We start from the raw sequence: 56,560 nt of genomic DNA, 5'->3' as shown, positions 1-56,560 counted from the left end.
GTGACCGTCCTGGTCGAGAACCTGCAGGCCCTCGGTTACGACATCGGTCCCCGGCCCCGGCAGGTCCCGGAGACTCCAGCGGGTGGCGGAACGGACAGCGGTATGGGCAGTGAGGCGAACAACGGAACAACAAGCGCTGGTGCGGGTGGCGTCGGCACCGAACTGACCACCGGAGTACTCGAAGCGCTCAAGCGCTGGCAGCACGACACCGGCCGGAAGACGACCGGAACGCTGGATCCGGACCGGACCGTGGTTCTGTCCGGGCCCTTGCGCGTCGACGCCGTCACGGCGCAGCTCGGTGACCCTGCCACCGAGGACGTCCTCACCCTCACCTCGCAGGAGAAGACGGTCACGGTGAAGGTCGACGCGAGCAGCGCCGACTCCATCCACAAGGGCGACAAGGTCACCATCACCCTCCCCGACACCAAGGACGTCCCCGGCAACGTCATGTCGGTCAGCACCACGGTGCAGGGCAGCAACGACAGCGACGCGGGCGACGGCGTCGACACGACCCCCACGCTCCAGGTGAAGGTGCGGCCGACGCACAGCGCCGACATCGCCAAGATCGACGCGGCGTCCGTACAGGTCGTCTTCACGGCCGCGACCAGGAAGGACGTGCTCGTGGTCCCGGTGGGCGCTCTCCTGGCGCTGAGCGAGGGCGGTTACGCGTTGCAGCGCCCCGGCGGGAAGCTGGTCGGGGTCGAGACGGGTCTGTTCGCCAAGGGGCTCGTGGAGGTCAGCGGTGCCGGCGTCGAGGAGGGCGACGTGGTGGTGACGGCGTCATGACGAGCCCGCGGCCCGGCCCAGCAAAACCACTGCCCAACCCACCGGGGACGCCGACCAGTCTGCGGGCACGGTGGGACACCCCGCCGAACCTGCCCGTCGACCCCGGCGCCCCCGTCCTCGCCGTCCAGAACGTCCGCAAGGTCTACCCAGGAGGCGTCACCGCCCTCGACAACGCTTCCCTGACCATCCGGGCGGGCGAGTTGCTGGCGATCGTCGGCCGCTCGGGCTCCGGCAAGTCCACCTTGCTGAACATCATGGGCACCCTCGACAGGCCGACCAGCGGCACCGTCCGGATCGGCGGCCGGGATGCCGCACGGCTGTCCGACCGGGAACTGTCCGCGCTGCGCGGACGCTGGCTGGGGTTCGTCTTCCAGCACTTCCACCTCACGGACGGCCTCACGGCCGAGGAGAACGTCGGCACGGGACTGCTCTACGCGGGCGTGCCGCGCCGCCGGCGCCGGCCGATGGCCGTGACCGCCCTCGACCGTGTCGGTCTTGCCCACCGCACCCGCCATCTGCCGCACCAGCTCTCGGGCGGCGAACGCCAGCGGGTGGCCATCGCCAGGGCCTTGGTCAACGAGCCCGCGCTGGTCCTCGCCGACGAGCCGACCGGTGCCCTCGACACCGCGAACGGACAGTCCGTGCTTCACCTCCTCACCCAGCTGAACAGCGAGGGCACCACCATCGCCGTCATCACGCACGATCGGGACATCGCGGCACGCCTGCCCCGCCGGATCGAGATGCGGGACGGGCACGTCGTCGCCGACGTGCACGACGAGGCGCGGGCCGCCGGGGGCGGCGCGTGACCCGCGGTACGACTTCTCCCGGAGGCGACCGCCCCGCGGACGCGGACGCCAGGCGCCATGACCAGCCCCGCCCCGCAGACGCGAGGCACCGACATCCGGCCCCGGCTCGCGCCACAGGCGCGGACGCCAGGCACCGCGACCCGACCCGCCCCGTGCGGCTGGCGCCGTCGGACGTGCTGCGGCTCGGACTGCTCGGCATCCGTATTCGCCGGATGAGGGCGGCTCTGTCCGCACTCGGCATTTCGATCGGCATCCTCACGCTCGTCCTGGTCACGGGAATTCCGGCGTCGAGCCGGGCTGCCCTCGACGAGCAACTGACGGCGCTGGGCACGAATCTGCTCAGAGCACAGCCGCAGCCCAACCAGAAACCCGCGGTGCTGCTGCCGCCGGAGGCTGCGGGAATGGCCGCCAGAATCGGCCCGGTGAGCCGCACGAGTGCCGTCGCCAACACGCACGCGATCGTCCGGCGCTCCGACCGGACCGACCCCAACGATGGGCTCGGGCTCACCGTCCTCGCCAGTCAGGACGACCTGCTGCCCACAGTGAACGGCGAAGTAGCCTCGGGCCGTTTCCTGACCCCCTCCACCGACCGGCTGCCCACCGTCGTACTCGGCTACCAGGCCGCCGCCCGGCTCGGCATTCCCCGCATCGTCCCGGGACAGCAGGCCCCGCAGGTCATCATCAATCAGACGTGGTTCACGGTCATCGGCGTCCTCGACCCGATGCCGCTCGCCGAGGACCTCGACCGCTCCGTCCTGGTGGGCTGGCAGGCGGCAGAACGGGAACTCGCCTTCGACGGACACCCCACGGTCGTCTACGTACGGGCCGACGAGGACGCCATGGAAGCCGTGGCCGACGTCCTGCCTGCCACCCTCAACCCGCAGCTGCCCGGACTGGTGCAGGTCAGCCGACCGTCCGACGCCCTGGCCGCAAAACGTGCGGCGAACAGCACGTTCTCGGCTCTCTTCCTGGGACTGGCGGGAGTGGCCCTGCTGGTCGGCGGCATCGGGGTCGCCAACACCATGTACATCTCCGTCCTGGAGCGGCGCAGCGAGATCGGTCTCCGGCGGGCGCTGGGAGCCAACCGCAGACAGATCAGGGGCCAGTTCATGACGGAGTCCGTGGTGCTCTCCCTGCTCGGCGGTGTGGCGGGAACGGCGATCGGCGCACTTGCCACGGTCGCCTACGTGACGTATCAGGGCTGGCCACCGGTGATCCCTTTGACCGCTCTGGCCGTGGGCACGGGCGGAGCGACGGCCATCGGCGTCCTGGCGGGCGTGTACCCATCCGTGCGTGCCGCCCGCCTGGCCCCGACGGAGGCCCTGAGCGCGGCGTGATCCGCGAGCTTCAGCCGACGCGGACGCCGAAGTCGGTATCGGCGATCACCCGAGCCGACCCTGCGCCCACAGCGCCGATCACGCTGCTCGCGGGCGCGTAACGCACAGGCGGACCGGACTTGGTGAGGATTGGAGGTGAAGCTCGGCCCTTGGCTCCGCGATGAGCGGGGACCTTACGACGGCACGCCGACCACGTCAGGCGACCTGGCCGGGTTCGACGTCGCGGTCATCGCGGTGCCAACCCCGCTGTGCGACGGCACGCACGGCGGTGACCAATACGCCGGCCTCCCGTAGCTTGTTGGCGTAGGCCTCGCCTTTGTCGCGCAGCACGTCGGCCTCGGCCGTGATCACCAAGGTTGGAGGCAGGCCGCGCAGCTGCTCGGTCGTGGCACGCATCGGGGACGCGGTGATCTGGGCGCGCTCGTTCTTGTCGGTCGTGTACTGGTCCCAGAACCACTGCATACCGTCCCGGCGCAGGAAGTAGCCGGTGGCGAACTGGTGGTAGGAGCCGGTGTCGAAGCTGGCGTCGGTGACCGGGTAGAACAGCACCTGCTGGAGCAGCGGGATGCCACCGCGTTGCTTGGCCATCAGGGTCAGGGCGGCTGTCATGTGGCCGCCGACGGAGTCCCCGGCCACGGCCAGCCGGGAGCCGTCGAGGCCTTTGGAGGCTCTCTGCTCCACGATTCACTTCGCGACGGCGAAGTTCTGCTCGACGGCGACCGGGTAGCGGGCCTCGGGTGACAGGTCGTACTCGGGGAACACGACGGCGGCGTTCGCGCCGATGGCGAGTTCACGCACCAGGCGGTCGTGAGTGTGGGCGTTGCCGAAGACCCAGCCCGCCCCGTGGATGTAGAGGATCACCGGGAGAGTGCCCGCCGCGCCAGCGGGCTTGACGATGCGCGCCCGGACGCTGCCCGTCGGACCGCCCGGGACAGTGATCCACTCCTCGTCGGCCTCCGGCTTCTCGACTACGGAGAACCAAGTGCGCTGTGAGGCACGTTGCAGTGCGCGGACAGGACACACAAGGGCATCCACCCTGACTAGTCTGACGACTCAGCGGCTGCGGTTCGCCCGTCAATCGACTGCGGGCCTCGCCGCTATCGTGATCGGCCCCGCCAGCGGGCTACTCACCCGCGTGGTGTTGCACCGTCGGCCCACCGCAGCGGAAAGGAAGCCGTATGCGCAGGCTGCTGACTGACGCGGTCCGCACGCTCGCACCGCCCTCGGGGGATCCTCACGGCCCGCTGCCTCCGCTGATGCTGACGCTGACCGTGGTCACCGGTCTGGTCGACGCGGTGAGCTATCTGGGGCTCGGACACGTCTTCGTCGCCAACATGACGGGCAACGTGGTGTTTCTGGGATTCGCGCTGGCAGGCGCCCCCAACCTCTCCGCACTCGCCTCCGTCGTCGCGATGACCGCGTTCCTCCTCGGTGCGCTCGCCGGCGGCAGGCTTGGAACCCGGTTTTCCACCCACCGCGGGCGCCTGTTGAAGACGGCCACCGCGGCACAGACGGTCCTGGTCGCCGTCACCGTCGCCGTCACCGCCGCCACCGACGGCCGGGTCACCACCGGTGTCCAGTACACGCTGATCGTGTTGCTCGGGCTGGGCATGGGTTTGCAGAACGCGGTCGCCCGGCGCCTCGGGGTTCCGGACCTCACCACGACCGTACTGACCCTGACCTTGACGGGACTGGCCGCCGACTCCACCCCGGCCGGCGGTGCGGCGCCGCGCCCCGGCCGCCGGATCCTGTCCGTGCTGGCCATGTTCCTCGGAGCCGTTATCGGAGCCGAGCTCCTTCTGCACGGGCACCTCGTGGCCACCCTGGGCCTGGCCCTGCTGCTCCTGGCGACCACCTCCGTGGCCACGCACCGCCTGTCCGCCACCCATGCCGCCTGGGCCCGCCTGCCGTCCTGATGCCCCCGGTGCCCGTCCACAGGCGCACCTGTCGCCTCGAGGCCCGAGGTCTCCCCCCGTCCCCAGGAGCTTCGGCGTATCCGGCTCAGCCCCGGATCGGCTGACAGCCATGGCCGACGGTTTCCCGCCATTCCTGCGGAGACATCCCGTAGGCGGCCCGGAAGACTCGGCTGAAGTGAGCGGCGCTCTGGAAGCCCCAGCGGTTGGCCACAGCCCCTATGGTCACGTTCTCCCAACGGCGGAACGTGAGGGCGCGTCGGCACCCCTCCAGCCGTCGGTGCTGGATCCACCGACCGACCGTTGTGCCTCCTTCCTTGAAGAGCCTGTGCAGGTATCGCACGGAGATGTGGTGGGCCCTGGCGATCGTCTTGGGAGACAGGTCCGCGTCGGTCAGATGCAGGTCGATGAAGTCCAGGATCACCGACACCAAGGGCGCTTGGGCGCCTGGCTCTCTTTGCCCTTGTTGCATCTGTTCGGCCAGGTGCTCTGTCGCCACTTGCGGCGACCGGGGGACAGGGCAGGGCCGTGGCCGACGCGCTGCTGGGTCGCCGGGCCCGGGTCCGCGGCGCTGGTGCGCGACCCGCGAGGAAAGTGGCTCGGGAACTGGCCGACCAGGGTGCCGAAGTGGTGGCGGGGTCATTGAGCGATCGTGGGTCGCTCGCCGCTGCGATGAGCGGGGTGGCGGGGGTCTTCGCGTTCACCACTCCCTTCGAGGCCGGTGTGGAGGCGGAAGTGGGCCAGGGACAGGCAATCCTGGCTGCCGCCGAAAAGATGGGCGTGCCGCATCTCGTGTTCAGCTCGGTCGCTGGAGCCGACCAGCAGAGCGGGGTACCGCATTTCGACAGCAAGGCATGCATCGAAGCCGAGCTGGCCGCTGGTGACGTACCCCATACGATTCTGGGGCCGACGTATTTCTTCGACAACGCTCTCGGCGGAGCAGAGCGCATCTTCAGCGGCATTCTCGACCTGCCGCTGCCGCCCGATCGGCCGTTGCAACAGCTTGCCCGCCCCGACCTTGGTGAGTTCGCGGCGGAAGTGCTGCTCAGCCCTGCACCCTACGTCGGGCTGCGTATCGAACTGGCCAGCGATGCGCCCACTCCCCGTCAGATGGCGGCCGCCCTCGGCGCGGTGCTGGGACGGGAAGTCCGCCATCAGCAAGTACCTCTGACCGCGGTCACCAACCCGGACATGCATGCGATGTGGACGTTTCTGAACGGGCCCGGCTACCGCGTCGACCTCCCCGCGCTGCACGCTGCTCACCCGGAGGTCCGGTGGAGCAGCTACGCCGACTGGGCGCACCACACGTTCCCGACAGCGGCCCGCTGAAACGTCAGCCGTCCAGCAGCCGGGCCACCGGGCCACCGGGCCTCCTGGGCCTCCTGAAAGAGCGCGGACTGCGGGGCGAACTCGTCGAACCCATGGAGCCCGCGCACCGATCAGACGCTCACGCTCGACGGCGGCCCGATGTCCGGTTGGCCCCTGTTCCCCGCCTCCTGAACCCGGCGGAGCCCGCGTTCGGCATGCCGCGCCAGCGGCCTCATGACTGGGGCGCACCTTGGCCAGGCCGGCAAAGAGCACCACGGACACCCCGGGGGTCGGCCGGTCGCGTAGAGCCCGCACCGTCTCGGCGTAGGCCACCAGCTTGATGGTCACGGTCCGCGCCGTCCGCGGTGTCGAAGTGATCGAGGATCACGAGCCGAAGAACTCGCCAAGGCCAGCTGACCGCCCGAAGCGCGGCTCGCCGACCCGCCTCAGGGCAGCCCCGGGAGGCGAACAGTCGACCAGGGCCGCCCTGGAACCGGTCACTTTCGCCAGAACAGGTGGTCGTCACGCCGCTCGGGCTGGGCACGACGTCGAGGTGGAATCGGTCGAGCAGCTCATCGGACTCCCAAAGTCGTAGTCCGGTCGCGAGCTTCACGGGAGAGACCGCCACATGCATGGTGTCGGAGGGCGGCTGCTGGAGACGGATTGCGGGCCGGAGGCGTGGCTTGGCCGTCGGGGTCTCGGCCCGCGGTCAGCGGCCGGTGGCCAGCTTGATGAGGTCGGCGACCGCGCCGGGCTGGGACACGTAGACGGAGTGGCTGCCGGGGGTCTCGACGGTCCGGGCTCCGGCCCGCTCGGCCATGGCGCGCTGGGCGGGCGGGGGGATCATGCGGTCGTCGGACGCCACCAGGTACCAGGCCGGCTTCACGCGCCACGCCGGCCTGGACACGGCCCCGTTGAGGGCGTCGACGCCCCAGGGGACCTGGGAGTCGGCCATGAACGCGGCCAGGTCGGCGGGGATGTCCGCGGCGAACGAGGCGGCGAACTTGTCGCGGTCCAGGAACAGGAAGCCGTCCCTGGGCGGCAGGATGGGCGGGACCGGCGCGCCCGGCGCGGGGTCGGCGATGAGGGTGCTCACGGACTCGCCCTTGTCGGGGGCGAACGCCGCGATGTAGACGAGGCCGGCCACTTTCTCGTGGTTGCCGGCCTCGCTGATCACAGCGCCGCCGTAGGAGTGGCCGACCAGGACGGCCGGGCCGTCCAGGGCGTCGAGGATCTGGTGGGTGGCGGCGACGTCGCCCTCCAGCGACAGGGTCGGGTTTTGAACGATGCTGACGCGGTACCCGTCCTTGCTCAGGCGGTCGTGTACCCCTTGCCAGCCGGAGCCGTCCACGAAGCCGCCGTGGACGAGGACGATGTTGCGGGGTTGCACGTTCTCGCTCATCACTTCTCCCGTTTCATCGGACGGACGAGGTCACGCGAAGAACGCTAGAAGCCAGGCAGACGTCGTCGATTCCGTCATGTGACGTAGTTCGGTGACAGGGGTCGGCCGAGGTGGCAGTGAGCCGCCGCTCGCGGATTTCCTCAAGGCCTCGTCAGAGAAATCGCGCTGCCTGCACAAACCTGGTCGACCAGGGCTAGCATCTGGGACATCTCGCGCTACATCGACCGTGTGTCCCGTGGGAGCTGCTGCCCGCTCAGGGCGCGGTAAGGGGGCGATCATGATCGACCGATCCAGCGACGACGGGGACGGCTCCCTGGTCGGCCGGGAAGCAGACATAAAGCGGCTGGGCGTCTTCCTGGCCGGCATCCCGCGTCATGGCGGATCTCTGGCGCTGGTGGGAGAGCCGGGAGTCGGAAAGACGGCGCTGCTTGCCGCTGTCGCCCAGGAAGCCGCAGCCATGGGGATGCTGGTGCTGCATGCCGTCGGTGTGCAGTACCGGGCGCAGGCCAGTTACGGCGCTCTGCGGCAGCTGTTGACGTCGGTACCCGAGATCCACTCAAGAGCGGCGAGGGTGCCTGCCCTTGCCGGAGCCCTCGGCTTCGAGCGGGGCGCGGCACCCGGGCACGATGTGGTCGCAGAGGCCGTAGTGGCGCTGGCCTCGGACCTCGGCGACATCCCCGCATTCCTGGTGCTGGACGACGCACAGTGGCTGGACCGGGCAAGTGCCTTCGTCCTGGGGCAGGTTGCTCGTCGACTCCCCGGTACCGGAATGGGGCTGGTCTGTGCGATCCGGCTCGGGGAAGAGGGTTTCTTCGACCACAGCGGGCTTCCTCTGCATGAATTGGGTCCGCTCAGCGAGGCCGCCTCCGACGAGTTGCTCCGCCGCCGCTTCCCGGCGCTCGCCTCGCGGGTTCGACGGCGTCTGATCGCCGATGCCGAAGGCAATCCCCTGGCCCTGTTGGAACTCCCGGCCGCGCTGACCGAGTCCCAGCGGACCGCGTCCCAAGCTCTGCCGAAGCGCATCCCGCTGACCCAGCGGCTCCAGTCGACTTTCGCCTCCCGCATCAGGACCTTGCCACCGGCCACACGGCACCTGCTGCTCGTTGCCGCGCTGGAGGGCAGCGGAAACATGCTCGTCGTGCGCCGCGCGGTGGCCGGACGGTGCAGCCTGAAGCACCTGGCTTCGGCAGAGCGCATGCAACTCGTCCACGTCGACGACACGAGCGGACGGCTGGCATTCCGACACTCGCTCATACGCTCCGCAGTGGTGGACCTGTCGACCAGCGACCAACGACGCAACGTGCACCGCGCACTCGCCGAGGCATGGATCAAAGTCCCCGAGCAGCGGGCCTGGCATCTGGCGCAGGCCGCCGTCGAGCCCGACGAACAGATTGCCGCCCTGCTCGAGGAAGCCGCCGATGTCAGCGCCTGCCGCGGCGACGGACCGAACGCGGTGGCGGCCTTGGTACGCGCCGCCGAGCTGAGCCCGACGGGGTCCGCTTACGCTCGGCGGCTGGCCAAGGCGGCGTACGTCGGCGCCAACCTCACCGGCGACGTGCGTGATGTGCCGCGCCTGCTGGACGACGTACGACAGGCCGCCCCCGATGCGGAATCCCCGGCCGTCGCGGTGGCTGCCGCGTTGTATCTGCTCAACAGCTACGGGGACATCGACACGGCCCATCGCCTGCTGTCCGGCGCGATCGCCCTGCAGCCCGAGCCTTACGACCTTGACGACGCCACCCTCCTCGAAGCGCTGTCCACCCTGCTGATGGTGTGCGTCCACGGCGGCCGACGCGCGCTGTGGTCGGACTTCGACACGGCACTGTCGAAGTGCACCTCGGTTCCGGACACCCTGCACTTGTTGCGGGCCACCTTCGCCGATCCGGCCCGGGCCCGCCCAGCCGACTGGGACCGGCTCGACGCCGCCATCCAGGCGCTTCCCGGCACGTCGGATCCAGTGCGGATCGTGCGAATCGCCACATCCGGCGCCTACGCGGACCGCCTCGGTGAGATGGAAGAGCCGCTGCGGCTCACGGCTCGCGGCGGACTGAGCGGGCAGAACATCTTCCCCGCCATCCAAGCCTCGTTCCTGTGGAGCAGTCATGCCTGGTTCACCGGCCAATGGCCGGAGCTTCGACAGGTGGCCCAGCAGGGTCTGCGCTGGTGTGAGGAGCTTGACTATCCGCTGCGTTCCTGGACCGGCAAGTTCGTGCTTGCCTGCGTGTACGCAGTCTGCGGCGACTACCCGGCTGCTCGCGGGTACGCCGATCAGATGGACCAGTGGGCCGGCTCCCGCCGAGGCCATGCCGTCGGCTGCTACGCCGCCCATGCCCGGACGCTGATCGCCCTGTCACAAGGCGACTTCGAAGAGGCCTACCAACACGCCGGCAAGATCACGCCGCCCGGCACGTTCGCCCCCTTCGCCGGGCACGCACTGTGGGCGATCCTGGATCAGGTGGAGGCCGCAGTGCGCACGGGTCGACGCGAGAAGGCCGCTGACCATGTCAGGGCAGCCCGGGACGCCGGCCTTGAAGCGGTGTCACCGCGGTTGAACATGGTGCTGCTCGCCTCAGCCGCGCTGGCAGCGGAGAGCGACGACGAGGCAGCACGAGGTCTGGGTGAAGTCCTGGCCGTCCAGGGGGCCGAACGCTGGCCCTTCGACCATGCCCGCATCCAGCTGTACCACGGCGAGCGACTCCGCCGCGGCAAAGCACCGGCGCAGGCCCGCAAGTACCTGAGTGCCGCCGCGGAAACCTTCGGGCGACTCGGCGCCCACCCGTGGACGGAGCGGGCCAACAAGGAGCTGCGCGCCTGCGGCATCCCGACCCCCGCCCGTACCCTGCCCGGTGGCCCCGCTCTGACGCCGCAGCAGTGGGAGATCGCTCGCCTCGCTGCCACAGGTCTGACCAACAAGCAGATCGGGAAAAGGCTCTTGCTGTCGCCGCGGACCGTCTCGACCCACCTCTACCAGCTCTTCCCGAAGTTGGGCATCACGTCCCGGGCCGCCCTGCGCGACGCGCTGGAGCAGATGGACCGGCCGTGAACGGCTTCATCGAGCACCGGCGCACCCGCTCCTACTGGCGCCCAGGTGGCCGTGGCCGCGGAGCTGACCGTGCGCGACGGGGGTGATCGAGGAGGCGCGGATCGGGCCGGTCAACTGCGCTGGCCGACCGGTGCGGGCGCGCGCCGCCGCGAGTTCGCGAAGCCTGTGCGGCGACTCGGTCCCGTATCTCCCGCAGGGCCACCACGTAGGTACGGGCCGGTCCATCCACGTCGGCCGCGGGCGGCTCGGGGTCGAGCGTCCGTGCCAGTAGGGCGGTCGTACGGGCCAACGGGCCGGATCGGCTGCCGCGTTCACGGTCTTCGCAATACCCGTCGTCGAAGGCGAAGAGCCATACGTACCAGTCGGACAGCAGACGCAGCATCTCGGCGGATACCTCGGGATTGGTCCGCGCGGCCAGGTGGCCGCTGCGTTGACGCCGGAGCCGGTCCGCTTGCTGGCGCTGCCCGTCCAGCAGCCGGTGCCGCGCCAGCCAGGCCAGGCTCCGCTGGTCGGCCTGCTCAGCATGGGGATTCATCAGGGAGGGGAACGGACACCACAACTCGTCAGTGGCGGTGCCCGGTTGCCTGTCGTGGGGGTCGACCACTGGTCTGCCAGCCTTGTCTGGATGGGGGCGCAGCCGGGTTCCGCTCCCTGCCGCAGTCGCGCGGGGCCGCCCGGCTCGTACGAGAGCCGAAGCTAGTCGGCCCGGGACGGTGCGATGACCTCTGCGCGCATGCGTTGTTGACCCTCGGCGCACCGAGGCCCGTTGGTGCCGGTATCGGTCAACTCGCCGTCTGGGAAGCCTCTTTCCGACTCCGAAGAGGAGTCCCGCGTGTTGCGGACCACTCCCGACGAGGAGACGGCCGCCGTGGTCGAACTGGCGGAACGCCTGTTGGACGGCGAGCAGCCCACGGAGCTGGACTGCGGGCACGGTCGCGCACCGAACCGGCCGCCCGGGCGAGCCTGCGGGACCCATAGGTCGCCGACGGCTACGGGCATCGGGTCGAGTCCCTGCGACAGCACTGCTGCGCCATGCGCGACCGGCTCGCCTCGGCCAGCGAGAGTAGCGAGTTCCTGCACCGCCTGGTCCACACCTCCGCGCACTCCGCGCTGCCGATGACGAACGGTGGGGACCTCATCGTCACGGCAGGTCTCAGACCATCCCGCCGAGATCGCCACTGTGCTGAACAGCCCGGTGCAACAACGAGCCCTCCAGCGCCGCGGTGCTGCTGCACGGCCTGGCCCTGCTGTGGGCCCCACCGATCAGGTTGCTCGAACTCGGCGCCTGCGCTGGGCTCAACCTGCTGCTCGACCGCTACCGCTGGTTCGGGCCCGGCTGGGAGTGGGGCGATCCGGCGTCGCCCGTCCGGCTCCCGGTCCGAGGCCCGGATCCCGGCGGCATCGACATCGTGGAGCGTGTCGGCTGTGACCTGCGCCTCCGCGATCCCGCCCATCCGGCCGATGTTCCGGCGGTCCGCGCCTACTTGCCGTTCGAGCACCACGACTGGACGGCCCCGGCGAGGCTCGAGCTGATGCAGTACTCCTGAGCCGTCCCGGGAACGAAGAGCGGCGAAGGACAGGCCAGCCCACGGCACGCCTTGGAGGAGGCGCCCGCTGTCAGGTCCGGCACACGGGCGGGTTCGCTGTCACATGACGCGCTTCATCACGATCATGTGCCGCTTGAAGGGCGCGGTGTCGCTGCCCCAGGACAGCACGGCGAAGACTTCGCCACCGGGGAAGCCGTGGATCTCGGGCGCGGCGCTGGAGGGGAAGGGGCCACCGGAGCTGTGCGGCCAGCCCGACCAGTTGTAGCCGCTGAGGCGAAGCCGGCCAGCACCGTTCCCAGCACGCGCGACGCACGAGCACCTGCGGCGCGAAGCCTCCCGGCGTGTTCCGATCGCATCGGACGATCTCCTTCATCGGTGCGCCCGGGCGCGGTTCGCGCCGGGTACGTCGGAAGCCGTGACGCCCGGCACCCGGCACGCTAGTGATGCGGGCCACCTACGACGGTGCTGTGAGCGAAAGGGTGATTGACCGCGAAGGCACTCGCGGTCGTGTTCGGATCCGTACCCAGCGTGGCAACGACAGGACCTGACGGGCGGTAACCTTGGGCGCCCGGGGGAGCGGGCCGGCCCGAGGGGGACGAAGAGCGGTGGAGAACACGCGGGTTCCGGTCCTGGTCGGGCGGCAGCAGGAGACGGAGCTGCTGACCGCGGCCCTGGTCCAGGCTGTGGACGGCGCGAGCGGTTCCACGGTGCTGCTGCGCGGCGAGGCCGGCGTCGGCAAGAGCACGCTGGTGGCCTGGGTGCAGCGCGCGGCGCGCGAGCGCGGATTCACCGTCCTGCGCGCGGTCGGCACGGAGGCGGAGACGGACCTCGCGTTCGGAGCCCTCCACCAGGCCGTCTGGTCGCTGCTCCAGCGATCCGGCGCCCTGTCCGGCCACCAGCGGGAGGCCCTGGAGAGCGCGCTTGGAGTACGCTCCGGAACCCCGAGCGGATTCGCCGTCGGCGCCGCCGCCCTGGCTCTGCTGGAAGAGGCGGTGCGGACCGCCCCCGTGCTGCTGCTCCTGGACGACCTGCACTGGATCGACTCGTCGAGCGCGACCGTCTTCGCCTTCCTCCACCGGCGCTGTGCCGGACTACCGATGGTGATCGTCGGTGCCACCCGCCCAGGCGGACCGGCTGCTCAGGCATGGTCGGCCGAGGCAGTCGACGTGCGGGCCCTGCCCCGGACGGACGCGGCCTTGCTGCTGGGCGCCTGCTATCCCGAACTCGCCGCGCCCGCCAGGGATCGCGTCCTGACGGAGGCGGCCGGCAACCCTCTGGCGCTGGTGGAGCTGCCGCGCCAACTGGCGGCCGCCCAGCAGCGGGGGGCCGCTCCGCTGCCGGATCGGCTGCCCCTGGGGCGGAAGCTGGAACGGATATTCGCCGAACGGCTCGGAACGGTGACGCCAGACGTGGGGCGCCTTCTGCTGCTCGGAGCACTGGCCACCGGCCCGGACTTCAGCAGCGGCGCGTGGCCGCGCGCCCTCGCGGACGAGAACGCGCGGGAGATCCTGGAACGGATCGAGGCGGACGGACTGGCCCGGCTCGACACGGCCGGACAACTGGTGTTCCGGCACCCCTTGGTCCGTACCGCCGTCGTCTCCACCGCCTCCGACACCGCGCGCCGCGAGGCGCACCGCGCCCTGTCCGAAGCCCTCGCGCCGGACGACCCCCGACGGCTGGTCCACGAGGCGTCCGCCGCGCTGTTACCCGACGGGGACCTCGCGCACCGCCTCCAGGAGGCCGGCCGCGATCTCGCCCGTCGAGGCGGCGACGCGGAGGGTGCGCTCCTGCTCGAACGCGCCGCCGCCCTCAGCCCCAGCTCCTGCGACCGCGTCCGAAGGCTCACCTGGGCCGCGGTGATGTCGGCCCGCGGCGGGCAGTTGCGCCACACCGCGGCCCTGGTGGAGGAGCTGAAGGCCAGCACGGTGCCGCAGGACGTCACTCCGCTGTTCTCGTACGCGGTGGTCTACGCCGACCAGAGCCACCACATCGACTTCGAGTCCTCCGCCGCACTGCTGCCCGCTGCCCTCGACGCGCTGACCGCGCCAGGCGCCGACACCTTCGGCGGGCTGGTCGAACAGGCCTACTTCAAACTGCTCCTGGCCGCCACCTACACGGACGACCCCTGGGCCTGGCGAGCCCTGGAACGGCACCGGGAGGACGTCTCCGAGGCGGGCCGGCTGTGCCTGCGGGCCTGGACCGACCCGGGCCCGGACGCGGCCGCCACCCTACGGGCGGTGGCCGAAGGCATGACCGAGGAACAGGAGGCCGGTGCGGCCTGGCTCCTGCTGTGGACCGCCTCAGCGCTCGAATGCCCGGGGGGCGACCTGTGGCAGCGCTTCTCCGGGCTGCACGGCTACGCCACCCAGGGCTCGGTCGCGAAGGCCAAGTGCCACCAGGATTTCCTGCTCGGACACTGGGACCAGGCGGCAGTCTGCCTGCGCGAGGCCGAGATCGCGGATGAACTCGGCTACCACACCAACGCCCTGATGTTCCGCCAGTACTACGCCCACTTCCTGGCAGGCCGGGGAGACGAGGCCGGACTGCGGGAGATCGAGCAGGCCATCAGGCCGACCGCCACGCGGGCCCGGATGCGGTACGTCCTCGAGCGCCTGACCCACCTGCACGGCCTGGCCGCGCTCGCTCACCGGCGCTACGAGGAGGCGTATGCGCACTTCTGCGCGCTCACCCCGCCCGGGCGGCTGCCCAGTGGCCCGCCCTGGCACCACGCACTGGTCTTCGATCTGGTGACGGCCGCCGTGCACACCGGCCGCCACGAGGAGGCGCGGGCTCACATCGCGGCCGGGCGGACGGCACGCTCCGCGGAGATCTCCGGCCGCCACGCCTTCCTGTTCGTGGCCGCCACCGCCCTGGCCGCCGAGGACGACGAGGCCGACGCCGCCTACCGCGCCGCGTATGCCGTACCGGGCGCCGAGCAGTGGGTGTTCGACCTCGCCCGGCTGCGGCTCGCCCACGGCTCATGGCTGCGTCGGCGCCACCGGCCCGGTGCCCGGGATACGCTGCGCGCGGCCCACCACGTATTCCGCCGCCTGCGGGCGGCCCCCTGGGCCCAGCGCTGCGAGGAGGAGCTGCGGGCCGCCGGTGACCCCGTGGCTCTGCCACCGGGCGGACCGGCCGCGGAGCCGTCCAGCCTCACCGGCCAGGAACTGCGCATCGCCCGGCTGGCCGCGACCGGTCTGACCAACAAGGAGATCGGCCGGCAGCTCCAGCTGTCGCCCCGCACCGTCGCGGCCCACCTCTACAAGATCTTCCCGAAGCTCGGAATCACCTCTCGGGCCGCGCTCGCCCATGCCCTCGACGGCGGTTGACCTGTAGGAACACCCGGCCGCCCCCGTCCGTCGCGGGCACCGCGCCGGGCCCTGCGGCCCACCGCCCGCACGTGGCAGTCAGATGACCTAACGGGCTGCCGCGCCCGTGGTCCAGGCTGAGACCACGCAGGACTTTGGCGGAAGGGCGGTCAGATGGGCTTACGGGTGACGACCGCGTTGGTCGCGGACGAGGAGAAGGCGGCGTTCTGGAGAGGGACGGTGTCGCGGACGCTGGTGCCGGTGGAGGTGCTCCCGCTCACCGAGCGGCCGTTCGACGGACTCGTGGTGTCGCACAGGCTCGGGTACGTGCGGATCTCCACGCTGGAGGCGGACGCCGCCCGGGTCTCCCGTACGGCGGCGCTGATCGCGCGGGCCCCGCGGAGCGAGCCGCAGGTCGGGGTCAGCGTGCAGGTGTCGGGCCGGGCCGTCCTGAAGCAGGAAGGGCGCCGGGCGGAGGTGCCACCGGGCGGGCTCGTCCTGTACGACACGGCGCGCCCGTACGCCGTCGACTACCCGGAGCGCTTCCGTACCCACCTGTTCCACCTGCCGCGCCGACTGCTGGGCGTGCCGGAGCGCGACCTGCAGTACGCGTCGGCGACGGCCATCAGCACAACGGAGGGGTGCGGACCGGTGCTCCTGCCGTTCCTTGGCATCCTCGCCGCCTCCGCGCACTCCTACTCCGCCCCGATCGGCGAGCGGCTGGCCGGCAGCGTCGCGGACCTGTTCAGCGCACTCGTGGCCCAGTTGGCCCGCTCCTGGGCGGCGGACGAGGCGGGCACGAACACGCACCTGGTCCGCAGGGTGCGGGAGTACATCGACCACCACCTGGGCGATCCGGAGCTGGTGCCCGAGAGGATCGCGCATGCCCACCACATCTCCGTTCGTTACCTGCACCGGCTTTTCGAGGGCGAGGGGGTGACGGTGAGCCGGCTCATCCAGCAGCGCCGTCTGGAGGCGTGCACCCACGAGCTGGCGCGGCGCGGCCGCGCCGCGCCGACGGTGTCGGCCGTTGCCCAACGGTGGGGGTTCGTCAACCCGACACACTTCAGCCGGATCTTCCGTGCCGCGTACGGTGTCTCGCCGCGGGAGTGGCGCGCACTCAGGGACGACGATGCCGGTTGACGAGCCGCCGGAACCGCCCGACGACGGTGGAGATCCGTGCACGGCAGGCCACCGCGGCAGCCGCCCCAGCAGTACGGTCGAGCGGTGCGGCCGTACCCCGGGGAGGCGCGCGCGGCGGGCGGCCCGGCGCACACCGGTTCCGGCCTGGGCGCACGCGGGCCCGTGGCGCCCAGCGACCGAAGCCAGGAGCGAAGACTTGTCCGACACCACCCCCCTGCCCGACCGGCGCCCGGTGCTCGACCGGGCGCTCCAGGAGTTCCTGGACGCCGGAGCCGACCGGTCCGCGACGGATCTGCCGGACCTCTCCGTCCTCACTTCCGACGTGCCAGCCGGGAGACCGGACGACAACCCGGACGACTCCTACGGCACCGCGACGGAGTGGCTCGCCCTGCCTTGTGGACCGACCAGGCGGGTGCACGTCCAGGTGACCAGACCCGTCGGTGCCGCCGAGCCGAGCCCCGTGGTGCTGTTCCTGCCCGGCCTCGGCTGGTCGCTCGGCGACGCCGCCTGCTACGCCCAGCTGGTACGGGAGTTCGCCCTGGGCACCGACGCCGCCGTGGTGTACGTGGACTACACCCGGGCGCCTGCGGCCCGCTACCCGGTGGCCGTCGAGCAGTGCCACGCGGTGGCGCGGTGGATCCACGCGCACGGCCACGAGGTCGGACTGGAGGGGCAGCGAATAGCCGCCGTCGGCGACTCGGCGGGGGCTAACCTCGTGGCGGCGTTGACCCTGCTGGCCCGGGAGCGCGGCGACGTACGACTGGTCCACCAAGTGCTGCTGTGCCCGGTGACCGACGCGGACTTCGACACCCCCTCCTACCACCGGTTCGCGACGGGGTACTTCCTGCACCGCGACCACATGCGCTGGTTCTGGGACGACTACCTCCCCGAGCGACAGCGGCGGAGCGAGGCGACTGCCGCGCCCCTGCGCGCCTCTTTGGACCAGCTCGCCGGACTCCCCCCGGCGCTCGTGATCACCGCCGAGGCCGACGTGCTGCGGGACGAGGGCGAGGCTTACGCGGCAAGGCTCCGCGCGGCGGGCGTGCCCGTGGTGGCGATGCGCTATCAGGGCGCCGTGCACGGTTTCCTCCTGCTCGACGCGCTCTGTCCCACCGCCACCGCCCGCGCCGCGCTGATCCAGGTCGTCGACACCGTGCACGTCGCCCTGCACCGCCGTTCCTGGTGATCCCGGCCCGGCGCCCGCCGGGGAGGGATCCCGCGCCCACTCCGCCCCACACCGCGACGCGCCGGACCAGCCGGTCCGGTCGACAGCCGTCAGAGGAGCACTGATGTCCGTCGTTCTAGACACCACAGGGGTACCGTCCGCCGACCGCGCCGAGTACTGGCACGAGGCCCTCTCCCGCACCTTCATCCCGCTCGACGTGGCCTTACTCGAAAGCGCGCCCGCCCCCGCGACGATCACCAGCCACCGCCTGGGCGCCCTGCAGGTCTCCCTCGTTCAGGCGGGCCCGCAGTGGGTCGAGCGCAGCGCGGGGCTGATCGCCGGCGGCGGGGAGGACCACCTCACGCTGGCGCTCCAGCACCGCGGTACCGCCCGCCTGGTCCAGGACGGCCGCCAGGTGGAGCTGCGCCCGGGCACCTTCGCGATCTCCGACGCGGGGCGGCCGTTCGCCAAGGAGCTGCCGGAGCCCTTCGTCTTCACGGCCTTTCACTGGCCGCGGTCGGCCGTGGGCGTCTCCGAGGAGGACCTGCGGGTGCTCATCGCGACGGCCTTCGACGCTGGTACTGGTACCGCCCGCCTGGTGGCCACCTACCTGGAGTGCCTCTCTCGGTCGGCCGATTCGATGGAGCCGCAGCTGGCGTCCCGGCTCGCCACCACGGCGCTCGACCTGCTCGCGGCGCTCGCGCACGAGCGCCGCGGCCGGTTCGTCCCGGAGGCGCCCGAGGCGGCTCTGGCCACCCTGGCCCGGGTGAAGGACCACATCCTGGGCCATCTGGGTGACCCGGACCTCTCGCCGGAACGGATCGCTGCCGCGCACCACGTGTCCGTGCGGTACCTGCACAAGCTCTTCCGCTTCGAGGGCGTGACGGTGGCCCGCTGGATCCAGCGCCAGCGACTGGCCATGTGCCGCCGCGACCTCGCCCGCCCGGCAGCGGGCCGGGCGACAGTGGCGGCGGTCTCGGGCCGGTGGGGCTTCGTGAGCGCCAGCCACTTCAGCCGGGCGTTCCGGGCCGCTTATGGGGTCCCCCCACGCGAGTGGCAGGCCTGCGCCGGAACGAGCCTCACACCGGACACCGTGCCGCTGCCCGCCGACAAGCCGAGGCAGGCCGCGTGCCTGTCCGGGTACGGCGTCGCGGTGTGACCGCCGGGGTGGACGGCGCGGCAGGGGGGACGACGTAGTCGCTAGTGCTCTGACCGTGAAGGTTCGCCGGCGTGATGGTTCCCGCGGTTGGATGTTCGGGCGCGTCTGTCCGACTGCCGGGGGTGTGGTGGCTGAGCCCGTCCGTGTGCGCAGGTTGACCGACCAGGAAGGACGGCCGCTCTTCCGGCTCTGTACAGGGTGAGCGGGCGTCGTGCCGGCTGGGACACGCCGAGGCATGGTCACGATGACCTTCATCAGAGCTGTCAGCTCCGGTTGCGGATCGCTTCCTTGTAAGCGCTCGAGGCGCGCTGACGACGCACCAGGGCAACCATTCGGCCGGCAGCTTCGTCTGGTTCCCAGAGGGAGGCACCCTGACCCACGGCGCCTTCGAGGACGGCGACTGCACCGTCCCTTCCTCACCAACGAGCCGTTCGACATCCAGTACGTTGAGGACTGATCGGTCCGGGGTCAGCCGTGTGCCAGCAGGCGCGCTGCCGCTTCCCGCCCGAGAATGGCGGCGGTGGAGTCGCCGAGACTCACCCGCGCGCAGGCGGCCCCGTCGGCGAGCGTCAGGACCATCGCCGCGGCCTTGTCGGGGTCGGGTTCCTGCGCTGCCGCGGCGAGTTCGGCAAGATAGCGGAGGATTTCACGTTTGTGGTCGCGGATCGCTACCCGTACGGGGTGACCCGGGTCGGGGTACTCGGCGGCGACGTTCAGCAAGTCACTGCCGCGGTAGGCGGGATCGGCGAATTCCTGGCCCAACAGGTCGAAGATCGCGAGAAGTCGACCCCGTGGCGTGGCTGCCGTGGCGGCGAGTGCGCGCAGGCGCGCGCACCACTGGTCGTTGCGCTGTCGCAGGACAGCGGCGACAAGTTCGTCCTTGGAGCGGAAGTGCTGGTAGAGGGTCGATTTGGCGACCTCGGCGGCTCGCCAGATCTCGTTGATGCCGACGGCCCGCACGCCGCACCGGGTGAACAGATCTGCCGCCGCCATGACGATCTTGGCGCGAGTGGCGTCGGGGGTGGTCATAGGTCCTCCGGTACGGCGGCGGGAATGAGGATGGCTGCTCCGCTGTTGGCATCGAACAGACTAGTCGGTTCGATTGGAGGAAGCCATGATCAGGCTTGACGTCTTCAGCGATCTGATCTGCCCCTGGTGCTACGTCGGCGGCCGCCGACTGGACAAGGCCGTCGGCATCGTGAAGGAGCGCACGGACGACGAGTTCCGCATCCGCCACCACGCATTCGAGCTGAACCCCGCGATGCCGCTGTCCGGGATGGATCGGCGCGAGTACCGGAGCGGGAAGTTCGGGAGCTGGGAGCGTTCGCGGCAGCTCGACGCCGGGACGGTGCTGGCCGGACGCGACGACGGCATCGTCTTCGACTACGAGGCGATCGCCAGGACGCCGAACACCCGGGCGGGGCACCGGCTGATCGCGTTGGCGGAACGGGAGGCTCAGCAGGGCTGGGCGATGGCCGACCGTCTGCTCGCGGCCTACTTCTCCGAGGGACAGGACGTCGGCGACACGGCCGTACTGGCCCGGATCGGTCGGGAGACGGGGCTCGGAGACGACGTGGCGACCGGGCTGACCGATCCGGCCCTGGAATCAGCCGTGCAGGAGGACCTGAAGCTCGCGGAGTACCTGGGACTTCGCGGGGTGCCGGTGGTGATCACGGGCGACAAGGCGATCAGTGGCGCGGTCGGTGTCGACGCACTCGTCGAGGTCCTCGAACGCCAGGTCACTGAGGCGCCGTCTGGCGCGACCTGCGAGAACGGGGTGTGCTCGCTGTGATCTCGGTATCGGACATCAAGTCGGTGGGCGTGATCGGTGGCTCGCTGGGCGGGTTGTTCCAGGCGGTCGCGCTCGCCGAACTCGGGCTCGACGTCACGGTCTGGGAGCGGTCTGCGGGCCGCCCCGACGACCGCGGTGCGGGCATCGTGCTCCAGCCGAGCGTCGCCTGGTTCCTGAGTACCTTCTGCGGCGTCGATCCCGACCGGATCAGCGTTCCCGTCACCCACCGGCAGTTCTTCGGCCGGGACGGGCGAAGTCACCACACGCTCATGGGGCAGCGGATGATCTCCTGGGGGGCGATCTACGCGTCCCTCCGGAACCGCCTCGACGGCGCCCGTTACCACGACGGTCAGCCGGTCGCTGCCCTCACACCCCGCGTCGACGGCGTAGACGTCCATGTCGGCGACGCCGTCCATCCGGTCGACCTCGCGATCATCGCGGACGGCTCGGGGTCCCGGCACCGCGGACTCGTCGCCCTCGACGGTGCTCCGCGCTATGCCGGGTACGTCGCCTACCGGGGAGTGATCGACGAGACGGAGCTTCCGGAGGAAATGAGCGCGGTCTTCCGTGATCGGTTCAGCTTCTACGACGCGGACCGCACCCAGTTCCTGTGCTACTTCATCCCGGGTGACTTCGGCGCGACGACGCCGGGTAGCCGCCGTATGAACTGGGTGTGGTACGTCCGGGCCGACGCGGCCGGCCTCGAGCGCATCACCACCGACCGCGAGGGCACCGCCCACGGACTGTCCCTACCTCCGGGTCTCATCGCGTCGCAGGTGCACGTCGAACTCCTGGACCGTGCACGGATGTTGCTGCCCAAGCCGCTACGCCTGCTGGTCGAGCACACCCGTGATCCATTCGCGCAGGCGATCCTGGACGGGCGGGTCAACCGGATGCGTAAGGGCCGGATGCTGCTGACCGGGGACGCCGCGTTCGTCGTACGGCCCCACACGGCGGCGAGCGCGGAGAAGGCGGCCGCCGACGCTATTACCCTGTTCACCGCCCTGCAACAACTCCCCTCCCTGGATGCGGCCTTGGCGGCATGGGAGAAGAACCGCCTGGCCGAGGGAATCGCCCTCTACCGGCACGGCGTCGGCATCGCGCAGCGGCTCGGCCTCAACAGCCCCATGCCGACGACGGCTGCCGCTGTCGAGCCGACGCTCTGAAGTCCGGCAGCCGACGCCTCGTGGTCACGCCTGCCTCGGGCGGAGGGACGTCAGCAGCCGGCGCATCACCGTGCTGAGCTCCTCGACACGGCGGGCGCCGCGTCCGCCGAACCACTTCATGGTGGTGGGCTGGAGCACGATCCCGCCACCGCGGTTCTCCAGAAGTGTCGGCGTGCGCTCGTAGATGTCGACGGTGAAGCCCAACTCGCGCAGCAGCGCGCTCGTCAGCTCGCCGATGGATCCGCCGATCACTGCGGCGCGCAGGCCCTTGTGGCTGTTCACCGTGGATTTCTCTCGCCCAGGGGGTGGTGGAGGCTATCGTGGCTCCGAGCGCGATCGCCGTCGGATGCGTGAACCCACAATGATTCGTCACCAGCATGGGGACCGCACAGCTCTGGCCGCCCGGAGGCATCGATGCCGTCGTCCCCAACCTCCGTCCCGTTGGACCTCTTGCGCTGGATGAGCGCCATCGTCCTGAAACCGGAGAACGCATCACCCGCCACGACGCCGCCGGCGTCGCGATCGGACGACGCGCTCTCGGGCACCGCGTCCGGCGACGGACGGCACCGCCCCCACACGACCAGAGCGCTCGTGTGGGGCATCGGACCGCCCAGGCCGGACACGGAGCCCGCGGGCGTGAGGAAACCCGCCCCCGCATCCCCGGACCACGGACACGATCCGTGTCACCGGACGCGGACGGAGTTTGGTGGATACCAACATCTCGAATCGCAACCGTCAGGTGCGGTTGTCGTTCCTTGGTTGAATCCGAGGCAGCCACGACGGTACGGCCGATGTCCGGCCACACCAAGTGAACCGGTGAGGGGCGATGCCGGATGACGGAGCAGTTGGTAGATGTGAACTTGTGGGCTGAGGAGGCGGTTCACGGGTCTGTCGTACGTGTCACCTCTCGGTCTGCTGCCAGACGGAGGTGAGCGCCGTGACGGGGTCGAGGTCGGCGGGCGCTGCCGGCCACCAGTCGCCGTCGTCGTGCCGGAGGTAGGGGTACCAGCGGGTGTCGGGGCCCAGGCGCAGCTGGATGCGGTGGTCGGTGAAGGTGAGGCGGTTGCGCCAGGCCCTGAGGGCGGCGGGGGCGGTGGTCATCTCTGTGAGGGCCGTGGTCAGGGCGTTGCGCGCCGCCGCCATCACCGTCGGGTCGGGGGTGTGGGGGTGTTCGGCGACGGTGATGCCGGTTGGGCCGCCATACCGCCAGGCGCGGGTGAGGCGGGCGAACGCGGTCGGTTTGGCACCGGTGTTCTGGATGAGGTGGTGGAACCACTCGGGGCCGCAGTTGCTCGCGGCGATCCGTGCCGCGTCCTCGTGCTGGTTCAGGTGCAGGCTGGTGGTGTCGCCCGTGAGCAGCCGGGCGGCGCGTGCGGCGGTGTCCGCCATGAGGCGTTCGAGGTCCTCGGCTGACAGACCGGATCCGAGTGGCGGGGCGGCGGGCAGTGTGGCGGTGTGGGGGGCCGGTTCGGGGAGTTCGGGAAGAGGCGGAGTGTGTTCGGCCAGGGCCGCCCAGGCCGCGTAGGCGCCCGCGGCCGGGAGGCCGGCTGGGGCCGGTGGGGTGGAGGTCGCCTGGGCGGCCGTACGGCGGGCGCGCAGCTGGGTGAGGACTTCCTCCCGGCCGCGGCCGCGCAGGGCGAACACCGCGAAGGGGTCGGTATCGATGGTGGCGGCGATGGCGTAGCAGAGCGCGGCGGCGTGTTTGCAGGGGTAGCCCCAGTCGGGGCAGGAGCATTCGGGGTCGAGTTCGGTGGGCTGCGGGAGCAGGGGGACGCCGGAGTGTCGGGCGTCGTCAACGAGTTCGGCGGGCATCTCGCCGTCGAGGAGTGCGGCGAGATGCCCGGCCCGGGTCGCGATGGTGTCGAGGAGGGTATTCCACTGCGCGTCGGTGAGGACGGGCAGGTGGACGGCGGAGCGGTAGGGGCGCGGCCTGCTGCCCTGGACGGCGGCTTTGACCTGGCCGGGGGCGATGGTGACGGGGCCGACCATGCCCTGGCGGGCGTAGGTGCGTCCGCGGGACAGGCGCCCCGAGTCCAGGGTGGAGTCCTCCAGGGCCGTCACCCATGCCTGGCCCCACCAGGTCGCGGCGAAGGCCCGCCTGCCACGGGCGGGCACGCGGCGCGGGCTGGGGACCGAGGGGCTCATGACTGCCTCCCCAGGGCGACGAGTTCGGCGAGATCGTCGTCGGACAGTTCGGTCAGAGCGGCCTCACCGGAGCCGACCACGGCGTCGGCGAGCGCGCGCTTGGATTCGAGAAGCTTCGCCACCTTGTCCTCCACGGTCCCCTCCGCAAGGAGTTTGTGGACCTGTACGGGCTTGTCCTGGCCGATGCGGTAGGCACGGTCGGTGGCCTGGTCCTCGACCGCAGGGTTCCACCAGCGGTCGTAGTGCACGACATGGGTGGCCCGTGTGAGGTTGAGGCCGGTGCCCGCGGCCTTCAGGGAGAGCAGGAACACCGGCACCTCGCCGCGCTGGAAGCGGTCCACCATCTCCTCGCGCGCGGTGACGGGCGTGCCGCCGTGCAGGAAGAGTGTGGGGACGCCTCGTTCCGCGAGATGCTTCTCCAGCAGGGTCGCCATCTGTTTGTACTGGGTGAAGACCAGCACCGACTCGCCCTCGGCGGTGATGGTGTCGATCAGTTCGTCGAGCAGCGCCAGTTTGCCGGAGCGGCCGTGCAGCGGTGTGGACTGGCGCAGGCTGTGCTCTTTCAAAAACTGGGCGGGGTGGTTGCAGATCTGCTTCAGCGCGGTGAGGAGCTTCAGGACCAGGCCGCGGCGGGCGATGCCCTCGGCTTCGGCGATCTTCGCCATGGTTTCACGGACCACCGCCTCATACAGGCTTGCCTGCTCGGCGGTCAGCGGTACGACACGGTCGGTTTCGGTCTTGGCGGGCAGTTCGGGCGCGATGCCCGGGTCGGACTTCTTGCGGCGCAGCAGGAACGGGCGGACGAGACGGGACAGCCGTGCGGCAGCCTGCGGGTCCTCGCCCGATTCGATCGCTCGGGCGTGCCGGTCGCGGAATGCCGTGAGTGGGCCGAGGAGTCCGGGGGTGGTCCAGTCGAGGAGCGCCCACAGTTCGGAGAGGTTGTTCTCCACGGGGGTGCCGGTGAGCGCGACGCGGGCGCGGGAGGGCAGGGCGCGCAGCTCACGGGCGGTGACTGCGTAGGGGTTCTTGACGTGCTGGGCCTCGTCGGCGGCGATCAGCGACCAGGCGTTCTCGGCGAGGGCCTCCCGGTCGCGGCGCAGCACTCCGTAGGTGACCAGGACGATCTCGTCCCCGGCCAGGTCCTTCAGGTGGCGGTCGCCGCCGTGGTAGCGGCGCACGGGAGTGGATGGTGCGAACCTGGCCGCCTCGCGCTGCCAGTTGCCGAGCAGCGAGGCGGGGCAGACGACGAGCGTGGGGCCCGCGGTGTCGGGTTCGGTCTGGCGGTGCAGGTGCAGAGCGAGCAGGGTGATGGTCTTGCCCAGGCCCATGTCGTCGGCGAGACAGCCGCCGAGACCGAGCTCGCACATCTCGGCCAGCCAGGCGAGGCCCCGCTTCTGGTAGTCGCGCAAGGTGGCTTTGAGCGCGGCGGGCTGGGCGGCGGGGGTGCGGGATTCGGGGTCGCGGATGCGGGCGACGAGGTCGGCGAGCGCCCCGACCGCCGCGCAGCGAAGAGTCTCCCCGTCCCGCTCCACCTCGCCGGTCAGCGCGGCGCCCAGTGCTTCCATGGGAGTGAGCGGTTCCATCCGGCGGCGCTTGGCGCGGGCTACCAGCTTCGGGTCGGCGACCACCCACTGGTCACGCAGCCGGACGAGGGGGCGGCGGGCCTCGGCGAGGGCGTCCATCTCAGCCTCGGTGAGCGGGTCGCCGCCGAGCGAGAGCTGCCAGCGGAAGTCGAGGAGGGTGTCGGCGTCGAGCATGCCGCCCGCGCTGGAGCCGGGCGCGGTGCGTTGCTCGATCTCCGCGGTCGCGGTAAGTGCCTTGACCAGCTCGCGCGGCCAGTGCACGTCGATACCGGCCCCGCGCAGTGTGTCGGTGGCGTCGCCCAGCAGGTCGAGGGCCTCGTCGTCGGTCAGCCGCAGCTGGTCCGGAGCCGCGTCCTTCAGTAGCCGGTCGAGCGGTGGCCAGACGCGGGCGCCGCGGCGCAGTGTGAGCAGCGTCTCCGTCTCGGCGCGCGGGCCGAGTAGCCGCTCCACTTCGGCCGGTTCGTTCCACAACTGTGCGGCCTCCACGACGAGCGCGGGATCCGTCGCTGTGTGCAACTGCAGGACGGCCCGGAACTGCCGACGCCTCCCCTCGGGTACGTCGACCCGCAGCGAGACCCTGACGTCGGCGGTGAACGCGGCGGCGGTCTCCTCGGCCCACTCGCGCAGGGCGGGCACGGCACGCGGCTCGCGCCAGGCGTACGGCAGGGCTCCCATGGCAAGCGGAGCGGCCGGGGTGCGGACCAGTTCGTCGGCGACCGCGTCGCAGAAGTGACGTACCAGCGCGGCCGGTTCCGCGATCCGAAGTGGTGCGGGACCGGGCTCGGGCAGGCAGTGGGCGTGGAGCGGGAAGGCGGCGGCGAGGGTGTCCAGCGTCTGCCGCTGGGCGGAGGTGAAGGGGCCCGCCTGCCAGGTGTCGTAGCCGGCGGGGGTGAGAGCCGGGTGGAGGCGGCCGTCGGCAAGTAGCCGCAGCGCGAAGCGGGCGGCGGCCTGCCAGGCGGCAGCGGAACGATGCGTCGGCTGTGCCCCGGACAGCGCGGCAACGGCGAGGGCGACGGGCAGCGCGTAGCCCTCCACTCTGCGCCGTCTGACCGAGCGGCCGTGCGGGAGCACCAGTTCCGCCGTCTCGGCCTCGACGCCCACGGGTGCCATGCCTTCGACGGCGGTGGCCCCGGCGGGCTGCCAGAGCAGCAACCGGCCGAGGCGGGCAGGCTCGCCGGGGAGGAACACCGCCGCCCAGCCGCCGTCGAGCAGACTCCGCGCCCAGGCGGCCGACTCCGGTGCGGCCAATGGTGGCACGCTCCTCGTGCCCGTGCTCTGCTCCCGTACGAGGACTCGTGCCACTCTCTTTCGCCTCACCGTCGTCCAAGCGGTCTTCACCGCGCCTTCGTCCACCAGCAGGTTCCGCCCCTGCTGTCACTGACGGGAGTGGGCCTTGTTCGCTGCGGTACGCATGCGTTTGGCCAGCCGTTTGTCGACGCCGCGCAGGCCCTCACCCAGTTCGGTGAGTACTTGGGCGGTGGCTGCGTGCTCCACTCGCCACAGGTCGTCCACCCGATGTTCGAGCGCCTCCGGCGCCGTGTTCCAGTTCTCCAGGAAGCCCTGGGTCAGCTCCTCGCTCTCCTGAGTACCGGCGAGGATCGACAGTCCGTCGATGAGCAGCCACAGCCCGGCCTCCTCCGCCTGTGCCGGGGCCATATGGGCTTCCGACTCAGGGCGTTCGCCCAGGGTCGCGGTGGCCACCTGGCGGCACCCCTCGATGTCGGAGTCCGCTGCCTTGCGCAGTACGCGCAGTGCGCGGGGGCCGTCGAGGTCGGCCAGCACCAGTTGGGCTACGGCGCGCTTCGCCGCGGCCTCGGGGCCGTCTCCTGCGCAGGCGTCGAGCAGCCCTACCGCGGCATCAGCCGCAGAGCGGTGTTTCAGCCACCCTTCGACCTCCCGGCGCATCTCCTCGGGGGAGTAGCCCAGGAGCCCTTGGAGCAGAGCGGCAGCGTCCGCTTCGGCGTACTCACCGAGCAGCGGCGCGGGCACACCGCACTCCATCAGGTAGGCACGGAGCCCGTAGCGGCCGAGCGGGGTGAGCCGCATGCGGTCCCCACGCCTGTCGTCCCGCGACCGGTCAGGCGCCGCCGACGAGGTTTCCGAACCGCCGCCCAACTCCTGCCCGCCCATGGCGTTCAGGAGCGTACGCAGAGCCAACTCCGGCGGAGTGTCGCCGTCACCGGGCTCGTACTCCACCGCGCCCAACAGGGCGAGTTCGTCCCCGAGTTCCCGGAAGGACGCTGCGAACAGCGTCTGGAAGAGTTCGAACTCCGGCCCGTTCGCGCCCACCTCGCGGGCCTTCGCACGCAGGTCGTCGACATCCACCCAGGTGTCGTCCGGAGCGTCGTACAGCAAACCGACCAGTGAGTCGGCGATCTCGGCCGTCAGCTCGTCCAGCTCACCGTGCCACCCGTCCAGCACCCCCGTCTCACCGATCTCCTCCAGTAGATCGCCCATCGTGGTGGCCCAGAACTCCAGAAGGCTCTCGTCGGCGAAGTCAGTTGTCTCGCCGCCCCGCGCGCGACCCCCGCTGATCGTGATCAGCCCGCCGTCCACGGCGAGCCACCACGGATCATCGAGAACGGCCACGTCCTTGGCGCTGCGCAGCGATTTCAGCGCACGAGCCCGCGCGACGGCATGGGCATACGGCGAGTCGTCGTCGGCCAGCTTCCACAGCTGGAGCTCCTCGACGGCCTCACGGGCGAGCGCGGGCCGCAGTACCCGGCCGGCGGTGACCTGCCGTCCCTCGCGGCACCAGGCGGAGAGCCGCAGCGCCGCGTCGAAGAGCGGGACACCCCGCACGGCAGCGATCAGGTCCTCCTGCGGAGCCAGGGTCACCGGGCGCAGCACAGGCACATCCTCGTCCGGTCCGTCGACTCCGGCCTCGACCGGATCGCCCGCCCGGCACTGCCCGCAGGTGCACAACGCCACGTCCTCGGCGGTCAGCCGACGGACACCGCCGCGCCCGCCCCGATCGCCGGTCGGCGGCTTCGCCGTGCCGGACACCGTGTCCGGCGTCAGCCGGGCCAGCCGCGCGGTGATCCCGTCCCGGTCGAAGGCCGCCGGATCGTAACCGGCCACCCGCAGTTCGGCGACAAGCTCACCGTACGGGCCATCCTCGGCCCCGGCCGGGGCATCGAGGCACTTCAGCACCTCGGCCAGCCCCCACACGCCGCCGATGCCCTCGGCCGGGACATCGGCGCGACGCCCGCCGACGCAGCGCACCGTCCGCTCCGCGCCGACCGGACACGGCAGAGTCTTCTCCAGCGTGATTTGGTGCTCCCAGTCCTCGCCGAAGTCGTAGACGTAGCGCAGCCGCGCTCCCTCCGCGGCCAGCACGTCGCCGAGCGCGGTGGTGTCCTCGTCGCCGACCCTGTGACCGAAGCCGAGAGCGATGTCGGTGAGTCGGGCCGCATCGCCGTACCCCCGGCCGAACTCGTCGGTGAAGAGGTGCAGATGGCCACCATGCCATCCGAAGGCGACCTGGATGGCGTCGTGCAACGTCCCGAGCGAGGTGTCGGACGGCATTACCAGGCGCCGCCACAGGGGTGGTCTCGTGCCGTGCAGCACGATCTTCAGCTGGAGATCGGACGGGGCCGTCTTCCCGTTTTGCCGCATCTGCTGCTCCCACCGCACCGGGGCCACTCGAACGGCCCCATCATGGTGCTGTCGGTGGGCCTAGCCCAAACCCGGTTGTGGTCGCCACCGTCCATCTGGGCACCTTTGGTCTCGACGCTGCCCGCAGCGGATATCCTGCGTCCTCACTTTCGCGGGCAGAGCAGGCGCTCGGGAGCCCACGGCCCTGCCAGCCACAGTTGTCACAGCCCTCGACATGTGCAGACGCAGCGAAATGCCGGGTTTCGTAACCGACCGGGTGCTTGAGCGACGCGGAGACGGTGACGGGAGGAGGAGCCCGGCTGCTCGGCTGGGCATTGCTCGGCCTGGGCATTGCAGCGATGCGCGAGCCGTCCCGTACGGCGAGACGCGAGCGCCGAGGTTGCGTCCTGGGAAGTGGTGTACGGGCTCCCACCTGGTCCGGGCGTTTGCCCCGGCGTCGGAGTGAGTGCTTGCTGCGCCTGCACGCCGGCTGTCACCCGCAGGACACCCGGCTCGCCCGCATCGTCAACGACTTGAGCGCCGCCCCCGACTTCCGCCGCCTCTGGGCGGAACAGGACGTGTACCGCCCCACGTACGGCGCCAAGGTCTACCGGCACCCGACGGTCGGCGAACTGACCCTGGGATTCGCTGTGTACTCCGCTTCTTGACCGGCTCGACGCCCTGCCGGGCCCGCAGCTCCCCCAGCAGCGTGTCGGCGAAGCGGCCCAAGCTCGCGGCGGACGGCCGGGGCGGCCAGGTGCGGCACGCGCAGATCGTGCGCGGCGAAGACCCAGGCACCCGGCCAAGAACCCGGCCGCCGTTGGCCATGGCGACGGCGCTCTGGTGCCGGCCCAGGCTGGGCCATCGGCACAGCCGTCCTGGGGCCGGCCGGGGGTGACGGGCCGGTGTCCCGTGCCGGAATATCCGTTCAGCGTATATTGAGGAGAAAGGTGGACATATCGAAATCCAAAAGGTAGGTACCCACCTTTTGGAGCGCCTGACGAACCAACTCACCGGATCCGCCCCCAGGAGGGGCTCGAGTCGTATCCGACCCGTCCGGAGGAGGACGCGATGCGGGACGTGGCGAGCAAGAGGGACGTGGACGACCGTCCCGCGGTCACCGAGCGGCTCGTGACACTCACAGTGAACGGCCGGTCGTACACCCTACGTCTGGACACCCGGGTCACCTTGCTGGACGCCCTGCGGGACCTACCCGTTCCGTGCACCCGTGGACGCTGGGTCGGCTGAACGCCTTGGTAACCGCCGTCGGTGACGCCGGGAGCGCGGTGCGGGTGGTCAACCCCTTGACACGGCTGACGAAAGGCGAAGTGTGCAGTGCCGCACGCAATGCGGGCCTTACCCCGTCCGACCTGGAATCCACCCTGAGCTGCGGCAGGCCACCCACCCGCCGCAATGGCGGCCCCTCCATCGCCAACTGCGGTGTCTGCTTCCCGTGTCTGGTGCGTCGCTCCGGGCTACTCCACGCAAACGGCACCGACGGCACCCAGTACGAGGCATTGCCATGGGCGAACGACCTACCCCTCGACCGGGGCACCGACTGGCGCGCACGCGGTGGCTGCTCGGCCGATACACCCTTACGGATGTCCTCACCGACACCCCGCTGCCGCCGGACATGGACCCGGCGGTGGCCTTCGATTTGATCAGGCGCGGGCGGGAGGAGCTGGACGGCTGCTTCGGATCGCGGCTGTGACCGGGGCCGCCGACGCGGCGTAGGCGGCAACGTGGAGTACGATTCAACGCTGCATTGGTGAAGGCCAGTTGGGACCTATCCGCATCCCGTCCTCCTGCTCCGCTTCCAGACGCCCCAGCGTCGGTGATCTCGGCCTGCCACTTCCCGCCCCGCTTGGGCATGGTGATCAAAGCCCGCCCCTTGAGCGCGCGCTCTGTGATCAAGTGGATGTTCGGCCTTGACGGGCGGGCAACGGCCCTTGGTGTGTGTCTGAGCTGTTTGGCGGTGCGTCTCTCGTTCCTTCGTGTGGTGGGTCGGGCGGGTGGGCAGCCGGCGGGAACGGCACCGGTCGACGATCAATGAACTGGCCGATGGGATCGCAGGAGGAGTCTGCGACCGCTGCGTGAGGGTAGGTCACTTTGATCGACAGGCGGGACGTGCTGCGGGCAGGTGTGCTGGGCAGCGTTGGTGGCGCGCTGGGGCTGCAGGCACCGGAGCGTGCTGCTGCGGCAGTTGAGGCAGCAGGGCCAGTTGGCCCTCGGGACTGGAAGCGGTTGGCTGATGCGCTGTCACCTGGGGCTACCCTCTACCGGCCGTATGGCTCTGTATATCCGTCGCTGGCCTTGCCGTTCAACCACAGGTACGCCGGAATTCGGCCTGCCGGCATCGTTGCCTGCGCCACGACCGAGGACGTATCTGAAGCGATCCGCTGGGCCCGCGCGGTCGGGCTGCCCGCCGTACCACGCTCCGGGCTGGGACACAACTACGCCGGGTATTCGACCACCACGGGCCTGCTGCTGAATATGGCCCGCATGAAGAGCATCGTCTCCACCCCGATGCCGGGCCGTGCCCACCCTCGGGTCTACGGGCCGATGAAGGTCGTGCACGACGCCGGTACCGTCACCGTAGGGGCCGGGGTCACCAATGGCGACCTGCATCCGCTGTTGGAGGACCACGGCATGTTCGTGCCGACCGGTCGTTGCCCCAGCGTCGGGGTCGCAGGGCTGGTGCTTGGCGGCGGTATCGGCTTCAGCGACAAGATGTTCGGCCTGACCTGCGACCGGCTCGTTGCCACGACCGTCGTGCTCGCCGACGGACGCGCGGTCAAGGCCAGCAAGGATACGCACCCCGACTTGTTCTGGGCCTGCCGCGGCGGAGCAGGCAACAACTTCGGTGTCAACACCTCGTTCACCTTCCAGTACGAGCAGTTCGAGGGCACCGTGGGTTTCTACCAGCTCCGCTGGAGCCTGGACTCCGTACTGCCGGTGATCGCCGCCGCGCAGCACATTGCCCAGGACACAGTGGGCGACAGGCGGTTCCATCTGCGTCTGGGCATCGGGACCAACGGGATGACCAGGACGCAGATCCATGCGAACGCCAACGTCAACGCCATCGGCCAGTACTACGGCACTGTCCAGGAACTGCGTGCCATCCTCGACCCGCTGCTCAAGATCGGCACGACCGAGGAACGCGCCCGCAACAGCGCGTCCGTTCGTCAGGTCACGCCCGGTGAGGCGAGCGTACTGCTGAGCGCAACCACACCGATCGACCGCTTCGCCACCAAATCGGCGATCCTGGACTCCCGCACTCTCCTGACCGATCAGCAGGTCGGCGCGGCAGCCGAGCGCCTGCTGGACTGGCCTGGCAGCAACAACGAGGACGGAGCCGGGTTCGCAATGTTCGCCCTCGGCGGCGAGATCAACCAGGTACCGCCGAACGCGACCGCGTTCGTACACCGAAACGACCTCTTCGTCTTCGCCGCCGAGACCTCGTGGGCGGATTACGACCTCCCCGACGTCGCCGAAGCCAACCTCCACTGGCTCAAGCAGTTCTACGACGACATCTTCCCTGGCAAGTCGCCCGAACACGCGTACCAGAACTTCCCCGACCCGACACTGAAGAACTGGCGGGAGGCGTACTACGGCAGGAACTACCCCCGTCTGGTCAACGTGAAGCGGAAATACGACCCAACCGGCTTCTTCAACTACCCGCAAGCGATCGGCACGCGTTGAGCCCAAACGGCGAGGTTTCGCCTTACGGCTCGATACCGGGCCGGCGTCGTGCGACATGATCTGGAGACGCGGTTGATGGACGTGGTGAGGCGCCGGTTACCTAATCACGCGGCGAGGGCGGGCCGGCCTCCCCAGCGCATTCCTTTCTCGCTGCGGATGCGGGCGCGCTCCTCGCGTTGGGCTGCCAGGACGTCGGGGTGGCGGGCGTTGGCGTTGCGACAGCAGTTGGGGTGGTTGGCGCTGGTCACGGGCGACGAGGCCGCGATGAGCCGGACCGCGACGGCAGGGCGCACCTCAGGCGTGAGCCCGGCACCGTACGGGTTCGCCGACAGCCCGGGGTGATGTCGGAGATCGCGCTCACGATGGCGTCATACCAGGACGGCACCGCCTCGACGTCCGCGCCGACCAAGCCCAGCGACTCGGCAACGACGGAGACGGCCACAGGCCCGGCCACCTCCCGGCGCAGTTCGGCGCTGCCACGCGGCCGGATGCCTTCCACGAGCTGTTCCACGAGCCGCGCGGCTGTGTGCTGAAGCCGTTCTGGTCGGGTGGCCACCGAGAGGCGGCCGGCGGCCCGCCCGGTAGGTGGTCGCGGGCGCCACAGACCTCATGACGCGCCCGAAGCTCGGCAACGACCCGGCGGCGGGCCCGCGGCCATGGCGTGCTGCGACGCACTGAACTTCTTCACGTCTGCTGTTTCCGCCCAAACCTGGGCCTCTGACCATCCGGATATTCCCGGCTGTGTGGTCGCGCAGGCGCAGGCCGAGGAGATCGCGCGGGAAACCTTCGGTCCGCTGCTCGCCCCTTGAACTCGCGCCTGTCAATCGGCCCGACGTGGCCACCCCGCCCACGCTGTCGTGGGTGGGCAGATCCATCGAGCAGGTCTGGAGTCGCCCCGAGCGCGTGGTGGGGATTTCCAGGGCTCTGGCCGCAGTTCCGTGAAAGCGGAGGTCAGCGATGGGAAGACGCCATTCGCCCCTGGGTGGCCGTACCATTGCATTTAATGAGCTCGGGGACGTAGGAACAGTGGTCGGCTGTTTTGTGGTGATCGACCGCTCGGCCGGTTCATGCCTGGAACTCGGTGAGGTCGATGGCGTGAACGCGCAGCGGGTAGCCGTACACCGGGTGTGCCGTCTCCCGCTCGGGCACCATGCCGAGCTTACGGATGACGTTCTCGGACGCGTTGTCGCCCACCCGGTTGATGCTGATGACGCGGTCCAGGCCGCGGTCCTGGAGAGCGAACTCCAGTGTGGCGTGGGCGGCTTCGGACGCGTATCCCTGGCCCCAGAACTGTGAGCCGATCCGCCAGCTGATCGCCACGGCGGGCATCACCTCCGGTAGGAACTCGGGCACGGACAGTCCCGTGAAGCCGATCAGCTCGCCCGAGGCCAGCAGCTCGACGGCGAAGAGTCCGAAGCCCTCCTCGTCCCACTCCTCCTCCCACCGCTCGATGTCCTCGGCCGTGTGGTCCAGGTCGCGCACCGAACCGTCTTCGATCCAGCGCATGACCCGTGGGTCCGCGTTGATGTCCGCCATCGGCGCGAGGTCGTCGTCGTGCCAGGTACGGAGGAGGAGGCGGGGTGTGCGGATCTCGGTCATGCGCCCATCCTGCCGAAGGCAAGGGCCTCATCCGAAATCCGGCGCTCGCCCGCGCTGCCGCTGCAGAACCACAAGGCGTCAAGCCGCCTGCACCGCACACCGTGACGGGTGAAACATCCGGGTCGGGTTCCTCGCCGACACCACGGTCGCGGTCAAGCCCAAGGCGGCGCCAAAGCACTGCTGTTGGACCAGCGGGGACGCGTCGCGGAACCGATGTCCGCCGGCGCGCAGCTCGCCCGCGTCGGCAACAACCTCAACCAGGTGGCCAGCGTCCTCAACTCCGGCGGCCGGGCCGAGTACACCGACGACGCCGTCGCCCGCCTCCTGCGCGCCGCCGCCAGGGTCGAGGCCGCAGCCATCGAGATGGCGAGGCGCTGGCACCGTGGTCCCGGACATCGCCACCGGCAGCCGCACGTTCGGCTTCCGGCAAGCATCGCAGAAATGCCGTGCGTAAACGCGAACGGGAACAGTCGGACCAGGCGGGATGGCACGCATAGCGTGGTCCAGCCCGCATAAACTTGCTGCGCATCAACTGCAGTCAGAAATGGACTCGTTGCGCTACAGCGAGACGATGACGGCGGTTGGATTGAACATCGGAGCCGGCGGTGAGGCTTTCGGTGTGCACTCTGGACGCCGCCCTCGGGACGGGCATCTCGGCAGCAAGCAAGGACGCCGAGGGATTCCGAGCCTGTCTTTCACGGAAAGGACTCGGGGTAATCCGAGCCGAGAGGTGTGTGACTTTTTTCGGGCAACCAAAGAATCGTGGAGGTCAGGTGCTCGTCACTGAAGAGGGCGAGCTCTCCCTGATCGCACCTTGTGCAGTCTGAAAATTCACCTTCCGTGTGTAGTCGAGTTCGCACCGGCTGACGTATTGATCCGGTGTTCCCGCGATGTCGAGGTCTTACGTCACGGGTGAAGGAAGTGTGGATGCGTGTACCGTGCTAAACTTGATCACAGTTGCAGTTGTGGTTCCCGAAACTTCAAGTGACTTGGCGATTGTATGTCGTCGGGCATTTTTGTATCTCCGGTGCTTATCCGGACGGGGCTCATTGTAACAACGCATGGGGTTCGCACGGTGTGGGTCCCCGGGTTATGCCCCCAAGGAGATGTGACATGGCTACTGGCACCGTCAAGTGGTTCAACGCGGAAAAGGGCTTCGGCTTCATCGAGCAGGACGGCGGAGGCCCGGACGTCTTCGCCCACTACTCGAACATCGCCACCCAGGGCTTCCGTGAGCTCCAGGAAGGCCAGAGGGTGAACTTCGACATCACGCAGGGCCAGAAGGGTCCGCAGGCGGAGAACATCACTCCCGCCTGACGTCGAAGCGTATGAGATGACTGGGGCCCCGCCTTGCGGTGGGGCCCCAGTCCACTGTTTTCTGTATTCCGCTGGAATTCTTTTAGATTCACATTCGGCTCGTTCTTGCAATTTGTCCGGCTCATTCCTGTCGGGAATTTTTCGATGCGCGCCCTGTTGAGGAAGGTTCTCCATGAGCCGTTCAGCTCGCACGAACGACCATTTCCGTCCACGGGGTCAGGGTCGCCCCGGCGTCGGTCCAGGCGACAGCGGGCGCCGTTCCCCCACACCACAGGGGGAGTTCGCGCTGCCGGTCACCGTCACCCCGGCCCTCCCCGCCGCTGCGGCCTTCGGTGAACTGGACATGCCCGTCGAGCTGCTGACGATGCTCACCAGTCTCGGCCTGAACGAGCCGTTCCCGATCCAGGCCGCCACGTTGCCGAACTCCCTCGCAGGGCGCGACGTCCTGGGCCGCGGGCGCACCGGATCGGGCAAGACGCTCGCCTTCGGTCTGGCGCTCCTCGTGCGCACGGCCGGGCGGCGTGCCGAGTCGCGGAAGCCGCTGGCCCTCATCCTCGTCCCCACGCGCGAGCTGGCCCAGCAGGTCACCGATACGCTCGCCCCGTACGCCCGGTTGCTGAAGCTGCGGCTGGCCACTGTGGTCGGCGGCATGTCGATCGGCAGGCAGGCCGGCGCACTGCGTGCCGGGGCCGAGGTGGTCGTCGCGACTCCTGGCCGCCTCGCGGATCTCGTCGAGCGCAAGGACTGCCGCCTGGACCGAGTGAACATCACCGTCCTGGACGAGGCCGACCAGATGGCGGACATGGGCTTCCTGCCGCAGGTCACCGAACTGCTGGACCAGGTACGTCCCGATGGCCAGCGCATGCTGTTCTCGGCCACGCTGGACCGCAACATCGACCTCCTGGTCCGTCGTTACCTCCATGACCCGGTGGTCCATTCCGTCGACCCGTCGGCGGGCTCGGTCACCACGATGGAGCATCACGTGCTGCAGGTGCACGGCGCCGACAAGTACGCCACCGCCACCGAAATCGCTGCCCGCGACGGGCGCGTGATCATGTTCCTGGACACCAAGCATGCTGTCGACCAGTTCACCAAGCACCTGCTGAGCAGCGGCGTAAAGGCCGCTGCGCTGCACGGCGGCAAGTCGCAGCCCCAGCGCACCCGCACCCTGGCACAGTTCAAGACCGGTGACGTCACGACGCTGGTGGCCACCAACGTCGCGGCCCGGGGTATTCACGTCGACGGCCTCGATCTCGTCGTCAACGTCGATCCGCCCAGCGACCACAAGGACTACCTGCACCGCGGTGGCCGTACTGCCCGCGCCGGTGAGTCCGGCAGTGTCGTCACGCTGGTCCTGCCCAACCAGCGCCGGGACATGGCCCGTCTCATGTCCGACGCAGGCATCAGGCCGCAGATCACGCAGGTCCGCTCCGGCGAGGCCGAGCTGAGCCGCATCACCGGCGCCCAGGCTCCCTCCGGTGTCCCCGTCGGCGGCAGCGCGCCGGTCGCGGAGCGCCCGAAGCGTGGCGGTGCCCCCTTCCGCGGTCTGGGCACCCGCCCGGGGCGGGCCGGCGGCGGTGGCGAGTCCCGCCGGTCTGCTGAGGCCCGCCAGATTGCCGAGGCCCGCAAGGCCGCCCGGGTCCGTCGTGGCGTATAGGTCGGCAACGGTGGCCTCGTCCAACCGCGAGCCCTGATCGCCATGCCGGCAAACGCCGGCATGAAACCGGGGGCCCAGCCTCCGGTGCCCTTGCCGAGGCCGGCATCCGCTGGTCCTCATGCGCTGCGACCCCGAGAAGCACAAGCGACCCGGCGGGTCCGCAGGAGCATCGACCACGTCCTGCACTGGTCCTGCGGCGGCGCCGCCGACAGCACCAGGCCCGCGTCAGCCACTACAAACGACGAGGCCACAGCCCGCACGACTGAAGCCTCGTCACAACAAGCAGCGTTGCAGTACTAGGTTGCAGACGTGCGGCGGCCTCGGCCGGAGCCGCGGTCACCGGTGCCGGTTGCACCGCCGGTTGCCGTCCGTCGGCCGGATCCGCGGACAGCCTTGCCGGAGGCAGCACCGGTCGCTGCCCCGCCCCCGGCCCGGCGGTCGGAACTGCGGCCGCCCGAGCCAACGGCACCCGCCGTGGCCTTGCCGGCCCCCGTCCGGCGGGCAGAGCCGCGCCCGCTGCTTGCGGATGGCTTACCGGCTCCTGCTGCCCCGGCGGCGGCCCGGCGGTTCGAGTCTTGGTCCCTCGTTCTGGCGGCAGCACCTGTCGCCGCTGCGCTGCCGCCCCTTCGGCGGCGGCCGGACCGCCTGCCGGGCTCGGTGCCGGTCTTCCGGTCTTGACGGGGTGCTGCCGATGTCGCCGGCTGGGCGACCTCGATGGTGACGGGGACGCCGGAAGGCTCGCGGGCGCCGGTGATGGTGGCCAGTTCCGCGTCGCTGGACGTGATGCGCGCCGTCCTGGGGCGGATGCCCGCGTCCGACATGAGCCGGGTGACGTCCCGTTTCTGGTCGGGCAGGACCAGTGTGACCACGCTGCCGGTGCCGCCGGCGCGGGCCGTGCGGCCGCCCCGGTGCAGGTAGTCCTTGTGGTCGGTGGGGGGATCGACGTTCACGACGAGGTCGAGGTTGTCGATGTGGATGCCCCGGGCCGCGACGTTCGTCGCCACCAGTGCGCTGACCTGGCCGTTCTTGAACTGTTCCAGGGTGCGGTTCCGCTGTGGCTGGGTGCGGCCTCCGTGCAGTGCGGCGGCACGGACACCGACGGCCAGGAGTCGCTTGGCGAGACGGTCGGCGGACCTCTTCGTGTCGAGGAAGAGGATGACCCGCCCGTCACGGGCCGCGATGCGCGTGGTGACGGCCTTCTTGTCGGTCTCGTCCAGGACGTGGAGCACGTGGTGCTCCATGGTGGTCACCGCTCCTGCGGACGGGTCCACGGAGTGCACGACGGGGTCGGTCAGGAACCGCTGCACCAGGCGGTCGATATTGGCGTCCAGGGTGGCCGAGAAGAGCATGCGCTGGCCGTCGGGCCGCACCTGCTGGATCAGCTTGGTGACCTGCGGCAGGAAGCCCATGTCGGTCATCTGATCGGCTTCGTCCAGCACCGTTATGCGTACGCTGCCGAGCGCGCAGTCCCCGCGCTCCACGAGGTCGTTGAGTCTGCCGGGACTCGCCACGAGCACCTCGGCGCCGCGCCGAAGCGTAGCGGCCTGCTTGGTGATGGACAGCCCCCCGACCACGGTGGCCAGCCGGAGGTTCACCGCCGTGGCGTAGGGGGTCAGCGCGTCCGTCACCTGCTGGGCGAGTTCACGGGTGGGCACCAGCACGAGGGCGAGGGGTGCCTTGGGCTCGGCCCGCAGTCCGGCAGTACGGGCCAGAAGTGCCAGCCCGAACGCGAGGGTCTTGCCGGAGCCGGTGCGTCCCCGTCCCAGCAGGTCACGGCCGGCGAGCGAGTTGGGCAGCGTGGCGGCCTGGATGGGGAAGGGGGTGGTGACGCCCTGTGCGGCGAGGGTCTTCAGCAGCCCTGCGGGCATGTCCAGACCGGCGAAGTCCTCGACGGCGGGAAGTGCGGGCGTCGTGTTTTCCGGTAGCCGGAATTCCCTTGGCGACGACGCGGACGGTGAGGGCGACGAGGCGCGCCGGTTTGACTTCTGGGGCCTGCGGGGCATGCGATTATTTGCCTTCCTGGAAACAGCACAAACCGGGGTTCGCACCATGACGGTGCGAACCCCGGTGAGCGGATACGCCGCCGGCGATCAGGCGGGGATGATGTTCTCCGCCTGCGGGCCCTTCTGGCCCTGCGTGACGTCGAAGGAGACGCGCTGGCCCTCCTGGAGCTCACGGAAGCCCTGGGTGGCGATGTTCGAGTAGTGGGCGAAGACGTCGGGGCCGCCGCCGTCCTGCTGAATGAAGCCGAAACCCTTTTCGGCGTTGAACCACTTCACGGTTCCCTGTGCCATGTTTTTCTCCTTCTGTAGGCAGAGGCCCCATCCGGAGATGCCGGAAAACAAATAATGCACCCGAAGGAGAAGCATTCCTGTCAGGTGCACATAGGTTCATGGGTACCACAACTGCAACCTCGAAACCTTAACACAGCTCGGCTGCCTGTGATGGGTCACCGAGGTGCGGGGTTCCCGGATTGATTCATGGCATCGACGAATCCGTCCATGAGTCCCACGAAGGGGGCCCACGTCGACCGCCTGTGCGGGGAGAACATGTCGGCGATCGGAGTCCAGGAGGCGAGCCGGGGGCGGGTGCGGTGCTCGGCCGGCACTCGGCCGGAACGGTTGGCGGACACGAACAGGGAGAATCCCAACCGCCAGGTTCGCCTGTCGTTTCTCGGGTAGCCCTGGTGCGGCCACGACCGTAGGCCCGATCTCGGGCCACACCAAGTGACAGGGGCCCGGCCGGCGGGCGGGGCGAGGAGGGATCGCTTCAGGCCGGCTTGCGCCACACGGAGATGTGCTTCGCGGAGTCCTGGTTGAACGGCGCCCCGTCCCAGTCCGCGACGCGCTGTTCCAGCTCGAGCCCCGCGATCCGGGCCATCAGGTCGAGCTCCGCCGGCCATGCGTACCGGTGCCGGGAACTGCCGCGGCGGTAGCGGCCGTCGTCGCCGTCTCGGGTGAGGTGGTGCGAGACGAGAACCTGTTCGACCAGGTCGAAGGTGTCGAAGCCGAGATGCCGCTCGGAGACGTCGAACGGCACCGCGACCTGCCCCGGTGGCAGGAACCGCAGCGGTGGCACGCCCAGTTCGATGACGAATCGGCCGCCAGACACCAGGTGACGCGCGGCGTTGCGGAAGCACTCGACCTGCTCGTCCTGCGTGAGCAGGTTCGAAATGGTGTTGTAGACGAGATAGACCAGGGTGAACTCGCCGGGGACGACGGTCGTCGCCATGTCCCCGACGGAGACCGGGAGTGTGCCCTCGTCGACCTTGCGCCGCAGGACCGCTGCCATGTGCTCGGAGAGTTCGATACCCGCTACGGGCACGCCCCGTTCCCGGAGCGGGACGCCCACCCGCCCGGTTCCGATGGCGAATTCCAGTGCCCGGCCGTCTCCGGCGAGTTCGGTGAGGAAGGCGAGGGTCGGTCCGAGAACAGGGGCTGAGGACATTTCGCTCTCCTCGGCGTCGTAGCGCTCGGCGCTTGCACGGGTCCACAGCTCGCTGCTCGTCATGGGCCGACACTTTGCCGCGAGTGGCGGGGACCGTCCACGCATTTACCTTCAACCGGCCTTGGGCACAAGGTCCGGAGCAGGTGCAGGCCCCTCACGTCTGCCCTGGTCCCTATTCGGCTCGCTGTCAGGGGCGGCCGCTACGGTGCATGCGAGTCGATCACGTGGGCAGACCGGGTTCGGCCTCGCGTAGGCGGGCCCGAGTCGGGAGGGACAGGCGCATGGCCGTGGTGGAAGTCTCGTACGCGGAGGGCTGGGACGTCGAAGCCCGTTGCGAGTTCGGGCCGCTGTCGGTGGAGGGGGCACGGAGGAAGGACAGCGACGGGCACCCGTACGTGGTGATCCATCGCGTGCCGGGCCGAGCGGTGCCGGTAGAGGTGCACCTCGTGGCGTGGGCCGATCACTACGTCGGGCAATGGACCTACGACGAGTCGGGCCGTCGGACCCACGAGGTGGACCTGCGGCTGCTCGAAGCCGACCGCCTGTTCCTGCGGCGGTACGTGCAGAGGCGGTATTCCTCGCCGGAGCAGCGCGACCGGGCGCGCGACGCCTGGCGGCTCACGCTGGATCTGTCGCCCGACGGCAAGGGGAGCAAGGTGATCGAAGAGCGTGGTGAGGGCGGCGGATCGTTCCACACACTCGCCGACGTGCCGGAGTCTAAGCGGTGGTATCCCCGGTCGGAGTTCGGCGTGCGGGCAGCCGGGAGTCCGAGTGTCTCCCCTGAGTCCGAGCCGGGAGAGCGTGAAACCCGAGAAGCCCGTAAGGAAGGACTGGAATCGCAGTTCCCGTGGAGGCCGCCCAGGCCGGGTCGGCCTGGACTTGCCCTGGAGGACCTCTTTCGGCCGGGAACCCGGTTCATTTCGGAGAACTGGGGCGAGATGACCGTCGACGGGATAGGGCACATCGCCACGCTCCGGGTTCCCAGTGGTCGGCTGGTCGTCGCGGATCCCCGGTATCGAGACGATCCCAGGGAACTCACCCAGCACATCCCGCCTGGTGAGTACCCCTTGCAGAAGGCCGTACTCGTCGGTGAGGGCGAGCATTTCGGCGAACGGTTCCCGGTCACGGAGGAACCCGTGGTGCGTCTGCTGATCGCCGACGAACCGGCGGTCACGTGGGAGATGGGGCTCAGTGAAGGTGACGATCCCCGGCTGCTCCTGGACGGCCACGCCTACGGCTTCGGCACCGACGTCGCGGCCGGCGGATTCGCCGACGCCTCGGGCTGGAGGACGTTGTCCGCCAAGATCCGGCGCTACTACGAGGAGAGCGACGAAAGCCACGCCGAGTCCGTCACGGACGGCTGCATATGCGTCACCGACGAGGAGACCGGTGGCGACCTGGTGACCTTCTCCACCGAGGGTGACGGGACCTGGCCGGTTTGGCTGGGCCGTTCCGCCACCGGCGAACTGGTCTCCGTGTCGGTTATCACGTCGTGGGTGGCGGATCTTCGGCAGTCGTGATCGTCGACAGGCCAGGTGGCCGTCGCGCGTGTCCGTCTCCAGGCTGGACGGCGGCGTTCACCGCCCGGGCGCTCCCGCGCGCAGTCCGGCCATGACGAGGTCCAGGAGCCGGGTGGCGCGGGGCCGCCAGTTGCCGCGGGGGTCGATCTGCCAGAGGCCGGCGATGGCGAGGAGGAAGTCGTCCGCCGTCACTCCCGGGCGGATGGTGCCGGCCTCCTCGTTGGTGCGGAGCAGGAGTTCGGCCGCGGCGGTCACTGGGGAGTGACCCGGTTTCGTCAGGCCTCCCGGCGCGCTGGTGGCCTGGCGGATGGCGTCCGCCAGGCCGGCCTTGGCCATGGCGAACCCGGCGAGGCGGTCCATCCACTCACGCAGGGCACGGTCGGGTTCCCGGCTCCGCAGCAGCTGGGCCGCGCTGTCGGCGACCTGCTGCATCTCGTAGCGGTAGACCTCGAGGACGAGCGCCTCGCGGTTGGGAAAGTTGCGGTAGAAGGTGCCCTGCCCTACGCCCGCCTTCTTGGCGATCACGCTCAGCGGAGCGTCTGCGGAGCACGTCAGCTCGGCCAGCGCCACTTCGAGGATGCGTTCACGGTTTCGTTGCGCGTCCGAGCGCAGAGGCGCGTCCTTCTTCTGCCGCACCCGTCCTCCTCATAGGCTCGTGGCCGAACCCGGTCTTGCTAAGCGGACAGCTGTCCGGTAACTTCCCCCAAGAACTGGACAGTTGTCCAATTAGATCCACCATAGCGGTGGTTGCGGCCGGTGCGTACGGCCGGTGGCCGTCGCCCTCCGCGTTCCTTCCCGGTACCTCGCGTGTTTCCGAAGCACTATCGCTCCGTACAGCGCCATCTCCCTGACTCCTGATTCGTCTGTCTGCCGGACCGCCCCACGACGTGGGGTCCGGATACGCGAAAGAAGGCTGATCATGGCCCCACCGACGTCCAGCGCCATCACCTTGAACATCAACGGCGAGAAGTACACGCTGTCCGTCGACCACCGCACCACCCTGCTCGACGCCCTGCGTGAGCGCCTCGATCTGACCGGTACGAAGAAGGGCTGTGACCAGGGGCAATGCGGTGCCTGCACAGTCCTGCTCGACGGGCGCCGGGCCGTGGCCTGCCTGCAGCTCGCGGTGTCGGCGGAGGGGCGCGAGGTCACCACCATCGAAGGCGTGGCCGAGGGTGAGCGGCTGCACCCGGTGCAGCAGGCGTTCCTCGACCTCGACGGTTACCAGTGCGGCTACTGCACGCCGGGGCAGATCTGCTCGGCCGTCGCGGTGATCGAGGAGCACGCGGCGGGCTGGCCGAGCGCCGTCACCGGCGACATCCGGCCCGAAGCGGGGCCGCCACCGCTGACCGCCGAGGAGATCCGGGAGCGCATGAGCGGCAACCTGTGCCGTTGCGGCGCGTATGTGTCGATCGTTCAGGCGGTCGCTCGAGCCGCCGCGGTCGAGGCGGGGGCTGAGGAGACCGGGGAGGCAGTGGCATGAGGGAGTTCGGCTATCAGAGGGCGTCCGATGTCGCCGGCGCGGTCGCGCTGCTCGGCGCAGACCCGGACGCACGCTTCCTCGGCGGGGGCACCAACCTCGTCGACCTGATGAAGACCGGCGTCGAGCGGCCGAGCCGGCTTGTCGACGTGCGTGAACTGCCCCTGGACCGGATCGAGTCGACGCAGGACGGCGGTCTGCGCATCGGCGCGACCGTCACCAACAGCGACCTGGCCGCCCACGCCGAAGTCCGCCGCCGCTACCCTGCGTTGGTGCAGGCGGTACTGGCCGGTGCCTCGGGGCAACTGCGCAACATGGCCACGGTCGGCGGGAACCTTCTCCAGCGCACCCGCTGCGGCTACTTCGGCGACGTCACCAAACCATGCAACAAGCGCGTGCCCGGCAGCGGGTGCCCCGCCATCGAGGGCGACCACCGCAACCACGCGATCCTGGGCGCCTCCCGCCACTGCGTGGCCGTCCATCCCTCGGACATGGGCGTGGCGCTGACGGCCTTCGACGCCGTCATCTCGTACGAAACCACCGAGGGGTCGGGCGAGTTGCCGCTCTGCGATTTCTATCTGCCGGTGGGTGACACCCCGCACCTGGAGACCGCCCTGCCGCCGGGGGCGCTGATCACCGGTGTCACCCTGCCGTCCGCCCCGGTCGCCGCCCGCTCGCGCTACCGGAAGGTGCGCGAGCGAGCCTCCTACGCGTTCGCGATCGGCTCGATCGCCGCCGCGCTCGACGTCCGGGACGGCGTCGTGAGCGATGTGCGTCTGGCCTTCGGGGCGGTCGCGTCGCGGCCGTGGCGGGCCCGGGCGGCCGAACGGGCGCTGACCGGGGCACGGGCCGACGGCGAGAGCTTCGCCGCCGCCGCGGACGCCGAACTCGCCGCGGCGGAGCCGCTGATCCACAACGGATACAAGGTGACACTGATGCGCAACCTCGTGGTGGCCGTCCTGTCCGAACTCCTCGAGGAGGCGTCCCGATGACCACCACCACCGGATCCACGACGGCGACGGGCTCCGTCGGTACCGCGCACACCCGCGTGGAGGGCCGGGACAAGGTCACCGGAGCGGCCCGCTACGCGGGGGATCTCCCCTTCAGCGAACTCGCTCACGGCTGGCTGGCGCTGTCCACCGTCGCCCGCGGCCGCATCCGCTCGGTGGAGAGCGCTGCCGTCCTCGGAATGCCGGGTGTCCTCACCGTCCTGCACCATCAGAACGCTCCACGTGTCGACAGCGACTACATCGGCGTGCTCGGAGTTCCGCCGGACCCGACCATCGCCCTCTTCCAGCACGACCGGGTGCAGCACGCGGGCTGGCCGGTGGCGCTGGTCGTCGCCGAGACCTCCGAGCAGGCAAGGGAGGCCGCCGAAGCGCTCGTGGTGCACTACGAGGAGGAGCCGCACGACGTCGCCTTCCTCGGCGAACGCCCGGACGCAAACCCGCTGGACACAACGGAGAAGGGAGACCTGGAATCCGAACTCGCCGCGTCCGCCGTCGTCGTGGACGCCGAGTACACCACCCCGGAAGAACACCACAACCCGATGGAGCCCCATGCGGCGACGGCCCGCTGGGAGGGCGGGCGACTCGAGGTCGTCGACTCCAACCAGGGCACCACATGGGTCGCGGACGAACTCGTGAAACTCTTCTGCCTCGACCCGGCCTCGGTGCGGGTGCGGTCCGAGCACGTCGGCGGCGGTTTCGGGGGCAAGGGGGTCCGCGCTCACCAGGTGGCCGCCGTGATGGCCGCCACCGTCCTCCAGCGCCCGGTCCGGGTCGTCATGACGCGTCGTCAGATGTTCTCGATCGCGGGTTACCGCAGCCCCACGGCGCAGCGGATCAGGCTGGGCGCCGACGCCGACGGGCGGCTGCGCGCGCTGGATCACCGGTCTTTGAACCTCACGTCGACCGTGTACGAGTTCACCGAGCCGTGCGCCGGGGTGGGACGGGTGCTGTATGACGCCGACGCCCACCACACGTCCAACCGGGTCGTACGCCTCGATGTGCCGACACCGACGTGGATGCGCGCTCCGGGCGAGGCACCGGGATCGTTCGCGCTGGAGTCGGCGCTCGACGAACTCGCCGAGAAGTGCGGCATCGACCCCATTGCACTGCGCGCACGCAACGAGCCCGAGCGGGGTCCCGTCTCCGGACTGCCGTTCAGCAGCCGCCGACTGCTCGACTGCTTCCGCGAGGGAGCCCGAAGGTTCGGCTGGGCGGACCGGGACCCGCGCCCCGGCCTGCGTCGTGACGGGCGCTGGTTGCTCGGCACCGGCACGGCGGCGTCCTCCTTCCCCGCCGGAGCCGCACCCTCCACGGCGGCCGTGACGGCGCAGCCGGACGGAACCTTCACCGTGCGGATCGCCGCGGCGGACATCGGTACCGGGGCCCGCACCGCGATCACCCTGGTCACCGCCGACGCGCTGGAGGTGGCACCGGACCGTGTACGGGTGCGGATCGGGGACAGCGACTTCGGGCCGGCGATGATCGCCGGCGGTTCGATGGGCACCCGCTCCTGGGCATGGGCGGTCACGACCGCGGCCAGGGAACTGCGCGAGCGGCTCGCCCTGGACGCCGGCATTCCGCCGGAGGGACTCACCGTGCGGTCGGACACCTCCGAGGCCATCCGCGCCCTTGCGCACAAGGAACGGCACTCTTTCGGAGCGCAGTTCGCCGAGGTCGCCGTGGACGTCACCACCGGCGAGGTGCGCGTGCGGCGCATGCTCGGCATCTTCGCGGCGGGCCGGATCGTCAACCCGCTCACCGCGCGCAACCAGCTCGTCGGCGGGATGATCTGGGGCATCTCCATGGCGCTGCACGAGGAGGCGGTCCGGGACCAGGTGTCGGGCGGCCACGCCGGCGCCGACCTCGCGGGCTATCACGTCGCCACGCACGCCGACGTACCGCTCATCGAGGCGGACTGGGTGGACGACCCCGACCCGGACGACCCGGTCGGGATCAAGGGCATCGGGGAGATCGGCATCGTGGGCGCCGCTGCGGCGATCGCCAACGCGGTCTGGCATGCGACCGGCGTCCGCCACCGGAGCCTGCCCATCCGGCCCGACCGCGTCCTGACCGCGGGCGAGGGAGCACGGAATGTTTGACCTAGCCGATGAACTGCACCGGTGGGCCGACGAAGGCCCTGCCTTGGCCGTCGTCACCGTCGGCGGCAGCACCGCGGCCCCCGGTGCCGCCCTCGCCGTCGACAGCGCTCGGTTTCCGGAGGCTGCGTGTGAAGCAGCGGTGTACAACCTGTGCGTCCAGGCGCGGTAAGACGGGTGTTCCGCTGACCGGCGCGCAGCCGCCGACTCAGCGGGACGAGGAAGAGCGGGGACGTCGGCGCGGCTGCCTGAAGAGGTCAGGGACAGAGATCAGGGACGCGGCCCGCGCGCCTGGTCGGCTCGTTCGGCGTTCTTCTTCTTGATGCGCGCCGCTTCCTTGCGGACCTCGGCCTGGGTGGCGCGCTCCTTCTCCAGCCACTCGGGCCGGGCCTGCTTCAGAGCCTCGATCTGCTCGGTGGTGAGGGGCTCGACGACTCCGCCGCGCGCGAGGCCCGCGATGGAGACGCCCAGCTTCGCCGCGACCACCGGGCGGGGGTGCGGGCCGTTGCTTCGCAGCTCCTGCAGCCACGCGGGCGGGGTCGCCTGGAGTTCGTTCAGTTCGGCGCGCGAGACGACACCCTCCTGGAACTCGGCAGGGGTGGCGGGGAGGTACACACCCAGCTTCTTCGCCGCCGTCGCCGGCTTCATCGTCTGGGTGGTCTGGTGCGACTTCATGTTGTCCAGACTATCGGCCGTGTACGAGACCTCCGACCACGCCCGGTAACCTGGCGGAGTGACAGGCACGGAAGCATCCCCCTCGTTCCGGCTCGCGTACGTCCCCGGGGTGACGCCCGCCAAGTGGGTCCGGATTTGGAACGAGCGCCTGCCGGATGTCCCCTTGGCCCTCGTCCAGGTGTCGGCCGCCGAAGCATCCGATGTGTTGCGCGACGGAGAGGCGGACGCGGGGCTCGTACGGCTGCCGGTCGACCGCACGGTCTTCAGTGCGATCCCCCTCTACACCGAGACGACGGTGGTCGTGGTCCCCAAGGACCACCTCGTGACGGCGGCGGAGGAGGTGTCGCTCGAGGATCTCACCGACGAAGTCGTCTTCCACCCCCTCGACGACGTCCTCGGCTGGGAGCGGCCGCCGGGCCTGCCCGCGTTCGAGCGGCCCGCCACGACGGCCGACGCCATCGAACTCGTGGCGGCGGGCGTGGGCCTGCTCGTCGTCCCGCAGTCCCTGGCACGTCTGCACCATCGCCGGGACCTCACGTACCGCCCGCTCGTGGACGCCCCCCAGTCGAGCGTCGGGTTGTCATGGCTCGAGGACGCGACCACCGATCTGGTCGAGGAATTCATCGGGATCGTCCGCGGGCGGACGGTCAACAGCTGGCGTGGCCGCACCCCCGCCCAAACCCCGACGCAACCGGAGCGCGACCGCGCCGGTGCGGCCGGCGCCCGGCGGAAGCCCGTGGCGGGGAAGTCGACGGGCCGGAGCCCGCGGAGCGGTTCCGCAGGCCCCAAGGGCGGCCGGCGTGGCAGGCCGCGGCGCCGGTCGTAGCCGCCGGCACTACGGCGGTGGCCGACCGGCGGTTTCGCGGCGCCCACCCTGATGAAGTCCCCGGTACCCGGCGCAGGTGAAGGCGTTCAGGCCGCCCGCGCCGGTTCGGCAACCGCTCCCGGGCCGCTCGGCGGTCGTGATCAGTTCGCGGCCGTGCGGCCGATCGACTCCACCAGGGGCAGCAGCCGATACGGCACGCGCTCGCGCAGTGCCACATCCGTACGGGTGCGGACGACCCCGGGCAGGCTGATCAGCGTCTGGATGACATCCTCCAGGTGCGCGTTGTCCCGCGCCACCACTCGGGTCATGAGATCACCGCCCCCGGTGACCGAGAACGCCTCGACGATCTCCGGTACGGCCGCGAGGGCGTCGCCCACCTCGTCCAGGTGCCCCTGGGTGACCTCGATGTGGACGAACGCGAGCACGGGATGCCCGAGTGCCGCGGGGGCCAGAGCGGGACCCGTGCCGGTGATCACCCCGTCGCGCTCCAACCGGTCCAGGCGGGCCTGGAGCGTGCCGCGTGCGATGCCGAGGATGCGGGCGTACTCACGCACGCTGGTACGGGGCTGCTGGAGCAGCAATTGCAGGATGCGGGTGTCGAGTGCGTCCACGGCCATGGACCGTTGGCCTCCCTTTCGTGCAAGTGGATCTCACTGAACTGTACCAATGGCTCAGTGAATCGTGATCCGCTTGAGCCACTGCCCTCCATTTGCTTTCCTTGTGCGTATCGATGGCGCCGCGCAGTGCGGGACCGGCAACGAAGCCGGAGTCCCTGCCCGCGGCGCCTTTCCCATGCTCCGACACGGCATCGAACACGAAATGGGGGCGGGCAGCCGACGGTGAAGAAGATGTTCACGGCTCCGGATCCGGGGCTGTTCCGGCTGCGCGTCTCGCTGCGCGCGGTGCTCGGTATCGGCCTCGCCGTGACGGCGTGCGAGATGGCGGGACTGTCCCGGCCCGCCTCGATCACCGGCGGGCTGGCCGCGCTCCTCGCGCTGTTCACGGTCGCCGACCCGACCGTGCGGGGCCAGGCGGTCACCACCGCGCTGCTTCCCGTCGTCGGTCTCCCCGTGCTTGCGCTCGCGACCACCCTGCACGGTGCCCCAGCGCTGCGGGACGCGGCCTGGCTGGCGGTGATCTTCACCGGCGTGTATGCCCGCCGCTGGGGGCCGCTGGGCCATGCGCTCGGCGTCTTCGCGTTCATGACCTTCTTCGTCGCGCTGCTCCTGCACGTCGTTCCCGGTCGACTGCCGGAGCTGTGCGCGGCCGTGATGCTGTCGCTGGGCGCCGCCTCGGTGGTGCGGTTCGGTGTGTGGTGCATCGAGCGGCGTACGCCGTTGCCCGTCGCGGCCGCCCCGCTCGACGGGCGCGGACTCGCCCGTCCTGCCACCCGCCAGGCGTTCCAGGCGGTCGCCGCCTGTGCCTTCGCGATCGTCGTGGGTCAGGCCCTGTCGCACGAGCGCTGGTACTGGGCCGTCGCCACGGTCTGGTGGATCTTCGTGAACACCGCCTCGCGCGGTGAGACGCTGGTACGCGGCTTCCGGCGTGTCGTCGGCACGGTCACCGGTATCGCCGCCGGGCTGCTGGTCGCCGTCCCGCTGCACGGCGATCCCGTGCCCTCGGCCGCGCTCGTCGCCGCCTGCGTGTTCGGGATCTTCTACACGGCCGCGTTGTCCTACAGCTGGATGATCTTCTTCGTCACCGTCCTGGCGGGCCTGCTCTACGGCGTCCTCGGCGTTCTGAGCCCGGGGCTGCTCGGCCTGCGCCTCGCGGAGACGGGTGCCGGGGCGCTGGGGGCCGCGCTTGCCGTCGCGTTCGTGCTGCCGATCACCACGCACACGGTGACCGACCACTGGGTGTGCCGGGTCCTGCGTGCCGTGCACGACTGCACCGCCGCGGCGGCGCGGCGGCTCGCGGGCGACCCGGAGGCGGACCCCGCGTTCCGCGCGGCGGAACTCGAGGCGCTTCTGGGGCGCGTGCACTCGGCACTCGCGCCGCTGGTGCATCCGCTGAACCCGCTGAGGGCACGCAAGGCGCGGGCCCTCAGGGTGCTCGCGCTGCTCGACGAGTGCGCCCACCAAGCGCGCGGCCTCGCCGATGTGGCGGCCGACCCGGACGCGTCGCACGACACCCGTCTCATGGACGCGTGCCGACGCGTCGAGACCGCGGTGGAGACGCTGCTCGGCGGGCTCCCCGAACGCGTCCTCACGGCCCCTTCGGTTGTCCCGGAGCGTCACCCCGGCGCCGAGCAGGCCCTCGCCCACCTCTATGGCCTCGAACGGGCCCTGGTCGCCCTGGCCGCACCGCTGCACGGCCCGTCGGCGGTCCGGGCCTGACAACCGCTACCGAACACTTGCCCAGTGCTCCATCCTTCAGGGTGGAGGTGAAGGGCATCCGGTCCCTTGCGGCCCGGAGGGCCGCAGCGGCATGGCTACGATTGCGCCATCCGATGACGGAGTTGTCGGATCTACCGCCGGACGGGCGGAAAGTGACGCCTGTGGAGGCCCCTGTAAGACCGATCTCCCCGGAGAGCGGCAAGGGCCGGTGAAGCAGGAACCCGAGGTGGCACCGCGTAGCGGTGCGGACCGCAATCTCCTGCCCTCGGGCAGGAGAGGACGTCAACGTCCTCCCGTAAGCGTCGACGAGAGGGGACAGCAGTGGCGGACGGCGACAGGCAGGGGCAGCGGCGGGCGTACATCGGCTCCTTCACATCGGCGGGAGGACGTGGTGTCCTCACGGCCACCGTGGATCCGGACAGCGGCGCGCTGACCGTTCTGAGCTCCGTGGGCGGGGTGCCCGACCCGTCGTACCTCGCGCTCTGCGCAGACATGCTGTACGCGGTCAGCGAGACCGCCGAGGGCGCGGTCGCCGCCTACCGTCTCGACGGCGACGGGCCCGAACTCGCCGGGCCGCCCGCCGCCGTCGGTGGCAGCGGGCCCACGCACCTGAGTGTGCACGCCGGCTACGTCCTGACCGCCAACTACGGTTCCGGCAGCGTCACCGCCCTTCCTCTGCGCGGCGACGGCACCCTGGCGACGGCCGTGCCCCTGGTGCTCCGGCACGAGGGCTCGGGGCCGGTTCCGCAGCGGCAGGAGGGGCCGCACGCCCACCAGGTACAGGCCGACCCGTGCGGCCGATGGGTCCTCAGCGTCGACCTCGGGACGGACTCCGTCCGGGTGTGCGTGTTGGAGGGCGGTGCCTGGCGGCTGCACCGCGAGACCGCGCTGCGTCCCGGCTCCGGGCCGCGTCACCTGGCCTTCCATCCGGACGGCGACCGCGCGTACGTCCTCAACGAACTGGTGCCGACCGTCACCATGTGCCGCTGGGACGCCGGGGACGGCGTGCTGAAGCCGGTCGCCGAGACGTCCGTGCTGTCCGACGTGCCCGTCGGTGAGGCCTACCCGTCGGGGGTCGTCGTCTCGCCCGATGGACGCTTCGTGTGGACGGCGACACGCGGACAGGACGTGCTGTCCGTGCTCGCCGTCGAGGGCGACGGGCTGAGGCAGGTGACCACGGTGCCCTGCGGGGGTGTCTGGCCACGGGCGATCGCCTGGTCGGAGGGGTACTTGTACGTCGCCAACGAGCGGTCAGGGGATGTGACCTGGTTCGCGGTGGACCCGGACTCGGGCGTGCCGCGGCGGGGCGGTTCGGTGGCGGTTCCCGCGGCCTCCTGCGTCGTGTTCGGCTGATCCAGGGCCCGGGAGTCGTCGGGCGAACCGCATGGCCCGGCAAGGCGAAGGGCCCGCTCCGGTGGGAGCGGGCCCTTCGTGGTCGAGATGAGGTTTGGTGCGGCTCAGCGGGCCGGGGTGCCCTGCGGCTGCTGCGGGGCGATGCCCAGCGCCGTCGTGTACTTGGAGAGTGCCAGCTTGCCGATCGCCGGGTAGGCGCCGAGCGGTTCGGCGGTGGCGCAGTCCGCCTCCTTGGTGGCGGCGTCCAGCAGCCCCGGATCCAGCTCCGGGCCGATCAAGTAGGGCGCGAGCGCCAGTTGCTGCGAGCCCGAGGAGCGCAGCTGCTCGGCGACGGCGACGATCGAGCCCTCCTGGTCCAGCGCCGCGGCCATCACTGGCACGGCGAGCCGCGCGGCCAGCAGCATGCCGGTGATCCCGGCCGCCTGGACGGCCTCGTCGCCGCCCACGGACGCGAGGATGATGCCGTCCGCGGCCGTCGCCACGGTGAACAGGCGGGCCCGGTCGGCGCGGGCGAGGCCGGACTCGGACAGACGTACGTGCAGGGCCTCGGCGAGCAGGGGGTGCGGGCCGAGGGCGTCAGTCAGTTCGGCCGCGACACGGCTGTCCATGACGGCCTGGCGGACCTGGCGCAGCAGCGCGCTGTCCGGACCGGCCAGCAGCGGCACCACCACGGCGACGGGGCCGTCGGGCTCCTTGGCCTCCACGCCGGCGGCGACGGCCTGCTCATAGCGTGCGGTGCGCTCCTCGGCGGTCTGCGTCAGAACCGAGCGCAGCGTGGGGTAATCGGAGTCGTCCCCGTCCAGGTAGCCGATCCGGGCGTTGAGGCCGAGCAGCTCGGAACGCGCGATGCTCACGACCTCCTCGGCCAGGCTACGCGTGGCGGCGCTGGGAGTGCCCGGCACCGCGAGGACGAGCGCGGGCGCGCCCTCGGGGGTCACCAGAGGTTCCGGGCGGCGGTGCCGCCCGGGCTGGCGGGGTCGCGGCATTCGTACAGGCAGGCCTGCGGGCCCAGTGGGGGAGCTCATGGCGCCGCATGCTACTGGCTTGGCGGGCTCCCCTGTTCGGGGAGGGGGCAGGTGAGCGGTATCTGTCCAATTTTGTCTGATGAGTTACGTTCTGATGATATGTGATCGATTCGGTCCGACTTCCCCACGCGTGCCGACTGCGTGGCACCTTGTCGAGGAGCGCCCTGACGGCAGGAGCCTTTCCTGCGTAGGGGCTGGCCTGTTGGTACGGATTGTCGGTGTGGGCCACTAGAGTGGCGCGGCGTGGCAAGACGACCGTTGCATGAACTTGTTGAGGCGGGCTGGGCGAAGGCTCTGGAGCCCGTGGCCGGGCGTATCTCGGGTATGGGGGACTTCCTTCGTGCCGAGGTGGCAGCCGGCCGGACGTATCTCCCGGCGGGAGCGAACGTCTTGCGGGCGTTCCAGCAGCCCTTTGACGACGTACGGGTTTTGATCGTCGGTCAGGATCCGTACCCGACGCCGGGTATGGCGATCGGTCTGAGTTTCGCCGTCGCGCCGGAGGTGCGATCGCTGCCGGGCAGTCTGGAGAACATCTACCGGGAGCTGAATACGGATCTGGGTCTGCCCAGGCCGTCCAACGGTGATCTGACCCCGTGGACCCGGCAGGGTGTGCTGCTCTTGAACAGGGCGCTGACCACGGCCCCGCGCAAGCCGGGCGCCCACCGGGGCAAGGGCTGGGAGGAGGTCACCGAGCAGGCCATCCGTGCACTTGTCGCGCGGGAGCGGCCGTTGGTGTCGGTCCTGTGGGGGCGGGATGCGCGCAATCTGCGTCCACTGCTCGGGGAGTATCCGGCGATCGAGTCGGCGCACCCTTCGCCGATGTCGGCGGACCGGGGTTTCTTCGGTTCGCGCCCCTTCAGCCGGGCCAATGACCTCCTCGTGCGGCAGGGGGCCGAGCCGGTGGACTGGCGACTGCCGTAGGCCATCGCGGGCGTGCCGGTGCGTCGCCCACCGCCTGTCCACCGTGCGGGCCGCCGAGACGGTCCTCGTCGTCGAGTCCGACGGGGACCGCGCGGTGGCCCGCTCGGTACAGCGCGCGGCAGGCGGCAGGGGTCCTGGGCCTTGAGGACGGCGGTGGTCACAGCCGGACGATGACGAGGGCGATGTCGTCCCGGGCGCCGCCACTCACCCCCAGTTGGGCCAGCACGACGTCGGCCACGCGTTCCGGGGCGAGGGTGCTGTGCCGGCCGAGGGCGTCGGTGAGCCGGGTCAGCCCCTCTTCGATGTGCTCGCCGCGCCGTTCGATCAGCCCGTCCGTGTAGAGCACGAGGGTGTCCCCCGTGCTGTAGGAGTGAATGGCCTGGGGGCGGGGCACATGCTGAGGCCGGGCGCCCAGCGGCGCGTCGGTGGCCTGGTCCAGCAGGTCGTACCCCCCGTCCGGACGGACGAGAATCGGCGGCGGATGTCCGGCGCTGCTGTAGACGATCAGCTTGCTGCGGGGGTCCACCAGTACCTTGACGGCAGTGGTGTTCAACGCTCCCTCCACCGACCGGGCGTAAAGGCCCAGCACCTCGAGGGCCTGGGCGGGGCGCCCCAGCGCGCGGATGGCCGCGCTCAGCGCGCTGCGGAGCATCCCCATGACGGCGGCGGCCTCCAGGCCGTGGCCGACGACGTCACCGACGGCCACCGCGAAGGAGCCGTCGGGCAGGTCAACCAGGTCGAACCAGTCGCCGCACACGCTCAGCGAGCCGGTGGCGGGCAGGTAGCGCACCGCCACGTCCTTGTGCCGGCAGAGATCGGGCGACTGGAGCATGGCTTCCTGGAGGGCGAGGGCCACATGGCGTTCGCGGGTGTGGGCCTGCCGCAGCTCCTCGTTCAGTGCCTGCAGCTCGCGCGCCCGCGCGTACAGCTCGGCCTCCAGGGCCACGCGCTCGGTGGGCGGCTCGGGCGGCCGCTCTTCCCCGGCGCCGCGCATGTGTACGTACGCGGTCACGTCCTCCGCCCTGTGGATGATCCATACCACCTGCCCGTCGGGGCCTACGACCGGCGTGTTGACCGGGGACCACCACCGCTCCTCGAATGTGCCGGGCCGACCCCTGACGGGGATGGCGTACTTCATGAAAGCCAGCGCATCGGGCTCCCGGGAGGCCAGCACCCGCTCCAGTGAGGCGTTCAGGGTCCGCACCCCTTCGGCCTCCGGGTCGTTCGGGTCATCCGGGAAGGCGTCGAAGATGTGCCGTCCGACCAGGTCCTCCCGGGTGTGTCCGGTCACGTCGAGGTACGCCTGGTTGACTTCGACGATCACCAGGGCGGGGTCCAGCACCAGGTAGGGGCTCGGTGTGGCGGCGAACAACGCCGCGTAGTCCAACCCCGACATCGTCACCTCTCCCTCGCTCCCCGCCCATCCCTTCACGCTACGATCCGGGCAGCTCAGACGCCCCCCGAGGCTCCGCTGCCCGGCCTGAGCGGTGCCGACGCACCAGGCACGGCCTCCGGCTCCCAGGGTGCCCCCGCCCCCTCGAGACGGGGTGGTGGGGCTCCCCGTACCGCCCGCCCGGCGGTACGGGATGATGGAGACATGGAGATCGAGGTGCTGGTCGTTCCGGACTGTCCGAACGAGAAGGTCGCCGCTGAACGGCTGAGGCAGGCCCTGGACGATGTCGGGCTGCGTGAGGTCGGCTTCACCACGCGTGTGGTCGCCGACCAGGCCGAGGCAGAGCGGAGCGGCTTCACGGGCTCCCCGACCATCCTGATCGAGGGGCGTGACCCGTTTGCCGAGCCCGGACGCGCGCCGGGGCTGGCCTGCCGGGTCTACCGCACGCCCGGTGGTCTGGCCGGCGCCCCCGGCGTCGAGCAGTTGCGGCAGGTACTGTCCCGTCTCAGTTGATCTTGTTTGCGGTCAGGCTCATGACGTGAGCCGACGCGAGGACGAGTGCGTCCGGGACGTGCTGGATGCTCCCCTCGCGTGGTCGCTCAACAGCACTTCCAACGTCTCGACACGGTCCCGCGGTCGCTGCCACGATCTCCTGATGCCCTCCACCATCCTTGGAGAACTCTGGTTGCGGGGCGTCGCCGCCGACCCCGCCGCGCCGTCCGACGTCCTACTACGCCTGTTGGACCCGGCCGCACGCGCGGCCTGGAGGGACCTGTGTGAGGAGCGCGAGCTTCCCGCGAGCCGGACTGCCGGCGGCCTGATGTTCACCTGTTTCTTGCGAGGAGGCGCCGGCGTTCACGCCGGGGGGCATCGCATCTTGTGACAGCGACGCGGAGCGTCGCCGCGTCCTGCTTTCCGGGCGTGGAGCGCCGCTGTGGCCTGGCCGGCGTAGCCGGGTGAAGACGAACGCGCGTGCCTGGGTTCGCCGATGGGGGTGATGGTG

At 70.5% G+C, this 56,560-nt stretch carries 48 protein-coding genes and 6 pseudogenes (1 of these 54 cut by a window edge); 34 read left to right on the top strand and 20 right to left on the bottom strand.

Translation table 11 applies throughout. The features are described 5' to 3' along the window. The 3 genes in view from BIV24_RS08520 to BIV24_RS08510 are tightly spaced (each overlapping or abutting the next) and all read left to right on the top strand, a layout consistent with a single transcriptional unit that may run on beyond the window. Window positions 1-786, top strand: the 3' portion of a protein-coding gene (locus tag BIV24_RS08520; protein ID WP_079168094.1) for an efflux RND transporter periplasmic adaptor subunit. It extends 351 nt beyond the left edge of the window; only the last 786 of its 1,137 coding nucleotides appear in the window; the start codon falls outside the window, past its left edge; it ends in the stop codon at window positions 784-786. Further along, window positions 783-1,592, top strand: coding sequence for an ABC transporter ATP-binding protein (locus BIV24_RS08515; RefSeq protein WP_079168085.1), 810 nt, complete (start codon window positions 783-785; stop codon window positions 1,590-1,592). The genes BIV24_RS08520 and BIV24_RS08515 overlap by 4 nt, the downstream gene beginning before the upstream one ends. Next, window positions 1,589-2,929, top strand: coding sequence for an ABC transporter permease (locus BIV24_RS08510; RefSeq protein ID WP_245766706.1), 1,341 nt, complete (start codon window positions 1,589-1,591; stop codon window positions 2,927-2,929). The genes BIV24_RS08515 and BIV24_RS08510 overlap by 4 nt, the downstream gene beginning before the upstream one ends. Before the next feature lie 258 nt (window positions 2,930-3,187). On the opposite strand, the pseudogene BIV24_RS08505 reads toward BIV24_RS08510, so the two are convergent. Continuing rightward, window positions 3,188-3,898, bottom strand: a pseudogene (locus tag BIV24_RS08505) (alpha/beta hydrolase); the annotation flags it as partial. A gap of 209 nt (window positions 3,899-4,107) precedes the next feature. Here BIV24_RS08505 and BIV24_RS08500 point away from each other — a divergent pair. Beyond that, window positions 4,108-4,845 carry a YoaK family protein gene (locus BIV24_RS08500; protein WP_071365582.1) on the top strand — a complete coding sequence of 246 codons (738 nt, stop codon included), beginning with the start codon at window positions 4,108-4,110 and terminating at the stop codon, window positions 4,843-4,845. 85 nt (window positions 4,846-4,930) lie between these two features. Here BIV24_RS08500 and BIV24_RS08495 read toward each other — a convergent pair. Continuing rightward, window positions 4,931-5,287, bottom strand: a pseudogene (locus BIV24_RS08495) (helix-turn-helix transcriptional regulator); the annotation flags it as partial. Between the two features lie 44 nt (window positions 5,288-5,331). Here BIV24_RS08495 and BIV24_RS08490 point away from each other — a divergent pair. Continuing rightward, entirely contained in the window at window positions 5,332-6,171 is an 840-nt protein-coding gene (locus BIV24_RS08490; RefSeq protein ID WP_071365580.1) for an NmrA/HSCARG family protein, read from the top strand. Window positions 6,172-6,647: 476 nt separating this feature from the next. Here the strand turns inward: BIV24_RS08490 and BIV24_RS31460 are convergent. Next, window positions 6,648-6,790, bottom strand: a pseudogene (locus BIV24_RS31460) (dihydrofolate reductase family protein); the annotation flags it as partial. Window positions 6,791-6,859: 69 nt separating this feature from the next. Next, window positions 6,860-7,552: an alpha/beta fold hydrolase gene (locus tag BIV24_RS08485; RefSeq protein ID WP_071365579.1), complete on the bottom strand. Its 693-nt coding sequence runs from the start codon at window positions 7,550-7,552 to the stop codon at window positions 6,860-6,862. A 277-nt stretch (window positions 7,553-7,829) separates the two neighbouring features. Here BIV24_RS08485 and BIV24_RS08480 point away from each other — a divergent pair, with 277 nt between their 5' ends. Beyond that, entirely contained in the window at window positions 7,830-10,595 is a 2,766-nt protein-coding gene (locus tag BIV24_RS08480; protein WP_071365578.1) for an AAA family ATPase, read from the top strand. A 31-nt stretch (window positions 10,596-10,626) separates the two neighbouring features. Here the strand turns inward: BIV24_RS08480 and BIV24_RS34205 are convergent, their stop codons facing one another. Next, complete coding sequence (locus tag BIV24_RS34205; RefSeq protein ID WP_177198648.1) at window positions 10,627-11,130, bottom strand: isoprenoid biosynthesis enzyme family protein; 504 nt, start codon at window positions 11,128-11,130, stop codon at window positions 10,627-10,629. A 688-nt stretch (window positions 11,131-11,818) separates the two neighbouring features. Here BIV24_RS34205 and BIV24_RS08475 point away from each other — a divergent pair. From BIV24_RS08475 to BIV24_RS08455, 6 genes are all read left to right on the top strand, one after another. Further along, window positions 11,819-12,142 carry a DUF2332 family protein gene (locus BIV24_RS08475; RefSeq protein WP_071365577.1) on the top strand — a complete coding sequence of 108 codons (324 nt, stop codon included), beginning with the start codon at window positions 11,819-11,821 and terminating at the stop codon, window positions 12,140-12,142. Between the two features lie 103 nt (window positions 12,143-12,245). Further along, window positions 12,246-12,407, top strand: coding sequence for a hypothetical protein (locus BIV24_RS34200; protein ID WP_177198647.1), 162 nt, complete (start codon window positions 12,246-12,248; stop codon window positions 12,405-12,407). A gap of 340 nt (window positions 12,408-12,747) precedes the next feature. Beyond that, window positions 12,748-15,471 carry a BREX system ATP-binding domain-containing protein gene (locus tag BIV24_RS08470; protein ID WP_177198646.1) on the top strand — a complete coding sequence of 908 codons (2,724 nt, stop codon included), beginning with the start codon at window positions 12,748-12,750 and terminating at the stop codon, window positions 15,469-15,471. A 153-nt stretch (window positions 15,472-15,624) separates the two neighbouring features. Beyond that, a complete protein-coding gene (locus tag BIV24_RS08465; RefSeq protein WP_071365576.1) occupies window positions 15,625-16,593 on the top strand; it encodes an AraC-like ligand-binding domain-containing protein in 969 nt (322 codons plus the stop codon). A gap of 196 nt (window positions 16,594-16,789) precedes the next feature. After that, window positions 16,790-17,779, top strand: coding sequence for an alpha/beta hydrolase (locus BIV24_RS08460; RefSeq protein ID WP_071365575.1), 990 nt, complete (start codon window positions 16,790-16,792; stop codon window positions 17,777-17,779). 103 nt (window positions 17,780-17,882) lie between these two features. Further along, on the top strand, window positions 17,883-18,917 hold the full coding sequence (locus BIV24_RS08455; protein ID WP_071365574.1) for an AraC-like ligand-binding domain-containing protein: 1,035 nt from the start codon (window positions 17,883-17,885) through the stop codon (window positions 18,915-18,917). A gap of 468 nt (window positions 18,918-19,385) precedes the next feature. On the opposite strand, the gene BIV24_RS08450 is transcribed toward BIV24_RS08455, so the two are convergent. After that, window positions 19,386-19,946 (bottom strand): TetR/AcrR family transcriptional regulator, encoded by a 561-nt coding sequence (locus tag BIV24_RS08450; RefSeq protein ID WP_071365573.1) that lies wholly within the window; start codon window positions 19,944-19,946, stop codon window positions 19,386-19,388. Window positions 19,947-20,031: 85 nt separating this feature from the next. Here BIV24_RS08450 and BIV24_RS08445 point away from each other — a divergent pair, with 85 nt between their 5' ends. Further along, the gene (locus tag BIV24_RS08445; RefSeq protein ID WP_071365572.1) at window positions 20,032-20,709 is read left to right on the top strand and encodes a DsbA family oxidoreductase; all 678 of its coding nucleotides are present in this window, start codon (window positions 20,032-20,034) and stop codon (window positions 20,707-20,709) included. After that, a complete protein-coding gene (locus BIV24_RS08440; protein WP_177198645.1) occupies window positions 20,706-21,875 on the top strand; it encodes an FAD binding domain-containing protein in 1,170 nt (389 codons plus the stop codon). Before BIV24_RS08445 ends, BIV24_RS08440 begins: the two co-directional genes overlap by 4 nt. A 24-nt stretch (window positions 21,876-21,899) precedes the next feature. Here BIV24_RS08440 and BIV24_RS08435 read toward each other — a convergent pair whose 3' ends face one another. After that, entirely contained in the window at window positions 21,900-22,157 is a 258-nt protein-coding gene (locus tag BIV24_RS08435) for a hypothetical protein (protein WP_071365571.1), read from the bottom strand. Between the two features lie 212 nt (window positions 22,158-22,369). Between BIV24_RS08435 and BIV24_RS35095 the strand changes: the two are divergent. Beyond that, a pseudogene (locus tag BIV24_RS35095) lies at window positions 22,370-22,687 on the top strand (hypothetical protein); the annotation flags it as partial. A gap of 88 nt (window positions 22,688-22,775) precedes the next feature. Here the strand turns inward: BIV24_RS35095 and BIV24_RS08430 are convergent. The 3 genes from BIV24_RS08430 to BIV24_RS08420 form a co-directional block, all read right to left on the bottom strand. Further along, a complete protein-coding gene (locus BIV24_RS08430; protein WP_071365570.1) occupies window positions 22,776-24,020 on the bottom strand; it encodes an SWIM zinc finger family protein in 1,245 nt (414 codons plus the stop codon). Further along, window positions 24,017-26,851 (bottom strand): DEAD/DEAH box helicase, encoded by a 2,835-nt coding sequence (locus BIV24_RS08425; protein ID WP_245766705.1) that lies wholly within the window; start codon window positions 26,849-26,851, stop codon window positions 24,017-24,019. The genes BIV24_RS08430 and BIV24_RS08425 overlap by 4 nt, the downstream gene beginning before the upstream one ends. Before the next feature lie 126 nt (window positions 26,852-26,977). Further along, window positions 26,978-29,221 carry a plasmid pRiA4b ORF-3 family protein gene (locus BIV24_RS08420; RefSeq protein WP_143064572.1) on the bottom strand — a complete coding sequence of 748 codons (2,244 nt, stop codon included), beginning with the start codon at window positions 29,219-29,221 and terminating at the stop codon, window positions 26,978-26,980. 449 nt (window positions 29,222-29,670) lie between these two features. Between BIV24_RS08420 and BIV24_RS08415 the strand changes: the two genes are divergently transcribed. The 5 genes and pseudogenes from BIV24_RS08415 (at window position 29,671) to BIV24_RS08405 (ending at window position 32,902) form a co-directional block, all read left to right on the top strand. After that, window positions 29,671-29,868, top strand: a complete 198-nt coding sequence (locus tag BIV24_RS08415; RefSeq protein ID WP_071365568.1) for an MmyB family transcriptional regulator — start codon at window positions 29,671-29,673, stop codon at window positions 29,866-29,868. Window positions 29,869-30,271: 403 nt separating this feature from the next. Further along, window positions 30,272-30,448, top strand: a complete 177-nt coding sequence (locus tag BIV24_RS33065; RefSeq protein ID WP_218149292.1) for a hypothetical protein — start codon at window positions 30,272-30,274, stop codon at window positions 30,446-30,448. Then, window positions 30,421-30,672, top strand: a pseudogene (locus BIV24_RS36365) (7-cyano-7-deazaguanine synthase); the annotation flags it as partial. The gene BIV24_RS33065 and the pseudogene BIV24_RS36365, both read left to right, overlap by 28 nt. Window positions 30,673-30,722: 50 nt before the next feature. Then, the gene (locus tag BIV24_RS35090; RefSeq protein ID WP_071365567.1) at window positions 30,723-30,911 is read left to right on the top strand and encodes a hypothetical protein; all 189 of its coding nucleotides are present in this window, start codon (window positions 30,723-30,725) and stop codon (window positions 30,909-30,911) included. A 416-nt stretch (window positions 30,912-31,327) separates the two neighbouring features. Continuing rightward, window positions 31,328-32,902, top strand: a complete 1,575-nt coding sequence (locus tag BIV24_RS08405; protein WP_245766704.1) for an FAD-binding oxidoreductase — start codon at window positions 31,328-31,330, stop codon at window positions 32,900-32,902. 104 nt (window positions 32,903-33,006) lie between these two features. Here the strand turns inward: BIV24_RS08405 and BIV24_RS33055 are convergent. Then, window positions 33,007-33,120, bottom strand: a pseudogene (locus BIV24_RS33055) (integrase); the annotation flags it as partial. A gap of 330 nt (window positions 33,121-33,450) precedes the next feature. Here BIV24_RS33055 and merB point away from each other — a divergent pair. Continuing rightward, window positions 33,451-33,711 carry an organomercurial lyase gene (gene merB / locus BIV24_RS35970; protein WP_281247714.1) on the top strand — a complete coding sequence of 87 codons (261 nt, stop codon included), beginning with the start codon at window positions 33,451-33,453 and terminating at the stop codon, window positions 33,709-33,711. A 256-nt stretch (window positions 33,712-33,967) separates the two neighbouring features. Here merB and BIV24_RS08395 read toward each other — a convergent pair whose 3' ends face one another. Beyond that, on the bottom strand, window positions 33,968-34,501 hold the full coding sequence (locus BIV24_RS08395; protein ID WP_071365565.1) for a GNAT family N-acetyltransferase: 534 nt from the start codon (window positions 34,499-34,501) through the stop codon (window positions 33,968-33,970). 213 nt (window positions 34,502-34,714) lie between these two features. On the opposite strand from BIV24_RS08395, the gene mobC reads away from it, so the two are divergent. The 3 genes from mobC to BIV24_RS08380 all read left to right on the top strand — a co-directional run bounded on the left by mobC (window position 34,715) and on the right by BIV24_RS08380 (window position 37,475). After that, window positions 34,715-35,017, top strand: coding sequence for a plasmid mobilization relaxosome protein MobC (gene mobC, locus BIV24_RS31440; protein WP_245766703.1), 303 nt, complete (start codon window positions 34,715-34,717; stop codon window positions 35,015-35,017). Window positions 35,018-35,614: 597 nt separating this feature from the next. Continuing rightward, window positions 35,615-35,818 carry a cold-shock protein gene (locus BIV24_RS08385; RefSeq protein WP_071365563.1) on the top strand — a complete coding sequence of 68 codons (204 nt, stop codon included), beginning with the start codon at window positions 35,615-35,617 and terminating at the stop codon, window positions 35,816-35,818. A 172-nt stretch (window positions 35,819-35,990) separates the two neighbouring features. Then, entirely contained in the window at window positions 35,991-37,475 is a 1,485-nt protein-coding gene (locus BIV24_RS08380; protein WP_071365562.1) for a DEAD/DEAH box helicase, read from the top strand. 296 nt (window positions 37,476-37,771) lie between these two features. On the opposite strand, the gene BIV24_RS08375 is transcribed toward BIV24_RS08380, so the two are convergent. The 3 genes from BIV24_RS08375 to BIV24_RS08360 all read right to left on the bottom strand — a co-directional run bounded on the left by BIV24_RS08375 (window position 37,772) and on the right by BIV24_RS08360 (window position 40,985). After that, window positions 37,772-39,478, bottom strand: coding sequence for a DEAD/DEAH box helicase (locus tag BIV24_RS08375; RefSeq protein WP_071365561.1), 1,707 nt, complete (start codon window positions 39,476-39,478; stop codon window positions 37,772-37,774). An 87-nt stretch (window positions 39,479-39,565) separates the two neighbouring features. Further along, a complete protein-coding gene (locus tag BIV24_RS08370; RefSeq protein ID WP_071365560.1) occupies window positions 39,566-39,769 on the bottom strand; it encodes a cold-shock protein in 204 nt (67 codons plus the stop codon). A 475-nt stretch (window positions 39,770-40,244) separates the two neighbouring features. Beyond that, window positions 40,245-40,985, bottom strand: coding sequence for a class I SAM-dependent DNA methyltransferase (locus BIV24_RS08360; protein ID WP_071365558.1), 741 nt, complete (start codon window positions 40,983-40,985; stop codon window positions 40,245-40,247). A gap of 218 nt (window positions 40,986-41,203) precedes the next feature. On the opposite strand from BIV24_RS08360, the gene BIV24_RS08355 reads away from it, so the two are divergent. After that, window positions 41,204-42,442: a DUF4241 domain-containing protein gene (locus BIV24_RS08355; RefSeq protein ID WP_107459278.1), complete on the top strand. Its 1,239-nt coding sequence runs from the start codon at window positions 41,204-41,206 to the stop codon at window positions 42,440-42,442. A 57-nt stretch (window positions 42,443-42,499) separates the two neighbouring features. Here the strand turns inward: BIV24_RS08355 and BIV24_RS08350 are convergent, their stop codons facing one another. Continuing rightward, complete coding sequence (locus tag BIV24_RS08350; protein WP_071365556.1) at window positions 42,500-43,078, bottom strand: TetR/AcrR family transcriptional regulator; 579 nt, start codon at window positions 43,076-43,078, stop codon at window positions 42,500-42,502. 283 nt (window positions 43,079-43,361) lie between these two features. Here BIV24_RS08350 and BIV24_RS08345 point away from each other — a divergent pair, with 283 nt between their 5' ends. The 4 genes from BIV24_RS08345 to BIV24_RS34195 are packed head-to-tail and all read left to right on the top strand — an operon-like array spanning window position 43,362 to window position 47,200. Further along, on the top strand, window positions 43,362-43,925 hold the full coding sequence (locus BIV24_RS08345; RefSeq protein ID WP_071365555.1) for a 2Fe-2S iron-sulfur cluster-binding protein: 564 nt from the start codon (window positions 43,362-43,364) through the stop codon (window positions 43,923-43,925). Next, on the top strand, window positions 43,922-44,914 hold the full coding sequence (locus BIV24_RS08340) for an FAD binding domain-containing protein (RefSeq protein WP_071365554.1): 993 nt from the start codon (window positions 43,922-43,924) through the stop codon (window positions 44,912-44,914). Before BIV24_RS08345 ends, BIV24_RS08340 begins: the two co-directional genes overlap by 4 nt. Then, window positions 44,911-47,031, top strand: a complete 2,121-nt coding sequence (locus BIV24_RS08335; RefSeq protein ID WP_071365553.1) for a xanthine dehydrogenase family protein molybdopterin-binding subunit — start codon at window positions 44,911-44,913, stop codon at window positions 47,029-47,031. The genes BIV24_RS08340 and BIV24_RS08335 overlap by 4 nt, the downstream gene beginning before the upstream one ends. Then, a complete protein-coding gene (locus BIV24_RS34195) occupies window positions 47,024-47,200 on the top strand; it encodes a hypothetical protein (protein ID WP_177198643.1) in 177 nt (58 codons plus the stop codon). Before BIV24_RS08335 ends, BIV24_RS34195 begins: the two co-directional genes overlap by 8 nt. A gap of 98 nt (window positions 47,201-47,298) precedes the next feature. On the opposite strand, the gene BIV24_RS08330 is transcribed toward BIV24_RS34195, so the two are convergent. Further along, the gene (locus BIV24_RS08330; RefSeq protein WP_071365552.1) at window positions 47,299-47,703 is read right to left on the bottom strand and encodes a DUF5997 family protein; all 405 of its coding nucleotides are present in this window, start codon (window positions 47,701-47,703) and stop codon (window positions 47,299-47,301) included. Window positions 47,704-47,761: 58 nt separating this feature from the next. Here BIV24_RS08330 and BIV24_RS08325 point away from each other — a divergent pair, with 58 nt between their 5' ends. Beyond that, window positions 47,762-48,529 (top strand): LysR family substrate-binding domain-containing protein, encoded by a 768-nt coding sequence (locus BIV24_RS08325; protein ID WP_071365551.1) that lies wholly within the window; start codon window positions 47,762-47,764, stop codon window positions 48,527-48,529. Between the two features lie 140 nt (window positions 48,530-48,669). Here the strand turns inward: BIV24_RS08325 and BIV24_RS08320 are convergent, their stop codons facing one another. Further along, entirely contained in the window at window positions 48,670-49,146 is a 477-nt protein-coding gene (locus BIV24_RS08320) for an Lrp/AsnC family transcriptional regulator (RefSeq protein ID WP_071365550.1), read from the bottom strand. Window positions 49,147-49,377: 231 nt separating this feature from the next. Between BIV24_RS08320 and BIV24_RS08315 the strand changes: the two genes are divergently transcribed. Together BIV24_RS08315 and BIV24_RS08310 are read left to right on the top strand one after the other, a co-directional pair. Continuing rightward, complete coding sequence (locus tag BIV24_RS08315) at window positions 49,378-50,865, top strand: FUSC family protein (RefSeq protein ID WP_071365632.1); 1,488 nt, start codon at window positions 49,378-49,380, stop codon at window positions 50,863-50,865. A gap of 321 nt (window positions 50,866-51,186) precedes the next feature. After that, the gene (locus tag BIV24_RS08310) at window positions 51,187-52,218 is read left to right on the top strand and encodes a lactonase family protein (RefSeq protein ID WP_071365549.1); all 1,032 of its coding nucleotides are present in this window, start codon (window positions 51,187-51,189) and stop codon (window positions 52,216-52,218) included. 104 nt (window positions 52,219-52,322) lie between these two features. Here BIV24_RS08310 and BIV24_RS08305 read toward each other — a convergent pair whose 3' ends face one another. Then, window positions 52,323-53,243, bottom strand: a complete 921-nt coding sequence (locus BIV24_RS08305) for a sirohydrochlorin chelatase (RefSeq protein WP_107459276.1) — start codon at window positions 53,241-53,243, stop codon at window positions 52,323-52,325. A 243-nt stretch (window positions 53,244-53,486) separates the two neighbouring features. Here BIV24_RS08305 and BIV24_RS08300 point away from each other — a divergent pair, with 243 nt between their 5' ends. Beyond that, window positions 53,487-54,164, top strand: a complete 678-nt coding sequence (locus tag BIV24_RS08300; protein ID WP_079168080.1) for a uracil-DNA glycosylase — start codon at window positions 53,487-53,489, stop codon at window positions 54,162-54,164. A 157-nt stretch (window positions 54,165-54,321) separates the two neighbouring features. Here the strand turns inward: BIV24_RS08300 and BIV24_RS08295 are convergent, their stop codons facing one another. Continuing rightward, on the bottom strand, window positions 54,322-55,560 hold the full coding sequence (locus BIV24_RS08295) for a PP2C family protein-serine/threonine phosphatase (protein ID WP_071365546.1): 1,239 nt from the start codon (window positions 55,558-55,560) through the stop codon (window positions 54,322-54,324). Between the two features lie 201 nt (window positions 55,561-55,761). On the opposite strand from BIV24_RS08295, the gene BIV24_RS08290 reads away from it, so the two are divergent. Continuing rightward, complete coding sequence (locus BIV24_RS08290) at window positions 55,762-56,070, top strand: hypothetical protein (RefSeq protein ID WP_071365545.1); 309 nt, start codon at window positions 55,762-55,764, stop codon at window positions 56,068-56,070. Window positions 56,071-56,560 lie beyond the last annotated feature (490 nt).

The organism is Streptomyces colonosanans, from assembly GCF_001866645.1.
In the GTDB taxonomy this organism is placed as follows: Bacteria; Actinomycetota; Actinomycetes; order Streptomycetales; family Streptomycetaceae; genus Streptomyces; species Streptomyces colonosanans.
This window is presented reverse-complemented; position numbering and strand designations above follow the sequence as displayed.

Coding starts and splice junctions, on each gene's coding strand:
- BIV24_RS08515 (WP_079168085.1), top strand. CDS start 783: ATGACGAGCCCGCGGCCCGGCCCAGCAAAACCACTGCCCAACCCACCG.
- BIV24_RS08500 (WP_071365582.1), top strand. CDS start 4,108: ATGCGCAGGCTGCTGACTGACGCGGTCCGCACGCTCGCACCGCCCTCG.
- BIV24_RS08485 (WP_071365579.1), bottom strand. CDS start 7,552: ATGAGCGAGAACGTGCAACCCCGCAACATCGTCCTCGTCCACGGCGGC.
- BIV24_RS08480 (WP_071365578.1), top strand. CDS start 7,830: ATGATCGACCGATCCAGCGACGACGGGGACGGCTCCCTGGTCGGCCGG.
- BIV24_RS34205 (WP_177198648.1), bottom strand. CDS start 11,130: ATGAATCCCCATGCTGAGCAGGCCGACCAGCGGAGCCTGGCCTGGCTG.
- BIV24_RS34200 (WP_177198647.1), top strand. CDS start 12,246: ATGACGCGCTTCATCACGATCATGTGCCGCTTGAAGGGCGCGGTGTCG.
- BIV24_RS08465 (WP_071365576.1), top strand. CDS start 15,625: ATGGGCTTACGGGTGACGACCGCGTTGGTCGCGGACGAGGAGAAGGCG.
- BIV24_RS08455 (WP_071365574.1), top strand. CDS start 17,883: ATGTCCGTCGTTCTAGACACCACAGGGGTACCGTCCGCCGACCGCGCC.
- BIV24_RS08450 (WP_071365573.1), bottom strand. CDS start 19,946: ATGACCACCCCCGACGCCACTCGCGCCAAGATCGTCATGGCGGCGGCA.
- BIV24_RS08445 (WP_071365572.1), top strand. CDS start 20,032: ATGATCAGGCTTGACGTCTTCAGCGATCTGATCTGCCCCTGGTGCTAC.
- BIV24_RS08430 (WP_071365570.1), bottom strand. CDS start 24,020: ATGAGCCCCTCGGTCCCCAGCCCGCGCCGCGTGCCCGCCCGTGGCAGG.
- BIV24_RS08420 (WP_143064572.1), bottom strand. CDS start 29,221: ATGCGGCAAAACGGGAAGACGGCCCCGTCCGATCTCCAGCTGAAGATC.
- BIV24_RS33065 (WP_218149292.1), top strand. CDS start 30,272: ATGCGGGACGTGGCGAGCAAGAGGGACGTGGACGACCGTCCCGCGGTC.
- BIV24_RS35090 (WP_071365567.1), top strand. CDS start 30,723: ATGGGCGAACGACCTACCCCTCGACCGGGGCACCGACTGGCGCGCACG.
- BIV24_RS08395 (WP_071365565.1), bottom strand. CDS start 34,501: ATGACCGAGATCCGCACACCCCGCCTCCTCCTCCGTACCTGGCACGAC.
- mobC (WP_245766703.1), top strand. CDS start 34,715: ATGTCCGCCGGCGCGCAGCTCGCCCGCGTCGGCAACAACCTCAACCAG.
- BIV24_RS08385 (WP_071365563.1), top strand. CDS start 35,615: ATGGCTACTGGCACCGTCAAGTGGTTCAACGCGGAAAAGGGCTTCGGC.
- BIV24_RS08380 (WP_071365562.1), top strand. CDS start 35,991: ATGAGCCGTTCAGCTCGCACGAACGACCATTTCCGTCCACGGGGTCAG.
- BIV24_RS08375 (WP_071365561.1), bottom strand. CDS start 39,478: ATGCCCCGCAGGCCCCAGAAGTCAAACCGGCGCGCCTCGTCGCCCTCA.
- BIV24_RS08370 (WP_071365560.1), bottom strand. CDS start 39,769: ATGGCACAGGGAACCGTGAAGTGGTTCAACGCCGAAAAGGGTTTCGGC.
- BIV24_RS08360 (WP_071365558.1), bottom strand. CDS start 40,985: ATGACGAGCAGCGAGCTGTGGACCCGTGCAAGCGCCGAGCGCTACGAC.
- BIV24_RS08355 (WP_107459278.1), top strand. CDS start 41,204: ATGGCCGTGGTGGAAGTCTCGTACGCGGAGGGCTGGGACGTCGAAGCC.
- BIV24_RS08345 (WP_071365555.1), top strand. CDS start 43,362: ATGGCCCCACCGACGTCCAGCGCCATCACCTTGAACATCAACGGCGAG.
- BIV24_RS08340 (WP_071365554.1), top strand. CDS start 43,922: ATGAGGGAGTTCGGCTATCAGAGGGCGTCCGATGTCGCCGGCGCGGTC.
- BIV24_RS08335 (WP_071365553.1), top strand. CDS start 44,911: ATGACCACCACCACCGGATCCACGACGGCGACGGGCTCCGTCGGTACC.
- BIV24_RS34195 (WP_177198643.1), top strand. CDS start 47,024: ATGTTTGACCTAGCCGATGAACTGCACCGGTGGGCCGACGAAGGCCCT.
- BIV24_RS08330 (WP_071365552.1), bottom strand. CDS start 47,703: ATGAAGTCGCACCAGACCACCCAGACGATGAAGCCGGCGACGGCGGCG.
- BIV24_RS08320 (WP_071365550.1), bottom strand. CDS start 49,146: ATGGCCGTGGACGCACTCGACACCCGCATCCTGCAATTGCTGCTCCAG.
- BIV24_RS08315 (WP_071365632.1), top strand. CDS start 49,378: ATGTTCACGGCTCCGGATCCGGGGCTGTTCCGGCTGCGCGTCTCGCTG.
- BIV24_RS08305 (WP_107459276.1), bottom strand. CDS start 53,243: ATGAGCTCCCCCACTGGGCCCGCAGGCCTGCCTGTACGAATGCCGCGA.
- BIV24_RS08295 (WP_071365546.1), bottom strand. CDS start 55,560: ATGTCGGGGTTGGACTACGCGGCGTTGTTCGCCGCCACACCGAGCCCC.
- BIV24_RS08290 (WP_071365545.1), top strand. CDS start 55,762: ATGGAGATCGAGGTGCTGGTCGTTCCGGACTGTCCGAACGAGAAGGTC.